General features: G+C 72.0%; 54 protein-coding genes, 3 tRNA genes and 1 pseudogene (2 of these 58 only partly in view). 28 read left to right on the forward strand and 30 right to left on the reverse strand.

The window, feature by feature from the left end:
• The 3 genes in view from ACFY1P_RS22080 to ACFY1P_RS22090 are tightly spaced (at most 54 nt apart) and all read left to right on the forward strand, a layout consistent with a single transcriptional unit that may run on beyond the window.
• Positions 1–30, forward strand: partial view of a carbohydrate ABC transporter permease gene (locus tag ACFY1P_RS22080; RefSeq protein ID WP_390751654.1) — the final stretch only. The gene continues 960 nt to the left of window position 1, outside the view; only the last 30 of its 990 coding nucleotides appear in the window; its start codon lies off the left edge, out of view; the stop codon is at positions 28–30.
• A gap of 9 nt (positions 31–39) precedes the next feature.
• Positions 40–888: a carbohydrate ABC transporter permease gene (locus ACFY1P_RS22085; RefSeq protein ID WP_361523448.1), complete on the forward strand. Its 849-nt coding sequence runs from the start codon at positions 40–42 to the stop codon at positions 886–888.
• 54 nt (positions 889–942) lie between these two features.
• Entirely contained in the window at positions 943–2,343 is a 1,401-nt protein-coding gene (locus ACFY1P_RS22090; protein WP_361523450.1) for a GH1 family beta-glucosidase, read from the forward strand.
• Between the two features lie 37 nt (positions 2,344–2,380).
• On the opposite strand, the gene ACFY1P_RS22095 is transcribed toward ACFY1P_RS22090, so the two are convergent.
• Together ACFY1P_RS22095 and ACFY1P_RS22100 are read right to left on the reverse strand one after the other, a co-directional pair.
• Positions 2,381–3,250, reverse strand: a complete 870-nt coding sequence (locus ACFY1P_RS22095; RefSeq protein ID WP_390751655.1) for a spermidine synthase — start codon at positions 3,248–3,250, stop codon at positions 2,381–2,383.
• A 196-nt stretch (positions 3,251–3,446) separates the two neighbouring features.
• Positions 3,447–3,908, reverse strand: a complete 462-nt coding sequence (locus ACFY1P_RS22100) for a hypothetical protein (RefSeq protein ID WP_390751656.1) — start codon at positions 3,906–3,908, stop codon at positions 3,447–3,449.
• 293 nt (positions 3,909–4,201) lie between these two features.
• Between ACFY1P_RS22100 and ACFY1P_RS22105 the strand changes: the two genes are divergently transcribed.
• A complete protein-coding gene (locus ACFY1P_RS22105; protein ID WP_361523459.1) occupies positions 4,202–5,578 on the forward strand; it encodes a tetratricopeptide repeat protein in 1,377 nt (458 codons plus the stop codon).
• Positions 5,579–5,737: 159 nt separating this feature from the next.
• On the opposite strand, the gene ACFY1P_RS22110 is transcribed toward ACFY1P_RS22105, so the two are convergent.
• Positions 5,738–6,331 (reverse strand): histidine phosphatase family protein, encoded by a 594-nt coding sequence (locus ACFY1P_RS22110; protein ID WP_361523461.1) that lies wholly within the window; start codon positions 6,329–6,331, stop codon positions 5,738–5,740.
• Between the two features lie 289 nt (positions 6,332–6,620).
• Here ACFY1P_RS22110 and ACFY1P_RS22115 point away from each other — a divergent pair, with 289 nt between their 5' ends.
• The 7 genes from ACFY1P_RS22115 to ACFY1P_RS22145 all read left to right on the forward strand — a co-directional run bounded on the left by ACFY1P_RS22115 (position 6,621) and on the right by ACFY1P_RS22145 (position 13,448).
• On the forward strand, positions 6,621–7,610 hold the full coding sequence (locus tag ACFY1P_RS22115) for a phosphatase PAP2 family protein (RefSeq protein WP_390751657.1): 990 nt from the start codon (positions 6,621–6,623) through the stop codon (positions 7,608–7,610).
• On the forward strand, positions 7,531–8,730 hold the full coding sequence (locus tag ACFY1P_RS22120) for a hypothetical protein (protein WP_390751658.1): 1,200 nt from the start codon (positions 7,531–7,533) through the stop codon (positions 8,728–8,730). The genes ACFY1P_RS22115 and ACFY1P_RS22120 overlap by 80 nt, the downstream gene beginning before the upstream one ends.
• 46 nt (positions 8,731–8,776) lie before the next feature.
• Positions 8,777–10,408: a hypothetical protein gene (locus tag ACFY1P_RS22125; RefSeq protein ID WP_390751659.1), complete on the forward strand. Its 1,632-nt coding sequence runs from the start codon at positions 8,777–8,779 to the stop codon at positions 10,406–10,408.
• Between the two features lie 19 nt (positions 10,409–10,427).
• Positions 10,428–11,819, forward strand: coding sequence for an AAA domain-containing protein (locus ACFY1P_RS22130; protein WP_361530547.1), 1,392 nt, complete (start codon positions 10,428–10,430; stop codon positions 11,817–11,819).
• Between the two features lie 333 nt (positions 11,820–12,152).
• Positions 12,153–12,518, forward strand: a complete 366-nt coding sequence (locus ACFY1P_RS22135; RefSeq protein ID WP_361530544.1) for a hypothetical protein — start codon at positions 12,153–12,155, stop codon at positions 12,516–12,518.
• 134 nt (positions 12,519–12,652) lie between these two features.
• Complete coding sequence (locus ACFY1P_RS22140) at positions 12,653–13,318, forward strand: bifunctional DNA primase/polymerase (protein ID WP_390751660.1); 666 nt, start codon at positions 12,653–12,655, stop codon at positions 13,316–13,318.
• A gap of 56 nt (positions 13,319–13,374) precedes the next feature.
• Positions 13,375–13,448 (forward strand) — tRNA-Lys (locus ACFY1P_RS22145).
• Positions 13,449–13,519: 71 nt separating this feature from the next.
• Here ACFY1P_RS22145 and ACFY1P_RS22150 read toward each other — a convergent pair.
• A complete protein-coding gene (locus tag ACFY1P_RS22150; protein ID WP_361530556.1) occupies positions 13,520–14,743 on the reverse strand; it encodes a M6 family metalloprotease domain-containing protein in 1,224 nt (407 codons plus the stop codon).
• A gap of 408 nt (positions 14,744–15,151) precedes the next feature.
• On the opposite strand from ACFY1P_RS22150, the gene ACFY1P_RS22155 reads away from it, so the two are divergent.
• On the forward strand, positions 15,152–16,915 hold the full coding sequence (locus tag ACFY1P_RS22155; RefSeq protein ID WP_390751661.1) for a putative bifunctional diguanylate cyclase/phosphodiesterase: 1,764 nt from the start codon (positions 15,152–15,154) through the stop codon (positions 16,913–16,915).
• A 69-nt stretch (positions 16,916–16,984) separates the two neighbouring features.
• Here the strand turns inward: ACFY1P_RS22155 and ACFY1P_RS22160 are convergent, their stop codons facing one another.
• Positions 16,985–18,085, reverse strand: coding sequence for an LLM class flavin-dependent oxidoreductase (locus ACFY1P_RS22160; protein ID WP_361530535.1), 1,101 nt, complete (start codon positions 18,083–18,085; stop codon positions 16,985–16,987).
• A gap of 289 nt (positions 18,086–18,374) precedes the next feature.
• On the opposite strand from ACFY1P_RS22160, the gene ACFY1P_RS22165 reads away from it, so the two are divergent.
• The 6 genes from ACFY1P_RS22165 (at position 18,375) to ACFY1P_RS22190 (ending at position 22,115) form a co-directional block, all read left to right on the forward strand.
• On the forward strand, positions 18,375–19,133 hold the full coding sequence (locus tag ACFY1P_RS22165) for an IclR family transcriptional regulator C-terminal domain-containing protein (RefSeq protein ID WP_361530532.1): 759 nt from the start codon (positions 18,375–18,377) through the stop codon (positions 19,131–19,133).
• A 78-nt stretch (positions 19,134–19,211) separates the two neighbouring features.
• Positions 19,212–19,285: transfer RNA gene (locus ACFY1P_RS22170), tRNA-Lys, on the forward strand.
• Between the two features lie 179 nt (positions 19,286–19,464).
• Positions 19,465–19,941: a hypothetical protein gene (locus tag ACFY1P_RS22175; RefSeq protein WP_390751662.1), complete on the forward strand. Its 477-nt coding sequence runs from the start codon at positions 19,465–19,467 to the stop codon at positions 19,939–19,941.
• A gap of 94 nt (positions 19,942–20,035) precedes the next feature.
• Positions 20,036–20,446 carry a hypothetical protein gene (locus ACFY1P_RS22180; RefSeq protein ID WP_390751663.1) on the forward strand — a complete coding sequence of 137 codons (411 nt, stop codon included), beginning with the start codon at positions 20,036–20,038 and terminating at the stop codon, positions 20,444–20,446.
• Between the two features lie 77 nt (positions 20,447–20,523).
• Entirely contained in the window at positions 20,524–21,279 is a 756-nt protein-coding gene (locus tag ACFY1P_RS22185) for a DsbA family protein (RefSeq protein WP_361530523.1), read from the forward strand.
• Positions 21,276–22,115 carry a cytochrome c biogenesis CcdA family protein gene (locus tag ACFY1P_RS22190; RefSeq protein WP_390751664.1) on the forward strand — a complete coding sequence of 280 codons (840 nt, stop codon included), beginning with the start codon at positions 21,276–21,278 and terminating at the stop codon, positions 22,113–22,115. The genes ACFY1P_RS22185 and ACFY1P_RS22190 overlap by 4 nt, the downstream gene beginning before the upstream one ends.
• A gap of 64 nt (positions 22,116–22,179) precedes the next feature.
• On the opposite strand, the gene ACFY1P_RS22195 is transcribed toward ACFY1P_RS22190, so the two are convergent.
• Together ACFY1P_RS22195 and ACFY1P_RS22200 are read right to left on the reverse strand one after the other, a co-directional pair.
• Positions 22,180–22,770 carry a lytic polysaccharide monooxygenase gene (locus tag ACFY1P_RS22195; RefSeq protein WP_361530516.1) on the reverse strand — a complete coding sequence of 197 codons (591 nt, stop codon included), beginning with the start codon at positions 22,768–22,770 and terminating at the stop codon, positions 22,180–22,182.
• Positions 22,771–23,092: 322 nt separating this feature from the next.
• On the reverse strand, positions 23,093–24,019 hold the full coding sequence (locus tag ACFY1P_RS22200) for a C40 family peptidase (RefSeq protein WP_390751665.1): 927 nt from the start codon (positions 24,017–24,019) through the stop codon (positions 23,093–23,095).
• Positions 24,020–24,228: 209 nt separating this feature from the next.
• Between ACFY1P_RS22200 and ACFY1P_RS22205 the strand changes: the two genes are divergently transcribed.
• From ACFY1P_RS22205 to ACFY1P_RS22215, 3 genes are all read left to right on the forward strand, one after another.
• Positions 24,229–24,302 (forward strand) — tRNA-Lys (locus ACFY1P_RS22205).
• Positions 24,303–24,636: 334 nt separating this feature from the next.
• Positions 24,637–26,505 carry a glycosyltransferase family 2 protein gene (locus ACFY1P_RS22210; RefSeq protein WP_390751666.1) on the forward strand — a complete coding sequence of 623 codons (1,869 nt, stop codon included), beginning with the start codon at positions 24,637–24,639 and terminating at the stop codon, positions 26,503–26,505.
• Positions 26,502–28,457: a galactose oxidase-like domain-containing protein gene (locus tag ACFY1P_RS22215; RefSeq protein ID WP_390751667.1), complete on the forward strand. Its 1,956-nt coding sequence runs from the start codon at positions 26,502–26,504 to the stop codon at positions 28,455–28,457. The genes ACFY1P_RS22210 and ACFY1P_RS22215 overlap by 4 nt, the downstream gene beginning before the upstream one ends.
• Positions 28,458–28,782: 325 nt before the next feature.
• On the opposite strand, the gene ACFY1P_RS22220 is transcribed toward ACFY1P_RS22215, so the two are convergent.
• From ACFY1P_RS22220 to ACFY1P_RS22280, 13 genes and pseudogenes are all read right to left on the reverse strand, one after another.
• Positions 28,783–29,832, reverse strand: a complete 1,050-nt coding sequence (locus ACFY1P_RS22220; protein WP_390751668.1) for a glycoside hydrolase family 6 protein — start codon at positions 29,830–29,832, stop codon at positions 28,783–28,785.
• 163 nt (positions 29,833–29,995) lie between these two features.
• Positions 29,996–30,658: a class F sortase gene (locus ACFY1P_RS22225; RefSeq protein WP_361534546.1), complete on the reverse strand. Its 663-nt coding sequence runs from the start codon at positions 30,656–30,658 to the stop codon at positions 29,996–29,998.
• 19 nt (positions 30,659–30,677) lie between these two features.
• Positions 30,678–31,238, reverse strand: a complete 561-nt coding sequence (locus ACFY1P_RS22230) for a hypothetical protein (RefSeq protein ID WP_390751669.1) — start codon at positions 31,236–31,238, stop codon at positions 30,678–30,680.
• 114 nt (positions 31,239–31,352) lie between these two features.
• Entirely contained in the window at positions 31,353–32,132 is a 780-nt protein-coding gene (locus ACFY1P_RS22235; protein ID WP_361532352.1) for an HAD-IIA family hydrolase, read from the reverse strand.
• Positions 32,133–32,223: 91 nt separating this feature from the next.
• The gene (locus ACFY1P_RS22240) at positions 32,224–33,282 is read right to left on the reverse strand and encodes a 2-aminoethylphosphonate ABC transporter substrate-binding protein (RefSeq protein WP_390751670.1); all 1,059 of its coding nucleotides are present in this window, start codon (positions 33,280–33,282) and stop codon (positions 32,224–32,226) included.
• 29 nt (positions 33,283–33,311) lie between these two features.
• Positions 33,312–33,891 (reverse strand): annotated as a pseudogene (locus ACFY1P_RS22245) (ABC transporter permease).
• The gene (locus tag ACFY1P_RS22250; protein ID WP_390751710.1) at positions 33,878–34,681 is read right to left on the reverse strand and encodes a 2-aminoethylphosphonate ABC transporter permease subunit; all 804 of its coding nucleotides are present in this window, start codon (positions 34,679–34,681) and stop codon (positions 33,878–33,880) included. Before ACFY1P_RS22250 ends, ACFY1P_RS22245 begins: the two are co-directional and overlap by 14 nt.
• A gap of 277 nt (positions 34,682–34,958) precedes the next feature.
• The gene (locus ACFY1P_RS22255; RefSeq protein ID WP_361532364.1) at positions 34,959–36,026 is read right to left on the reverse strand and encodes an ABC transporter ATP-binding protein; all 1,068 of its coding nucleotides are present in this window, start codon (positions 36,024–36,026) and stop codon (positions 34,959–34,961) included.
• Positions 36,023–36,748: a phosphonatase-like hydrolase gene (locus ACFY1P_RS22260; RefSeq protein ID WP_390751711.1), complete on the reverse strand. Its 726-nt coding sequence runs from the start codon at positions 36,746–36,748 to the stop codon at positions 36,023–36,025. Before ACFY1P_RS22260 ends, ACFY1P_RS22255 begins: the two co-directional genes overlap by 4 nt.
• 5 nt (positions 36,749–36,753) lie before the next feature.
• Positions 36,754–37,875 carry a TIGR03364 family FAD-dependent oxidoreductase gene (locus ACFY1P_RS22265; protein WP_390751671.1) on the reverse strand — a complete coding sequence of 374 codons (1,122 nt, stop codon included), beginning with the start codon at positions 37,873–37,875 and terminating at the stop codon, positions 36,754–36,756.
• 132 nt (positions 37,876–38,007) lie between these two features.
• On the reverse strand, positions 38,008–38,793 hold the full coding sequence (locus ACFY1P_RS22270) for a GntR family transcriptional regulator (protein WP_390751712.1): 786 nt from the start codon (positions 38,791–38,793) through the stop codon (positions 38,008–38,010).
• Positions 38,794–38,819: 26 nt separating this feature from the next.
• Positions 38,820–39,602: a hypothetical protein gene (locus tag ACFY1P_RS22275; RefSeq protein WP_361532370.1), complete on the reverse strand. Its 783-nt coding sequence runs from the start codon at positions 39,600–39,602 to the stop codon at positions 38,820–38,822.
• 333 nt (positions 39,603–39,935) lie between these two features.
• Positions 39,936–40,925 carry an ROK family protein gene (locus tag ACFY1P_RS22280; protein WP_390751672.1) on the reverse strand — a complete coding sequence of 330 codons (990 nt, stop codon included), beginning with the start codon at positions 40,923–40,925 and terminating at the stop codon, positions 39,936–39,938.
• Positions 40,926–41,170: 245 nt separating this feature from the next.
• Here ACFY1P_RS22280 and ACFY1P_RS22285 point away from each other — a divergent pair, with 245 nt between their 5' ends.
• Together ACFY1P_RS22285 and ACFY1P_RS22290 are read left to right on the forward strand one after the other, a co-directional pair.
• Positions 41,171–42,283 (forward strand): Gfo/Idh/MocA family oxidoreductase, encoded by a 1,113-nt coding sequence (locus ACFY1P_RS22285; protein WP_361532373.1) that lies wholly within the window; start codon positions 41,171–41,173, stop codon positions 42,281–42,283.
• Positions 42,283–42,792: a heme-degrading domain-containing protein gene (locus ACFY1P_RS22290; protein ID WP_361532376.1), complete on the forward strand. Its 510-nt coding sequence runs from the start codon at positions 42,283–42,285 to the stop codon at positions 42,790–42,792. The genes ACFY1P_RS22285 and ACFY1P_RS22290 overlap by 1 nt, the downstream gene beginning before the upstream one ends.
• 293 nt (positions 42,793–43,085) lie before the next feature.
• On the opposite strand, the gene ACFY1P_RS22295 is transcribed toward ACFY1P_RS22290, so the two are convergent.
• From ACFY1P_RS22295 to ACFY1P_RS22305, 3 genes are read right to left on the reverse strand one after another with little or no spacing between them, the layout of a single operon-like run.
• A complete protein-coding gene (locus ACFY1P_RS22295) occupies positions 43,086–43,490 on the reverse strand; it encodes a VOC family protein (protein WP_390751673.1) in 405 nt (134 codons plus the stop codon).
• A gap of 29 nt (positions 43,491–43,519) precedes the next feature.
• Positions 43,520–43,867: a DUF6255 family natural product biosynthesis protein gene (locus ACFY1P_RS22300; protein ID WP_390751674.1), complete on the reverse strand. Its 348-nt coding sequence runs from the start codon at positions 43,865–43,867 to the stop codon at positions 43,520–43,522.
• Positions 43,753–44,082 (reverse strand): hypothetical protein, encoded by a 330-nt coding sequence (locus ACFY1P_RS22305; protein WP_390751715.1) that lies wholly within the window; start codon positions 44,080–44,082, stop codon positions 43,753–43,755. The genes ACFY1P_RS22300 and ACFY1P_RS22305 overlap by 115 nt, the downstream gene beginning before the upstream one ends.
• Before the next feature lie 195 nt (positions 44,083–44,277).
• Between ACFY1P_RS22305 and ACFY1P_RS22310 the strand changes: the two genes are divergently transcribed.
• Both ACFY1P_RS22310 and ACFY1P_RS22315 read left to right on the forward strand, forming a co-directional pair.
• Positions 44,278–45,141 (forward strand): helix-turn-helix domain-containing protein, encoded by an 864-nt coding sequence (locus tag ACFY1P_RS22310; protein ID WP_390751675.1) that lies wholly within the window; start codon positions 44,278–44,280, stop codon positions 45,139–45,141.
• 10 nt (positions 45,142–45,151) lie between these two features.
• On the forward strand, positions 45,152–45,379 hold the full coding sequence (locus ACFY1P_RS22315) for a DUF397 domain-containing protein (protein ID WP_390751676.1): 228 nt from the start codon (positions 45,152–45,154) through the stop codon (positions 45,377–45,379).
• 20 nt (positions 45,380–45,399) lie between these two features.
• On the opposite strand, the gene ACFY1P_RS22320 is transcribed toward ACFY1P_RS22315, so the two are convergent.
• Positions 45,400–45,600 (reverse strand): hypothetical protein, encoded by a 201-nt coding sequence (locus ACFY1P_RS22320; RefSeq protein WP_361523770.1) that lies wholly within the window; start codon positions 45,598–45,600, stop codon positions 45,400–45,402.
• Positions 45,601–45,924: 324 nt separating this feature from the next.
• Here ACFY1P_RS22320 and ACFY1P_RS22325 point away from each other — a divergent pair, with 324 nt between their 5' ends.
• Complete coding sequence (locus ACFY1P_RS22325; RefSeq protein ID WP_390751677.1) at positions 45,925–46,926, forward strand: tectonin domain-containing protein; 1,002 nt, start codon at positions 45,925–45,927, stop codon at positions 46,924–46,926.
• A 75-nt stretch (positions 46,927–47,001) separates the two neighbouring features.
• Here ACFY1P_RS22325 and ACFY1P_RS22330 read toward each other — a convergent pair whose 3' ends face one another.
• From ACFY1P_RS22330 to ACFY1P_RS22355, 6 genes are all read right to left on the reverse strand, one after another.
• A complete protein-coding gene (locus ACFY1P_RS22330; protein WP_390751678.1) occupies positions 47,002–47,859 on the reverse strand; it encodes a fumarylacetoacetate hydrolase family protein in 858 nt (285 codons plus the stop codon).
• A 165-nt stretch (positions 47,860–48,024) separates the two neighbouring features.
• Positions 48,025–48,711, reverse strand: a complete 687-nt coding sequence (locus ACFY1P_RS22335) for a membrane protein insertase YidC (protein WP_361523762.1) — start codon at positions 48,709–48,711, stop codon at positions 48,025–48,027.
• 92 nt (positions 48,712–48,803) lie between these two features.
• The gene (locus ACFY1P_RS22340) at positions 48,804–49,106 is read right to left on the reverse strand and encodes a DUF6412 domain-containing protein (protein ID WP_361523760.1); all 303 of its coding nucleotides are present in this window, start codon (positions 49,104–49,106) and stop codon (positions 48,804–48,806) included.
• Between the two features lie 65 nt (positions 49,107–49,171).
• Positions 49,172–50,689, reverse strand: coding sequence for a sodium:solute symporter (locus tag ACFY1P_RS22345; protein ID WP_390751679.1), 1,518 nt, complete (start codon positions 50,687–50,689; stop codon positions 49,172–49,174).
• Complete coding sequence (locus ACFY1P_RS22350) at positions 50,686–50,883, reverse strand: DUF3311 domain-containing protein (protein ID WP_390751680.1); 198 nt, start codon at positions 50,881–50,883, stop codon at positions 50,686–50,688. Before ACFY1P_RS22350 ends, ACFY1P_RS22345 begins: the two co-directional genes overlap by 4 nt.
• Before the next feature lie 113 nt (positions 50,884–50,996).
• Positions 50,997–52,322, reverse strand: a complete 1,326-nt coding sequence (locus ACFY1P_RS22355; RefSeq protein WP_361523751.1) for a DUF445 domain-containing protein — start codon at positions 52,320–52,322, stop codon at positions 50,997–50,999.
• 259 nt (positions 52,323–52,581) lie between these two features.
• Here ACFY1P_RS22355 and ACFY1P_RS22360 point away from each other — a divergent pair, with 259 nt between their 5' ends.
• On the forward strand, positions 52,582–53,907 hold the full coding sequence (locus ACFY1P_RS22360; RefSeq protein ID WP_390751681.1) for an SGNH/GDSL hydrolase family protein: 1,326 nt from the start codon (positions 52,582–52,584) through the stop codon (positions 53,905–53,907).
• A 481-nt stretch (positions 53,908–54,388) separates the two neighbouring features.
• Positions 54,389–54,601, forward strand: partial view of a DUF1707 domain-containing protein gene (locus ACFY1P_RS22365; RefSeq protein WP_390751682.1) — the 5' portion only. It continues 390 nt past the right edge of the window; only the first 213 of its 603 coding nucleotides appear in the window; its start codon is at positions 54,389–54,391; the stop codon falls past the right edge of the window.

Genomic DNA, 54,601 nt, shown 5'->3' on the forward strand with positions numbered 1-54,601 from the left:
ATCGCGCGACGGCTGGGGAAGACCCGGTGAGGGGCTGATGTGACGATCACTTCGACCGGGCGCGCCGGACGGCAGCTGCACGGCGGGCCCATCACCTACGCCGTGCTGACGCTGTTCACCGTGGGCTCGCTCTTCCCCCTGGTGTGGACGGCGATCGCCGCGTCGCGCGACAACACGCGGCTGGCGCGGACACCGCCGCCCTTCTGGTTCGGCGGCAGGCTGGCGGAGAACCTCGGCACGGCGTGGGGCGACGCCCACATGGGCCTCGCGCTTTTCAACACCACGGTGGTGGCGGGCACGGTCGCCCTGGGCACGGTGCTGTTCAGCACCGTGGCCGGCTTCGCCTTCGCCAAACTGCGGTTCCGGTTCAGGGACGCGCTGCTGCTGCTGACGGTCGGGACGATGATGGTCCCGCCGCAGCTGAGCGTCGTGCCCCTCTTCATGGTCGTCGCGGAGCTGGGCTGGACCGACCAGCTCCAGTCGGTGGTGCTGCCCACCCTGGTCAGCGCCTTCGGGGTCTTCTTCATGCGGCAGTACCTCGTGGAGGCGCTGCCCACCGAGCTGATCGAGGCGGCCCGCGTGGACGGCGCGAACAGCTTGCGGGTGGTGTGGCACATCGTCCTGCCCGTCGCGCGGCCCGCGATGGCCGTGCTCGGGATGCTCTCCTTCGTGCAGGCGTGGAACGACTTCTTCTGGCCGATCATCGCGCTGACGCAGGAGAACCCCACCGTGCAGGTCGCGCTCACCGGGCTCGGCCGCGGCTACGTACCCGACCAGGCGGTGGTGATGGCCGGGGCACTGCTGGGCACCCTGCCGCTGCTGCTCGCCTTCACCCTCTTCGGCAGGCAGATCGTCGGCGGCATCATGCAGGGCGCCGTCAAGGGCTGAGCCTTTCGTCATTCCCCTCCTCCTCCCCACTTCCCTCCACCCGGGAGCACTTCCATGACCGTGAACTTCCCGCCCGGCTTCCTCTGGGGCGCCGCGACCGCCGCGTACCAGATCGAGGGCGCGGCACAGGAGGACGGCCGCACCCCCTCCATCTGGGACACCTTCTCCCGCACGCCCGGCAGAACCCTCGGCGGCGACACCGGTGATGTGGCCACGGACCACTACCACCGCCGCGCCGAGGACGTCCGGCTGATGGCCGAACTCGGCCTGGGCGCCTACCGCTTCTCCGTCTCCTGGCCCCGCGTGCAGCCCACCGGCCGGGGGCACGCCTCGCAGCCGGGCCTCGACTTCTACCGCGCGCTGGTGGACGACCTGCTCGACCGGGGCATCCGGCCCGTGCTGACCCTCTACCACTGGGACCTCCCGCAGGAGCTGGAGTCGGCGGGCGGCTGGCCCGAGCGCGGCACGGCGCACCGCTTCGCCGACTACGCGCACCTGGTCGCCGAGGCACTGGGCGACCGGGTGGAGCTGTGGACGACCCTCAACGAGCCCTGGTGCAGCGCCTTCCTGGGCTACGGCTCGGGGGTGCACGCCCCGGGCCGCACGGACCCCGTGGCCGCGCTGCGCGCCGCCCACCACCTCAACCTGGCCCACGGCCTCGGCGCCCAGGCGCTGCGCGCGGCCCTGCCCTCGCGGGCCCAGGTCTCCGTGACGCTCAACCCGGCGGCGGTCAGGGGGCGCACGGACTCCCCCGAGGACCGGGACGCGGCGCGGCGGATCGACGCGCTCGCCACCCGTATCTTCACCGAGCCCATGCTTCGCGGCGCATACCCCGCCGATCTGCTCGCCGACACCGCGGGCCTCACCGACTGGTCCTTCGTGCACGGCGGCGATCCGGACGTCATCCAGCACCCCCTCGACTCGCTGGGCATCAACTACTACGCACCTACAGTGGTATCAGCCGCCACTGACAACGCCCCGTCCCGCGAGGACGGCCACGCCCCCGCCGACCGCTCGCCCTGGCCGGGCGCCGACCGCGTCGCCTTCCACCGAGCGCCCGGCAAGCGCACGGCGATGGACTGGTCCGTCGACCCCACGGGGCTGTACGAGCTGTTGACGCGCTTCACCCGCGAGTTCCCGGGCCTGCCGCTCATGGTGACCGAGAACGGGGCCGCGTACGACGACAAGCCCGACGGCGACGGCGTGGTGCACGACCCGGAGCGCATCGCGTATCTGCACGCCCACCTCGACGCCGTCCGGCGGGCGCTGGCCGACGGCGCGGACGTGCGCGGCTATTTCCTGTGGTCGCTGCTCGACAACTTCGAGTGGGCGTACGGCTACAGCAAGCGCTTCGGCGCGGTGTACGTCGACTACGCGACCCAGGCGCGCACGCCCAAGTCGAGCGCCCGCTGGTATGCGCAGGTGGTGCGTACGGGGCAACTCCCGCCGTACTGACGGACGTCGGGCCCCGGCGCGCCGAACTGCCGGGCCGCTACTCGAAGACGGAGGGCGGCGGCGCCGGTGACGGCTTGGCGCTCGCGTCGGTGACGGGCGCCGCCCCGCCCGTGAAGTCGGCCAGGGCGCGGCCGTGTTCGACCCGCCCCTGGTGCGGGTCGGTGGCGGCGCGCCGGGTCAGCTCGGCGACGGGCAGTTCGTGGTCGGAGGCCAGCAGCACGGCGTTGCCGAAGCGGCGGCCGCGCAGGACGGCCGGGTCGGCGGTCAGGCACAGCTCGGGGAAGACGGTGCGCACGGTGGCGATCTGCGCCTTGACGTAGGACAGGGGCGGTCCGTCCGCGAGGTTCGCGGCGTAGAAGCCGCCCGGCTTGAGCGCGCGCCGCACCTCGGCGGCGAACTCCGTGCTGGTCAGGTGCGCGGGGGTGCGGGCGCCGCTGAAGACGTCGGCGATGATCAGGTCGGCCCAGCCGCCCGGCACCTTGGCCAGGCCCTCGCGTGCGTCACCGCCGCGCACCCGGATCCGCCAGGAGGCGTCCAGCGGCAGCTCGCGGCGGACCAGCTGGACGAGCGGGGCGTCGATCTCCACGATCTGCTGGGTGGAGCGGGGCCGGGTCGCGGCGACGTAGCGGGCGAGGGTGAAGGCGCCGCCGCCCAGGTGGAGCACCTGGAGGGGCTTGCCGGGCGGGGCCGCCAGGTCGGCGATGTGGCCGAGCCTGCGCTGATAGGCGAATTCGAGATACGCGGGGTCGTCGAGGTCGACGTGGGACTGCGGCGCCCCGTCGATCGTCAGGGTGAAGCCGCGCGGCCGGTCACGGTCCGGCACGAGGGCGGCGGTCCCGCCCGCCACCTGCTCGGTGACCGGCTCCGCCGCCCGCCCACGCCCTTGCTTCTGTCTGCCCTTGCCCATCCGGCAAGTATCGCCCGTGCCGCCCGTGGGGCGCTCCGCCACCGGCGGCGGGGCGCCTGAGCGGCTTGACGAAGTCCGGTGCGGTTCGGCAGCGCCCCGAAGGGGCGCGGGGCTGCGACGTTGTGCGGCTCCGTCGTGCGGGCGCGACCAGCCACGCACCACCCGCAGATGACTCACCGGACTGCCGGCGGAGCGCTCAGCGGCAGCGGTCGACGGCCTCGATCGTGCGGGCCGCCTCGCCGAGTGCCGCCCGCAGGACGGCGGGGTCCGTCGCCTCGGAGAACGCGGCCTCCGGCGCGACGAGCCAGCCGGTGCCGGTGAGGGGCGCCGGCTCCGTCGGGTCCACCTGGAAGCCGCGGCCGTGCGTCCGGTTGCAGGCGCTGCCCGGGACGTCCCAGGCGTCCGCCGTGCCGGGCGGCACCAGGAAGCCGAGGGTGTCGCACTCGCCGTCGTGCAGCACGGGGCCGACGCCGTCGCGCAGCCGCAGGATGTCGACCGCCTCCAGGCCCTGCCTGGCCGGCACGGTGACGAGGTCGCACTGCCCGGCGTCGACGGCCTCCTGGGCCGCGCACGGGGACGGCGACGGGCTGTGGTCCTCACGCGGCAGGTGCAGGGCCGTCGTCCGCGAGCTGCTGATGTCCACTCCGGCCTCCACCAAGGGAAACCCCTCCTCCGCCGTGCCACTCCGCGTCGAGCGCGCTCGTTGGGTACAACGCGCGAACCACGTCAACGGCAACGGTGCCATGCCGTCACAAAGGATGGCACTTCATGGCGGATCGCGGGTGAGATATCCGTTTTGTAGCCAAACAAGGGGTAGTGGCCCTCTCGTTGCCGGTACGGTCTTCTCCGCCGAACGGCAGCTCCGCCGCTCCGGCAGCCCGCCGGGCAGCAACAAGCCCACGCCCCCGTCCGTACCCCGTGGGGCGGCATCGCCAGGGAGAGGGGCCGGCCATGGCGTCGTCCCACGCATCACCTCCGCCCCGCCCGAACGAGGCGTTCCGGCAGTTGCGGGGCAGCCGTTCACCGGCCGAGTTCGCGGCGGCCGTACGGCGTGCGGCCCGGGAGATCGGCGAGCAGGTCTCGTGCGACGCGCGCTACATCGGGCGCGTGGAGTCCGGGGAGATCCGCTGCCCCAACTACGCCTACGAGCGGGTGTTCCGGCACATGTTCCCCGGCAGGGAACCGGCGGACATGGGTTTCACGCCGCGGAACGTGGTACGCGGCAAGAGGGCGCGCGGCACCGCCGGGGCGTCACCGCGGGAGCCCGGGGGGCCGCCCGACGGGCGCGCCCCGGCCGCTCCCGGCATTCCCTTCGACAGCAACAAGGAGAGCGACGTGTTGCGTCGCGCGTTCATGACCAGCGGCACCGCGGCGATGGCGGCGGTCTCCCTGGGCGCCGTCGTCCCGGCCGCCCGCTCCGGGCACCACGCGGGCGAGCCCGAGGCGGTGGCCGTCGAACAGGCCGTGCGCCGCATCCGGCTGCTGGACGACCGGCACGGCGCGGACGGGCTCTACCGGCGTGCCGCACGGCCGCTGCGGGTGGCGTACGAGCTGCTGGACGCGGACACCCGGCGGCAGTCGGTCGCGGACCGGCTGCACTCGGGGGCGGGCGAACTGGCGATCTCCGTCGGCTGGCTGGCCCACGACTCGGGCCGCTTCGCGGACGCCCGCTCGCACTACGCGGAGGCGCTCGCCACGGCGCGGGTCGCCGGGGACCCCGCGCTGGAGGCGCACGCCTTCTGCAACACATCCTTCCTCGCGCGCGACGCGGACCGCCCGCGGGAGGCCGTGCGGGCGGCGCAGGCGGCGCAGCGGGCCGGGCGGCAACTGGCGTCGCCGCGGCTGATGTCCCTGCTGGCCCTGCGGGAGGCGGGCGGCTGGGCCGGACTGGAGGACCGGGCGGCGTGCGAGGAGGCGCTGACGCGGGCGCGCACGCTCTTCGAGCGCGGGTCGGCCGACGCGGACCCGGAGTGGATGTCCTTCTTCGGCGAGGCGGAGCTGGAGGGGCTGGAAGCGCAGTGCTGGTCGGCGCTCGGCGACTGGGCGCGCGCGGCGGACCACGCGCGGCGCGCGGTCGACCTCCAGAATCCGCACTTCGCCCGGAACATCGCGCTGTTCACCACCCAGCTCGCGAGCGACCTGGCCCACGGCGGCGAGCCGGACGCGGCGGCCGCGGCGGGTGATCGGGCGCTGGACCTGCTGACGGAGGTCCACTCGACGCGCATCAAGACCATGCTGACCGCGACGGCCCGCCGCCTCCGCCACCACTCCCGCGAGGCGGAGGGCTTCCTGACGCGGTACCGGTACGCGGTGGCGAGTGGCGGGTAAGTCCTCCGCCTGAAGTCCGGCCCCGTACATCTGCGGGTGCGTCGTGGCTGGTCGCGCCCACACGGCGGAGCCGCTCATTGTCACAGCCCCGCGCCCCTTCGGGGCACTACCGAACGGCACCCGCAGACAGCAGCTCAGCCCAGCCGTGGAATCCGCCGCTCACGCCAAGTGCCCCGTGTCGTTCCACCGCTCGATCGCCGGCGCGTCGTACGCCCAGCCCAGGATCGACAGCGACGTGGGGTCCAGGCGGATGCGCGCCGCGAAGGACGCGTCGAGGCCCAGCCAGCGTGCCCCGATCGTCCGCAGGATGTGGCCGTGCGCGAAGACCAGCACGTCCCGATCGGCCGAGCGCGCCCACTCGACGACCTCGTCCGCGCGGGCACCGATCTCCGCCAGGGTCTCGCCCTCCGGGACGCCGTCGCGCCAGATCAGCCAGCCGGGGCGGCCGGCCTTGATCTCGGCCGGGGTCATCCCCTCGTACGCGCCGTAGTCCCACTCCATAAGCGCGTCCCAGTCGGTGGCCCGGTCGCCGAAGCCGGCCAGCTCGCAGGTCTCCTTGGCGCGCACCAGGGGGCTCGTACGGATCTCCACGTCCCGCAGGCCGTCCCAGGGGGCGCGGTGCAGGCGCTCGCCGAGCAGCTTCGCGCCGCGCCGGCCCTCGTCGAGGAGCGGGATGTCCGTGCGGCCGGTGTGCTTGCCGGACAGCGACCACTCCGTCTGTCCGTGCCGGGCCAGCAGGATGCGCGGTGCCATGACGAGGGACCCTTCAGAAGACTTCGGTGATTTTGGCTACAGATGTCGGCAGATAATTACAAGCTTGGCCAGAAACGATCTGCTCGTTCTCCATCATCACTCACACCCACCTCAGGCAACCCTCCGGTGGCTTCCGGCGTCTCCTCCCTCGCGCTCCGCCCGCGCTCGCCGAACGGCGGGCGAACTGGGCGTTTCCGATAAGTCGCGGGGCGGTGTGCGAACGAAGTCGCGTACACCGTACGGTGGCATGCGCGCTTGTTGGCCGCCTGAACACATGGAGAGCGTCCGGATGTACCGCACCGCACCACTCGGGAAGCGGCCGCGCTGGTGGACCGAGCTGCCGCTGATCGCCGTGGTGTACGCGCTGTACTCTGCGGGCCGCCTGCTGGTCAGGCAGGACGTGCAGACGGCTGTCGACCACGGGCTGTCGATCCTCGACCTCGAGAAGACCTTCCGAATAAATTTCGAGCACCCGCTCAACCGGCTGCTCACGGACCACCCGGCCCTCGGCATACCCGCCGACTTCGCCTACGCGTCCCTGCACTACATCCTCACCCCCGCGCTCCTGATCTGGGCCTTCCGCCGCCGCCCGGCCGACTACCGCTTCCTGCGCAGCTGGCTGATGATCTCCACCCTCATCGGCCTCATCGGCTTCACCCTGCTGCCCACCTGCCCGCCCCGGCTGCTGGACCCGGCCGAGGGCTTCGTCGACACGATGCGCATGTACGCCGAATACGGCTGGTGGGGCGGCGACGCCAGTGCCCCGAGGGGCCTGGGCGGGATGACCAACCAGTACGCCGCCATGCCGAGCCTGCACGTCGGCTGGGCCCTGTGGTGCGGCGTCGTGATGTACCGCTACGGCCGCACCACCTGGGCGAAGATCGCCGGTGTCGTCTACCCGCTGTCGATCACGTTCGTGGTGATGGGCACCGCCAACCACTACTTCCTGGACGCCGTCGCGGGGGCGGCCGTCATGGGCGTCGGGCTGCTGCTGGCGAAGCCCGGGCTGCGGGTCGCCGACCGGCTCATGGGACGTCTCTCCCGGTCGACAGGCAAGGAAACCGCCGGTACGCCCGCGAATGTCGGTACCGGATGCGAGACTTCGGCAGGTACAGCGCTTCCCCGGGGCACGGCCTCCGGCTCCCCGGCCGGTGACGGCTCCCGGGGCGCGCCGGAGAGACTTCGCGAGGCGGGCGCCAGTGACCAGATCCCTCGACAGCCGGCCACCGGCGAGGCCGGAGACAGCCGCGCCGACGGCGCTGCGACAGCGGCTCGCTGAGCTGCGCGGGCCGGGCACCGCTGCCCGCCCGCTGGACGCCCGCGCCCTGGCGGCCCTGGCCGCCAACCCCGGCTGCCGGCGCCGGGCGCTGCTGGACGGCGCGGGGGTCGACAAGGGGGCGCTGGCGCGGGCCCTGGGCGCCCCCGCGACCTTCGGGCAGTCGCAGTTCGCCCTGGTGCGGGGCCACTCCTTCGAGCAGCGGGTCAAGGCCGACGGCGGGGCCGCCCTGATCCGCCTGCTGCACGAGCGGCTGGCCGACGGCACGCCCGCGCCGGAGCCGGACGCCGTCGACACCCCCGACCTCTCCGCCGCCGGCCCCGAGGGCCGCACCGCGCGAACGGCGCTGGCCCTGCGCGAGGCCAGCGCGGCCGGGCGCTGGGCGCTCCTGGACCACCCCCTGCTGGCCCTGAACGTCGCGGGCACGCCCGTGTGTCTGGAGCCGGACGCCGTGGTCGTCCACCCCGACGGGAGCTGGACCGTCGTGGAGATCAAGTCCTTCGCGATGGTCGACGGCGCGGCGGACGCCACGAAGGTGGGCGCGGCGGCGCGGCAGGCCGCGGTCTACGCCCTCGCCCTGGAGGGCGTGGCGGCCCACTTGGCGGCGCCCCCGCGCGTGCACGCGCGCGTGCTGCTCGTCTGCCCGAAGGACTTCTCCAACCTCCCGGCCGCCGAGCTCGTGGACGTACGCAAGCAACTGGCGACCACCCGGCGGAGGCTCGGCCGGCTCTCCCGCGTCGAGGACATCGCGGCCGCGCTGCCCGAGGGCACCACCTTCGACCTGCGCCTCGCCGAGGACGGCCGCACGGCGACACGGCCCGCCGAAGAGCTGCTGGAAGCCGTCGAGCGCGTCGAGGCGGCGTACGCCCCGGAATGCCTGGCCGCGTGCGAGCTGGCGTTCCACTGCCGGGCGCGGGCCCGGCGCGCGGGCGCGGTGGAGTGCCTGGGGCGCGGCCTGCGCGGGGAGCTCGGCGGGCTGAGCACGGTGGAGTCCGTGCTGGCCGCGGCCCGGGGCGAGGCCGGCGACCCCGAGGACCCCGCCGTCGCCGCCCTGCGCCGCGCGGCCGCCCTGCGCGCGGAAGCGCTGGCCCTGGCGGGCACGGGCACGGAGGCCGCCGTATGACGACGCCCTCCCGACACTCCCCCACCGGCGGACGGAAGGAGGCCGCATGTCGCTGATCACCTCGCTCGCGCGCATGGAGGCCGTGCGGGACGGCACGGCCCGGCCGCTGGCGACCGTGCGGCACCGGCATCTCGCGGAGCGGCCGCTCGTGTTCGTGCCCCTCACCACGGCCGGTGAGGCGGGCGCCCCGCTGGGCGCGCTGGTGGGCACCGACCGGGAAGCGCCCCACCTGCTCGTGGTGGCGCAGCCGCGCGACAGGGATCTGCGGTTCGCGTTCCTCGCCGAGCTGGCCGACGCGGTGCTGCCCTATATCGAGGAATTCACCGACGCGGTGGAGACGGAGGAGCGCAAGGAGACCGACCCGGAGACCGGCAGGAAGGTGCCGGTGGAGGTCGAGCTGTGCGCCCAGGCGCCGCAGTTGCTGGTGCCGGGCACGGCGGCGGTGGAGTACGTACGGCTGCTGGGGCGCTCCACGCGCTTCCGGCGGACCGCCGAGCAGGACCCGGAGGCGGCGTATCCCGCGCCCCCGCGTGTGCCGCTGCTCGGCCGCTGGCTGACGCACTTCGGGGAGCGGGCGCGGGTGCCCGGCTCGTCGCTGCTGCTGCCGGTGACGCAGCTGCTGAGCAGACACTGGGCGACGGGCCAGAGCAATCTGGAGGACCAGCACCTCGGCGCGCTGCTCGCCTGGATCGCCCCGCCGCCCGGCTCGACGGGCGCGGAGGCGGCACTGCGCGCGGAGCTGGCCCGCGACGGTGACGGCCTGCTGCTCCACCCCCCGGCGGGCCCCGCGACGGACCCGGTGTTCGACAACAAGCGGCTGGCGCCCGCCACGGCCCGCTTCGACCGCGCCCGCGCGGAAGCGGCGGAGGCCGCAGCGGCCCTGGAGGCGGCCGGGCCGGCGGGCGCGCCCATGGCCCGTGCCCGGCAGCGTGCCGCCGCGGCCGCCCTGGAGAGCGCCGAGCAGGAGATCCGCACCCTGCTGGAGTCGCAGCTGCGGCCCACGTGGGACGCCGTGTGGCAGGGCGTCGACCTGCTGCGGGGCCTGCGCGCGGGCGAGCGGGTGGCCGACCGGTGGAAGCGGGACCGGTGGTCGTTCACCGCGCACCGCGATCGCGTACGCGCCGGGGAGCCGCCGCAGCCGCGGCGGGACGACGCGGTGACGGCCGCCCGGAAGCTGGCCGCGCGGGAGACGGCGCTGGCGCAGCTGAATGCCCAGGAGGCGCTGGACGACCCGCTGGTGATGGCCGCGCGGCGGCTGTCCGGGGAGGCGTTCGCGGGCGAGGTCATCGAGGTGGTGATGGAGTATTCGACGGCGAAGGCGCCCCGCCCGCGGCCCCTGGTGACGGTGCGCACGGACGACGCCCCGCTGCTCGCCGAGGGCGCGAAGGTGTACCGGGCGCACGGCGCGACCGCGCAGACGGCGGAGTTCGTCGGCGCGGTGGCGGGCGAGCCCGGGGTGCTGACGGTGCGGCTGACCGGTGGCATGGGCCGGGGCAAGGTCCCCGACGCGGGTTCGGTGCCGGAGAAGGGCGACCGCGTCTGCTGGACGCTCTTCGAGCACTCCCCGCGCGGCGGGCCCGAGCTGCCCGACCCCGAGCGGACGCCCTGGACCCACGGCGGCCCGCCGGGCGAAGTCGTGGAAGCCCCCGATCCGGTGACTCCGGAGGACCACCTGTGAACGTGACGGAGGACCGGCTGTGAACCCGACCGACGCGGCGCCCGCCGTCCCGGCGGCGCGGTCCCGCCCCGCCGCCGGATTCGACCCGGCCGCGGCGGCGGCCGCCGCGACGGACGCGATCCTGCGCGACACCCTGCACGGCACGCACCGCGGCGTCGTCGTCGACTCCCCGCCGGGCGCGGGCAAGTCGACGCTGGTCGTGCGGGCCGCGCGGGAGCTGGCGGCCGCGGGCCGCCCGCTGATGATCGTCGCGCAGACCAACGCCCAGGTCGACGACCTGGTGCTGCGGCTGGCCGCGAAGGACCCGGAGCTGCCGGTCGGCCGGCTGCACAGCAACGAGTCCCAGCCGTACGACCCGGCCCTGGACGCGCTCCCGTCGGTGGCGAAGTCGGCGCGGGCGGCCGATCTCGCGGGGCTCGACGTGGTGGTCTCCACGGCCGCGAAGTGGGCGCACACGAAGGTCACCGAGCCCTGGGGGCACGCGATCGTCGACGAGGCGTACCAGATGCGCTCCGACGCGCTGCTGGCGGTGGCCGGGCTCTTCGAGCGGGCGCTGTTCGTCGGCGACCCCGGGCAGTTGGACCCCTTCAGCGTGGTGGGCGCGGAGGGGGCGGCGCAGTGGGCCGGGCTGTCGTACGACCCTTCGGCGAGCGCGGTGTCCACCCTGCTCGCCCACAATCCCGGCCTGCCCCAGCACCGGCTGCCCGTCTCCTGGCGGCTGCCCGCCTCGGCCGCGCCGCTGGTCTCGGCGGCCTTCTATCCGTACACCCCCTTCCGCAGCGGCACCGGGTACGGCGACCGGCGGCTGGCCTTCGGGGTGCCGTCCGACGGCTCGGCGCCGGACCGGGTGCTCGACGAGGCCGCCGAGACGGGCTGGGGCCTGCTGGAGCTGCCCGCCCGCCGGACGCCGCGCACGGACCCGGAGGCGGTGGGCGCGGTGGCGCACGTCGTCCGGCGGCTGCTGGACCGCGGCGGCGCGGCCACGAGCGAGCTCTCCCCCGGCCCGGTGCCGCTCACGGCGGACCGGATCGCGGTGGGCACCGCCCACCGCGACCAGGCGGCCGCCGTGCGGTCGGCGCTGGCCGGGCTGGGGGTGCGCGGCGTGGCCGTGGACACGGCGAACCGGCTCCAGGGCCGGGAGTTCGACGTGACCGTGGTGCTGCACCCGCTGTCCGGCCGCCCGGACGCGACCGCCTTCCACCTGGAGACGGGCCGCCTGTGCGTGCTGGCCTCACGGCACCGGCACGCGTGCGTGGTGGTGGGCCGGGCGGGGGTCGACCAGCTCCTGGACGAACACCCGTCGACGGACCCGGTGCGCCTGGGGGTGACGGTGAAGTTCCCGGACGGGTGGGAGGCGAATCACTCCGTGTGGGCGCACCTGCTGGAGCACCGGGTCGCTTGGCGGCCCTGAGGCCAATCCCGCGGGCGGCTCTCCCGCGCGCCGTGCGGTAACCCCGGTGACGCCGGGCGGCGCCCGGCATGCCGCCGGAGGCGGCCATGGAATACAGCCCGGACGGGTGGGAGGCGAATCACTCCGTGTGGGCGCATCTACTGAGCACCGGGTCGCTTGGCGGCCCTGAGTGCCCACTGGGGTGCCTCGTGAGCCCGCTGGCGGCTGCGGGCCGGCGGGGGCTGGTCGCGCAGTTCCCCGCGCCCCTCACGGGGCGGAGCCCCCTCCCCCCTGGGCCCACTTGCGCGGCGCAGGACAATGGATGGCGGTGCAGACGATCCTGGAGGTATGTACATGTGCGAGCCGAAGCCGGCTCCCGGCGCGCGCGACAGTGGGCCGCGCCGCTTGAAGCCCGCGCAGCTGCTCTTCGAGCCGCCCGAGGCCGTCGCCGACCCGGAGCACTTCTTCGACCTGGAGTCGATCGAGGACCCGCGCGAGCTGCTGGCCCGTTCCACCGAGCTGGCGCTGGCCTTCCGCGCGGCTGCCGACAGGGCGACCGAGTTCCAGGCCGTGGCCGCGGCCCAGCTCGCCGACCCCGGCCGCTTCGACCGGCTGCCGACCGCGGTGATCGCGGAGCGCGCCGAGTGGAGCGAGGACTACGCGAAGAAGATGGTCGAGTTCGGCCGCGACCTGCTGCGTGGCAGCAGCACCGTCGACTGACCCGCACGGCCCGTGGTCCGCCGACCATGGGCCGTTGGCATATGCGCGGGGGAAGATAGCGCACCGCCCGCCCCGCTGTCCCGAATTCCCGTAACTACCGCGAGCGGGCCGGGTTGTGGCGCAGACCATAGGGCATGAGCTCCCGGCCGAACGACCCGCACCCCATCCGTCTCCGGCAGACCACGCCTCGGCGCGACGCGCCGCCGCACGCCGCGTACCGCCCCACCGCCTCCTACGTCACGCTCGCGGGGGCCGACTGGCTCGCCTCCGCCGGTGCGGCACCGCATCAGGTGCACGCCCTGTGGGCGGAGAATCCGGGCGCCCCCATGGTGCTGCCGTGCGGCACGGCGTTCGACGTGGTGGGGCTGCCGGCCCTGTTCGGACGCAAGGTCCTGGACCGCTTATGGGCGACTGGCCCCGGCTCGGGGCCGGTCGCCGTCCAGCGCGGCCGCCTGCTGCTCTTCGCCGCCCCCGGCACGGCCCAGCGGCTGCCCGCGCTGCTCACCTGGGAGGAGTGGGCCCGCGCGATGCCGCCGCTGCTGTGCCACGGCACGGGCGACGCGGTGACCGTCCCCCCGCTCTATCCCCCTTCCGAGGACGAGCCGGTGCCCCCGGCGTCGCGCTGGCTGGTCGCCCCCGAGGTGCGCCACCCCTGGCTGCCGGACGCCGAGGTGCTGCTGTGGGCGTGCGTACGGGTCACCCGGGAATGTGCCGGCTCGGACCTCAGGAGCGGCCGCGCGCATGCCGAGGACGCCCCGGCCACCCGTGTGACCAGCACACCCGCGCATTTTCCCGGCTGAAACATGCGGATTTTCGTTCCACCGGATCAGGGTGCTAAAGTCTTCCACGTCAGCAGGCGCCGCTAGCTCAGTTGGTTAGAGCAGCTGACTCTTAATCAGCGGGTCCGGGGTTCGAGTCCCTGGCGGCGCACAGACAGAAGAAGGCCCCTCACCACGGTGAGGGGCCTTCTTCGTGTCCGGGACCGCCCACTCGTCCGTTGATCAGTCCCGGGTCACGACGACCGTCCAGGAGCCGCCCGCCGTCCGGCCCCGTACGGACACCTTCACCCCGTCGGCGTCCGAGCGCAGGGACTCCCCCACGCCGATCGGCGCGTCGGCGAGCGCGGGGTAGACCGACTCTCCCCAGCACGCCTGGTGGCCCGGATGGCCGTCCAGGACCTGCACGGGGCCGTTGCCGGAGGCGGTGTCGCTCTGCACGCGGTAGACGAGCACGCCCTCCGTGCAGGTGGCGGCGTCGTTGCCGGTCGCGGAGCGGGCCTCGACGGCGATGGCGCTCTCCGGGCCCGTACGGACCACGACCACGCGGGTCCGGTTGTCGCCGCCCGGCTTCATCGGGGCCTCCAGGGGCTGGAGGGTGTGCAGGCTGCTGCCGCGCCCCCGGACGCAGGCGACCTGCCGCGAGCCGAGCCAGCCGAGCTTCCACTTGTGCCAGCCGAAGGGGTCCGAGGCCAGCCCGAACTGGCTGCCCATGAGGTCCCAGTCGCCGACGTGGGTGTCCCAGTCGCCCTTGCCGTCCTGCGGCCGGTGATAGAGGTCGGGCAGATCCAGGACGTGTCCGGTCTCGTGGGCGAGGACGTTGCGGTCCGGGGGGTGGTGCTCGAAGACGGTGACGACACGGCGCAGCGTGGTGCCGTCGACCTGGACGGGGTGGTCGAGGTTGACGACCTTGGTCGCGTCGGAGTCGACGCCGGGGGCGTCGGGGTCGGCGACGAAGTAGACGAGGTCGTAGCGGCTGAAGTCGACGTCGCCGTCGGCCACGGCGATGGCGTCCCGCAGGTATTCGGAGCGCTGGTCGCCGTCCCAGTCCCGCTGTATGTGGTACGAGGTGGCGGGCCGGGGCATCCGCAGCCACTTCTTCATCGGGTGGGCCTGGAGGGAGAACCGCCCGTAGGAGGCCCGCTCGAAGAAGCGGGAGGTGGCGGGGAAGTGGTCGGCCGCGAGCCGCTCCGGGCTGACCTCGGGCTTGGAGTCCGGGAAGGACAGGAAGATCATCACGGCGTCGAGCCGGCCGACGGGCCGGGGGTAGGCCGGGTTCCAGGTGTCGAGCCCCTCGGAGTGGTGGGCCTGGCTGCGGGGCAGCGCGCACGGCCCGCCGGGCCCCACGGCGTGCGCCGGTCCGGCGACGACGGTGGTGGCGATCGCACAGAGGGAGGTGAGGACGGCTCCGACGCGGCGCAGTCGCGGCCGCGGCCGGTCCACCCCCATGGGTGTCTGCGGACGCACCACGTCGACCTCCCGGGACGGATTCGGGACACCTCATCCAGCCTCATTGGATTTGTGGTGATATGCCCGTTTCTGTTACCCCGGTCGAGTGACTAAGCCGACTTCTGGGTACATCACACTCAGTCACTGACGGTCAATCGAGACGGCGCGGCGCCAACAGCTCAGCCATGAGCGCGCAGGGTCGATCAGGAAGGGACAAAGGGGAGAAGGCACCCGGAGCCCCGAGGGCCGGGCCGCTGGAACGGGCCACGTGCGCGCTCTATGATCGCCACATTTCCAGCACGGATTCCCCCGGACAGGCGGCCGCCAGCCGTGTGTCCGGACACACGTACGAGATCCATGAGACCCATACGAAGCCAGTGCGGAACGAATGCCATGCGGGAGCGAGCGGTGAGCGGAACCCTCGACAGCCAGGGCGGCGCGCCCGGTTCAACGCCTACAGTCGTCACGCAACGTAATGAATCCAGCGATTTTCGCGCCGCCTTCAATGCCGCGCAGCTCGCCATGGCCGTGGTGGGCCGCGACGGGCTGGTGCGTACCGCCAATCACGCGCTCGGCAAGCTGCTGGGCACGGACCCGGCCCGGCTCGCCGACGCGCCGGCCGCCGATCTCACCGGCCTGCGCGAGGACTCGCGCACCTGGCTCGCCTATCGCGAGGTGCTGCTCGGCCGCCGCGAGCGGCTGCACTGCACCCGGCGGCTGCGGCCGCGGGGCGGGCAGGGGATGTGGGCCGAGGTGATCGTCACGCCGCTGCCCGACAGCTGCGACACCCTGCTGTCGGTCGCCGACATCAGCGACCGGCGCGATCTGCGCGCCCGGCTGCGGCACTTGAGAATGCACGACCCGGTGACCCGGCTGCCCAACCGGAGCCTGTTCTTCGAGCGGCTGACGGCGGCGCTCACCACAGGAGCGGTCGCGCACGGCGGGCGCGGCCGGATCGGGCTGTGCTATCTCGACATCGACGGCTTCAAGGCGATCAACGACACCCTCGGCCACCGGGCCGGCGACCGGCTGCTGAGCGCGGTGGCGAAGCGGCTGACGGAGTGCGCGGCGCCGGGCGGCCATCTGGTGGCCCGGCTCGGCGGCGACGAATTCGCCCTGCTGGTCGAGGAGTCGGCGGGCACGGAGCAGCTGATCGCCCTCGCCGCGGCCGTACAGACCAAGCTGCAACGGCCGTTCGAGGTGGCCGGGCAGCGGCTCGCCGTGTCGGCGAGCATCGGGGTCGTCGAGCGGCCGGCCGCCGGGACGCACGCCACGGAGCTGATGCAGGCTGCCGACACCACGCTCTACTGGGCCAAGGCCGACGGCAAGGCGCGCTGGACGCTCTTCGACCCCGAGCGCAACGCCCACCGGATGACCCGTCAGGCCCTCTCCAGCACGCTGCGCCCGGCGGTCGAGCGGGGCGAGTTCGTGCTCCAGTACCAGCCGCTGGTGGGGCTGGGCGACGGCGTCGTGCGCGGCGTGGAGGCACTGGTGCGGTGGCGCCATCCGCAGTTCGGCATGCTCGCGCCGAATCGGTTCATCGGGCTGGCCGAGGAGACCGGCGCGATCGTCCCGCTCGGCCGCTGGGTCCTCGCGACCGCCTGCCGCCAGGCACGGCGCTGGCAGCTGGACCACCCCCGGGCGCCGATCGTCGTCAGCGTCAACGTGGCCGTGCGGCAGGTCTGGGACTCCGACCTGGTCGCGGACGTGGCGACGATCCTCGCGGAGACGGGGCTGCCGCCGCGCCTGCTCCAGCTGGAGCTCACGGAGTCCGCCGTGATGGGCTCGGCCGGGCGGCCGCTGCAACAGCTGCAACAGCTCAGCGACATGGGAGTGGCCATCGCCATCGACGACTTCGGCACGGGCTACTCCAACCTCGCCTACCTCAGCCGGCTGCCGGTCTCCACGCTCAAGCTCGACGGCTCCTTCGTCCACGGCTTCCGCTCGGAGGAACCGCCGAACCCGGCCGACGAGACGATCGTCGAGGCGCTGGTCCAGCTGGCGCACCGGCTGGGCATCAAGGTGACGGCGGAGTGCGTGGAGAGCGCGGAGCAGGCGGAGCGGCTGGGCCGCATCGGCTGTGACACGGGCCAGGGCTGGTTCTACTCCCGCCCCGTCCCGGCGGACTCGATCTCGGCCCTGCTGGAGACGGTGAGGGTGGGGCGGTTCTGAGGCGGAGCGGGGCGGGGGCGGTCGAGGAGCCGCACCACCGCCCCCGTCCGTCCGTCGGGGCGGATCGCCCTACTTCCCCGGCAGCCCGAACACGTCCGCGATCAAGTCGAAGCTGCGCAGCCGCGCGTCGGCGCCGTGCGCGTTGGAGGTGATCATCAGCTCGTCCACGCCCGTCCGCTTGACCAGGCCGCGCAGCCCCTCGGCCACCTCGTCCGGCGTGCCGTGGACGACGTTCGCCAGCCAGCTGTCGACGAACTCCCGCTCGCCCGTGCGGTAGTCGTATGCCTCCGTCTCCTCCGGCGACGGGATCAGGCCGGGCCGTCCCGTGCGCAGCCGCAGCATCGAGAGCGCGCCGGTGCGCACCTGGCGGAGGGCCTCGGCCGCGTCGGCCGCGGCGAACGCCTGGACGCCGATCTTGGCGTACGGCCGGTCGAGGATCTCGGAGGGGCGGAAGGACTCGCGGTAGAGGTCGAGCGCCGGGACCGTGTTCGCCGAGGAGAAGTGGTGCGCGAAGGAGAACGGCAGACCGAGCACACCGGCGAGCCGGGCGCTGAAACCGGAGGAGCCGAGCAGCCAGATCGAGGGGCGGTCAGCCCGCTGCACACCGCCGGGCACCCGCCCCTGGATCGGGCCGGGCACGGCGTGGATGCGGGAGTAGGGGTGGCCGTCGGGGAAGTCGTCGTCCAGGAAGCGGGTCAGCTCGGAGAGCTGCTGGGGGAAGTCGTCCGCGTCCTCCCGGAGCCGGTCGGCGCGGCGCAGCGCGGCGGCGGTCGCGCCGTCCGTGCCGGGCGCGCGCCCCAGGCCGAGGTCGATGCGCCCCGGGGCGAACGCCTCGAGGGTGCCGAACTGCTCGGCTATGACGAGCGGCGCGTGGTTGGGCAGCATCACGCCGCCCGAGCCGAGGCGGATGCGGTCGGTGTGGGCCGCGATGTGGGCCAGGACGACGGCCGGGGAGGAGCTGGCGATGCCGGGCATCGAGTGGTGCTCGGCGACCCAGAAGCGGTGGAAGCCCCGCCGCTCGGCCAGCCGCGCCAGCTCGACGGTGGTGCGGAGCGCCTGCCCGGCGGTCCGGCCGCTGCCGACGGTCGCCAGGTCCAGCACGGACAGAGGGACGGGCGCGCTGCCCTCTGCCGTGCCCCGGATGAAGTCACCGTCCTGTACGTCGGCCACGGTGGTCCGCCTTCCTGATCGCCCGCGGCACTCCCGTGCCGCACTCCGGTCGTCTCACTTTCGCCGGGAGCAACCGGAGAGACTCTCCGGTTATTCCCACGGGGAGCGACTTCCGCGACCTTCCCCCCGTCTCGTCGTACCCACATGACAACCGCATATGCCAAGGTGGCGCGCCCCAGCACAGCGCCTTGCCAGTTGAACGCGGTCTGGTCAACACCCTCTCTCCGGTGCCCTTTTCGCGGTTATCGTGAGAGCGGGAAACTCGACGGAAGCCCGCTAGGGGGAAACCGTGGCGCTCAAACACGAGCCGGCCGTGCCGTTCCACTCGGTGCAGTACGCCCTCCGGGTGCTGGACACGGTCACCAGGCGGCCCGGCGGCGTGACCGAAGCACTCATCACCCGCGAGACCGGCCTGCCCGCCGCGCACCTCGCGCCACTCCTGCTGATGCTCCGCCGCGAGGGCTATATCGAGCGGCTCGCGGACGGCGCGTACACCGTCGGCGACTCCCTCGCCCTGCTGGGCTCCGGCGACGACCGCAGCCGCGCCTTGCGGCTCAAGCTGCGGCGGTCACTGACGGAGCTGCGCGATTCGGTCGGCGCCGCCATCTATCTGAGCCGCTATATCGACGGCGAGGTGCGGATCACGGAGTGCGCGGACGGCCCGCAGACCCCCAAGGTCCACGAATGGGTCGACTTCCGCTCCGCCGCCCACGCCAGCGCCGTCGGGAAGTGCCTGCTCACCCAGCTCGACCACGACGACCGCCGCGATCACCTCTCGCGCCACAAGACGGCCCGGCTCACCTCCCGGACGATCACCAACGAGAAGGCCCTCTTCCGCAGGCTCGACGCCCAGCCCGCGACGGTGCCCGTGCTCGACCTCCAGGAGTACGCGGTGGGCACGGTCTGCGCGGCCGTGCCGATCACGGCGGGGCGCTCGGTCGGCTGCCTGGCGCTCTCGCTCCCGCTGTCCGCCGCCCACCGGCTGCGGCAGGCGGCCGACACCCTGAACCGGCGGGCGACGCCGGTGCTGCTGTCGATGGCCCTCTGATCCCGCCGGTCCGGGCCCCTGACCGGCGGGTGGTCGGGAGCACCCGTTCGGACCAGGTATATTTATCTCTGTCAGCAGGCGCCGCTAGCTCAGTTGGTTAGAGCAGCTGACTCTTAATCAGCGGGTCCGGGGTTCGAGTCCCTGGCGGCGCACAGACAGAAGAAGGCCCCTCACCACGGTGAGGGGCCTTCTTCGTGCAGGGGGAACTTCGTATACGGGGAACCGGGGACTACGCGTGGGGACTACGCAACCGGGGTCATGACAAAAGTCATCGCGGACCCATGATGTCCGTGTCTGCCGCCGGGCCGGGCCCGCCGGAAGAATTCTTTCCATGGACACCACGTCGCTCGCACCCGCCACCGGCAACGAAACCGCCGCCGCCCCCGCGCAGCCGGCCGACATCAAGCCGCTGCCCCTCTGGTATTTCGGTTTCGAGGCCGTGGCCTCCGGCGCGTACGACCTGTACAAGGCGTTCCCGCAGATCCTCTGGGTGCTGGGCGCCCTCGCCGTGGTCAACCTCGTCGTCTCCCTGACCGTCCTGCGCTCCCGGCTCCAGCTGGCCAAGCGGCTGTGGCGCGGCAAGAGCACGCGCAAGATCGCCATCGGGCTGCTCGCCCTCCGGCTCGGCAGCCACTTCGTGCTGGCCCTGCTGGGCATGACGGTGGTCTCCACCGCGGGCCACCTCGCCTTCGCCGCCGTGATGGCCGCCATCACCGGCCCGCTGCTCTGGTTCGCCCAGCGCACGGCGCTGCGGGCCCTCGCCGCCGAGGACGCCCGCACCGCGGAGCTCGCCGTCCGGGAGGCCTGACCGGCGGGCCCGTAGCATGGAGGGCCCACCCGCTCGCACGAGAAGCTCGCGTCACGCGGCCCGTACGAGCGAGAGCGACAGGAAGGAGCAGTCAGTGCCGCAGCACCGCCGTCCGTCGGCCGCCGCCGTGCTCCTGCTCCTCCTCGCGGTCGTCCTCGGCCCGTTCCTCTCCGGGACGGGCCCCTTCGCGGCCGCCTCCGGGAAGGGCGCCGCGGTCTCGAAGGTGGCGGAGGCCGCCCGGCAGACCCCCCTCTCCGCACCCGGGTCCGAGGCCCGGCCGCACGCCGCCGACTCCTTCGGCTCGGGTGGCACCTGCAAGCAGCAGGACGCGCCCCTCAGCGGCACCCAGGCGGTCGTGCCCCACGCTCACACCGACCCGCTGACCGGCCCCGGCGCCGGCCGGACCACCCTGCCCGAGGGGCACGCGCCCCGCCCGGACGCCCCCCGCGCACCACCCGTCCCGGTCGGCGGCTGCGCCGAGCTCCTCCCCGTCCTACGGATCTAGACCGCCCGCCCACGGCCCGCACACCGGGCCGCGCCCCGGCATGTCCAGATTTCCGTACGCCCAGGGAGCACTCCCCCATGTCCGCACGTCTCTCCTCCCCCTCCCGTCGCATCGCCGCGATCGGCGCGGTGGTCGCCCTCGTGGTCGCGCTCGTCGCCACGGGCATCGCGATCGGCCAGCACGCCGGCGGCTCCGGCAAGCGCGAACCCGCCGCCGGGTCCGCCGGGAATTCAGCCCCCTCCGCCGACGAGCGGCAGAAGGTCTACGCACAGCTGGAGAAGGCCAGCGTCCGCCGCGGCGGCGAGGACCCGCTGGCCGTCGGCAAGGCCGACGCCCCCGTGGTCCTCGTGGAGTACGCCGACTACCAGTGCTCGTACTGCGGCAAGTTCACCCGCGACAGCCAGCCCGAGCTGATCAAGAAGTATGTGGACGCGGGCACGCTGCGCATCGAGTTCCGCAACTTCCCGATCTTCGGCAAGGACTCCGAGCGGGCCGCCCGCGCGTCCTGGGCCGCCGGGCAGCAGGGCAGGTTCTGGCAGTTCCACGACGAGGTCTACGCCAAGACCCGCAAGGGTGACGCGCTCGCCGAGGACAAGCTCGTCGACATGGCGCGCACCAGCGGCGTCAAGGACCTCGACAAGTTCCGCGACGACCTGAAGGGGTCCGCTGCCGAGGCCGCGGTCAAGAAGGACCAGGAGGAGGGGTACTCCATCGGCGTGCAGTCCACCCCGACCTTCCTCGTGAACGGCCGGCCGATCGCGGGCGCCCAGCCCATGAGCGCCTTCGACGAGGCCATCGCGCAGGCCGAGGCGGCGAAGAAGAGCGCCAAGTGACCGACATCGGCTACCTCGCCGCCTTCCTCGGCGGCGCCCTCGCCCTGGTCAGCCCGTGCAGCGCGCTGCTGCTGCCGGCGTTCTTCGCCTACTCCCTCACGAGCCCCGGCCGGCTGCTCGCCCGCACCGGTGTCTTCTACCTCGGGCTCGCGACCACGCTCGTCCCCCTCGGCGCCGCGTCCACCGCCGCCAGCCGCCTCTTCAACGGCCACCGCGACGTGCTGATCACCGTCGGCGGCTGGCTGGTGATCACGATGGGCGTCGCGCAGATCCTCGGCCTGGGCTTCGCGTCGAAGCGGGCGCAGGCCGCGGCCGGGCGGATCACTCCCCGCTCGGCGGCGTCGACGTTCCTGCTGGGCTGTGTGTACGGCCTGGCGGGGTTCTGCGCCGGACCGATCCTCGGCGCGGTGCTGACCCTGACCGCCGCGACCGGCAATCCGGTGTACGGGGCGTCGATGCTCGCCGTCTACGCCCTGGGCATGGCCCTGCCACTGTTCGTGCTGGCCCTGTTCTGGGACCGCTTCCAGCTCGGCCGCCGCCGCTGGCTGCGCGGCCGCGAGCTCCGGGCGGGCCGGCTGCGGCTGCACACCACCTCCCTGGTGTCCGGCCTCTTCTTCATCGGCATCGGCGTGCTCTTCCTCGCCTACGACGGGACGACCGGCCTGCCCGGCATCCTGGACGCCGACCAGGAGTTCCGCCTGGAGGAGCTCGCCTCCCGGGTGGGCAACGCGGTGCCGGACTACGCGCTGCTCGCGGTGGTCGCGCTGGCCGTGGCGGGCGTGCTGGCCCGGATCGCCCTGCGCCCGGAGAAGCGACCGGAGCCGGAGCGGGACTGAGGACCGCCCGCCGGCCGGGCTCGATCCGCGTGTACGGATCGGGCCCGGCCGGGAGCCACGCCGGTCAGAACTGGACGTCGGAGCACGCGTAGAACGCGTTGCCCGTGTCCGCGATCGTCCAGACCGCCAGGATCAGCTGCTTGCCCGTCCGCCCGGCCGGGATCGTCCCCTCGTGGGTGACGGTCGCGTCAGGGATCCTGCCGCCGTACGGCACGGTCAGGAACGGCTGGTCCTCCAGGTCCGACCGGGTGAGCGGCCGGGTGGGGTCGTAGCCGGGCTTGGTGAGGTAGTAGCGGAAGTCCGTCGTGGCGTGCCGGGCCGTGAGCCGCCAGCGGAAGGTGTAGCTCTGCCCGGCCGTGACCGGGGTCGCGGGCCACTGCCCGCCCCGGGGGTCGTCGAGCTGCGCGAAGCGGCTGTTGCCGCCCGCGCATATCGTCCCGTCGGACGGCCCGTGCGAGGGGAAACCCTTGGGACCCTCGACGCTCTGGGGTTCCCACTGGATGTCACCGCAGTCCTGCACGGTGCCGTTCGCGCAGAACTCCTGCCGACTGGTGGGGGAGTCGGTGTAGCCGTGGCTGCCGGCGCTGCCCGTGCCGAGCAGGGAGACGCCGGCGATACCGAGGCCGATGATCGCCGCACTGATCTTTTTGCGCATGCTTCGCTCCTCGAAGAACGTGGGGGGTTCTGTGAGCCGAGTGCTGTGAGTCCGAAGTGCTGTGACCCTGAAGTGCTGTGAGTCCGAAGTGAGGTGCGGTCTAGACCAAGGCGGAGGCTAGTACCAGCCTTTGGTCATGTCCAGGCCAACGGATGAAGTCATCCGGCCGAAGTTCACCCGTGAGGACGTCACCGGTTCGCCACGAGAGGGCGGTTGTCCTGCGTGCGGGCACGCGGCGGCCACGCGGCCCTTCGCGATTCAAGGACGCACCCTTGACGCCGCCAGCCCGGCGCGCATGCCGCTACGGGTGACGGGCCGGGTGTCAGCGCACCCGGCCGTACAGGTTCGGGTTGTAGTGCGCGAACGTGGAGATCCGGACCTTCTTGCCGGGCCGCGGCGCCTCGATGTACCGCTTGCCGCCCAGATAGATCGCGGCGTGGTGCACTCCGGACGCCTTGCCGTTGGACGACCAGAAGACGATGTCCCCGCGCCGCAGGGCCGACCGCGGGATCCGGGCCGTGGCGCGGTACTGGTCGGCCGCGATCCGCGGCAGCCTGGCCCCGGCCTTGCGGTACGCCTTCTGGATGAGCCCGGAGCAGTCCCAGCGGTGCGGGCCGACGCCTCCCAGGACGTACGGATCACCGATGTGGGCCATCGCGAAGGCGATCGCGGGTTCGAGATCCCGCCGCCCGGCGGCCGGCCGCTGGGGATGTTCGGGCTGCGAGGGCTCGGGGGGCGCCGGGGGCTCCTGCGCCTCGTCCTGGTCCGCGGGGCCCGACTCGTCGGCGGGCTCCTCCGCCTCTTCCTGGGCCGCCGCCTCGTCGTCCCCCTCCTCGGCACCCTCCTCCTCGGCGTCGCCCTCCTCGGCCTCCGCGGCCTCCGCGTCGACGGCGTCCGGATCCGCCTCCGACTCCGGCACGGCTTCGGCCGCACCCTGCCCCTCCTCTACCTCCCCACCTGCGGAAACGGCACCCGGATGGGGAAGCGGAGGGGCCGGCGGGGCGTCCGCGCTCTCCGCCTGCCCCGGGCCCGGCTGCGGGGCCGCCACCACGGCACCCACGCCGGGCCCCGCCAGCACCACCGCCCCCACCGCGACCGCGATCGCGCCTCGCAGAGCGCACCTGTGCCGTACGGGCCCGGCAGCCGTCCGGCGCTTCCCCACGGCCACCGCGGCGGCCCCGTCGGCACAGAGCGCGCACGCGCAGTCGCCGGGTATCGCCTCGGTGAAAGCCGGTATTCGCACGGGCACCGCTGCCTTCCTTCGTACTCGGCACAGCTTCTCAACGGCCACGGAAAACCGCATGTCGGAAAATACGGGCGAATCCCTCGGCGGAGATGATCTCCAGCCCGCCCCCGGGGCCCGCGCAGCGCCGCACGCAGGCACTTCCCCGCCGCTGGTGCTCCAGGAGGTGGTCAGGAGCACCCTCCGGGATCAGGTAGAGTTTTCTCTGTCAGCAGGCGCCGCTAGCTCAGTTGGTTAGAGCAGCTGACTCTTAATCAGCGGGTCCGGGGTTCGAGTCCCTGGCGGCGCACAGACAGAAGAAGGCCCCTCACCACGGTGAGGGGCCTTCTTCGTGTGCGCGGGAAGGCCCGGAGGGCCCGCCGCCACTTCCGAATGCTTCAGCCGCTTTCGCATGCACTTTCGCATCACGCACCGCTTTGCCCGGTAAACACCTCGTTTCACCCTTGTGATCATGATGTGGCGTCCGAGATCCTGAGCCGAGAGCAATGACTCAACGTCAATGAGTGACCAATGAGTTGCGCGTGCCGGTGGGGAGCCGGTGCGCACAGGGTCCGGGCGGCTGTGGGGGGCCGACGGGCTCACGACGGACACACGCACTCAGCATGCGTGCGGGGGGAATGACCATGACGACCACGCCTGCCGATGCCCGGCAGCAGACCCACGCCCCGGCCGCCGCCGGCGGCCCGCCACGGGCACCCGGCGTACCGCAGCAGCCCGCCGGGCCCACGACGACACCACCCGGCGACAGGACGGGCGACCGGACCGCGGTCCGGTCGCCCGTCCGTCCGCCCAGAGCGCGCCCGCGCTTCGACTACGAGCACTACAGCAGGCTGGCCGGCCCGCTCACCGAGCCCGAGCCCGGCCAGCCGTACCGCGTCCGCTACCGCAGCCTGCTCGCGGACGAGACGCACCGCGTCCTCGGCGCCCTCCTGCTCGGCGCCGCGCCCGTGGTCTCCCTGGGCCTGCTGCTGTGGCTGATGCAGCCCGCCCACTGGACGCACCGCGAGCACTCCACTGCGCTGATGCGCTCCCTGGACACCGTGATGCTGGTGTCGATCGGGCTGATCGAGCTGTTCCGCACGCTGAACGTGGCGTCCAACGCCCACGCGACCCTCGTCGCGCGCGACCCCGTCCCGGTGGTGCCGGAGAACGGCACCAAGGTCGCCTTCCTCACCTCGTTCGTGCCCGGCAAGGAGCCGCTCGAGATGGTCACCCGGACCCTCCAGGCGGCCGTCAGACTCCGGCACCGCGGGCCGCTGCACGTATGGCTGCTGGACGAGGGCGACGACCCCGGGGTCAAGGAGGTGTGCAGACGGCTCGGCGTCCATCATTTCTCCCGCAAGGGCGTCGAGAAATGGAATCAGGCGAAGGGCCCGAACCGCGCGAGAACGAAGCACGGGAACTACAACGCCTGGCTCGAGGCCCACGGCGACGACTACGACTTCTTCGCCTCCGTCGACACCGACCACGTGCCACTGCCCAACTTCCTCGAGCGCATGCTCGGCTATTTCCGTGACCCGGACATCGCGTTTGTCGTTGGACCACAGGTGTACGGGAACTACGATGCGGCCGTGACCAAGGCCGCCGAGAGCCAGCAGTTCCTGTTCCACGCCCTGATCCAACGCGCCGGAAACCGTTATGGCGCACCCATGTTCGTCGGCACCAACAATGCCGTCCGGATCAGCGCTCTCAAGGGCATCGGCGGGCTCTACGACTCGATCACCGAGGACATGGCCACCGGCTTCGAGCTGCACCGGCACCGCAATCCCGCGACCGGTCGCAAATGGCGCTCCGTGTACACCCCGGACGTCCTCGCGGTCGGCGAGGGACCCAATTCCTGGACGGACTTCTTCACCCAGCAGCTGCGCTGGTCGCGAGGCACGTACGAGACCATCATCAAGCAGTTCTGGAAAGGCCCGTTCACGCTGTCGCCGGGGAAATTCCTCAACTACGCGCTGATGGTCATCTATTATCCGATGACCGCGCTCAACTGGCTGCTCGGCGCCTTGAGCTGTGCGCTCTTCCTGGGGCTCGGCGCCTCGGGGATCCAGATCGACTCCGAGGTCTGGATGATGCTCTACAGCGACGCCGCGGCCCTCCAGATCGGTCTCTACGTCTGGAACCGGCGGCACAACGTCTCCCCGCACGAGCCCGAGGGCTCCGGCGGGCTCGCGGGCATGGTGATGTCCGCGCTGTCGGCGCCGATCTACGCCCGCTCGCTGATGGACGCGGTGCTGCGCCGCAGGAGCACCTTCGTGGTGACGCCCAAGGGCGACTCGGCCAGCCCGGACACCCTCTTCGGCACCTTCCGCGTCCACCTGTTCTTCCTGATGGTGTTCGGCGGCTCGCTGCTGTCCTCGTTCTGGCTCGGCCACACGCACGTGGCGATGCGCACGTGGGCGGTCCTGGCCGTCGCCATCACCGTCGCGCCGGTCCTCGCGTGGTGGTGGACCGTGCGCAACTCCAAGCAAGCCGTGGAGGTCAGCCGATGAACCAGCCCCGTTTCCGTGTCAGCCGCCGCACCCGCCGCATGGCCGTCGGCTCCGCGGTGGTGCTCGCCCTGGCGGGGATGAACGGGCCGGCGCTGTGGGGCTTCGCCTCCGACCAGTACCACGACTACAAGATCAACCAGCCGGAGTACAAGGCGAGGAACGGCCACTGGGACGTGGTCGACGTCCCCGACGAATACCGCATCAACACCATTCACGCGGCCCTGCTGCACACCGGCAAGGTGCTGCTGGTCGCCGGGTCGGGCAACAACGCCGCCAATTTCAAGGCGAAGTCGTTCCGTTCGGTCCTGTGGGACCCGGAGAAGAACACCTTCAAGAACATCCCGACCCCGAAGGACCTCTTCTGCGCCGGGCACACCCAACTGCCCGACGGGAATCTCCTGGTGGCGGGCGGCACCCAGCGTTACGAAAAGCTGGGCGGCGACGTCACCAAGGCCGGCGGGCTGATGGTCGTCCACAACGAGGACCCGGACAAGCCCATCACGCTGCCCGTGGGCACCAGATTCACCGGCAAGAACAACGGCAAGACCTTCGAGTCCAAGGATCCCGTGCTCGTGCCCCGGGCCAAGAAGGTGCAGGACGACGAGAGCCACAAGGTCACCGTCACGGTCAGCACCGCGCGCGTCTATGTGGAGGCCCTGAAACAGGGCCATCAATACGAGACCGGGCTCACCGACAACTACAGCATCCAGGGCCTGAAGGGCACCGACACCCGCAACGTCTACGGCATCGCCAACAAGCTCTCGTTCGACAAGAAGGACTTCCAAGGCATCAAGGACGCCTATGAGTTCGATCCGGTCGCCGAGCGCTATGTCACGGTCGACCCGATGAACGAGGCCCGCTGGTATCCCACCCTCACCACGCTCCAGGACGGCAAGGTCCTCTCCGTCTCCGGTCTCGACGAGATCGGCCAGGTGGTGCCGGGGAAGAACGAGATCTACGACCCGAAGACCAAGAAGTGGTCCTATCTGCCCAAGGAGCGCTTCTTCCCCACCTATCCCGCGCTCTTCCTGATGGACAAGGGGAGGATCTTCTACACGGGTTCCAACGCGGGCTACGGCCCGGCCGACAAGGGCCGCGTCCCCGGCGTGTGGGACCTGGGGAGCAACGACTTCACCGAGATCCCCGGGATGAGCGACCCGGACACCCTGGAGACCTCGATGTCCGTGCTGCTGCCGCCCGCCCAGGACCAGCGCTACATGGTCCTCGGCGGCGGCGGGGTCGGCGAGGACAAGAAGGCGACGGCGCGGACCCGGATCGTCGACCTGCACGCCCCGCAGCCGCGCTTCAGGAACGGGCCCGATCTCTACGCCAAGGCCCGCTATCCCAGCAGCGTCATCCTGCCCGACGACACGGTCCTGACCACCAACGGCTCGGGCGACTACCGCGGGCGCAGCGATTCCAACATCCTCAAGGCGGAGATCTACGACCCGAAGGACAACTCCCGGCACCCGGCTGCCGATCCGCTGGTGGGCCGCAACTACCACTCGGGTGCCCTGCTGCTGCCGGACGGCCGGGTGATGACCTTCGGATCCGACTCGCTCTTCGGCGACAAGGCCAACAGCAGGCCGGCGACCTTCCAGCAGGAGATCGACCTCTACACTCCGCCGTACCTCTTCAAGAGCGGTGCCCGGCCCGAGCTGAAGGACACCGGGAGCGAGCCGAGGACGCTGTCCCTGGGCGACAAGGTGACGTACCGCACGGGTGGTCCACGGCCGGTCGCGAAGGCACGGCTGATCCGGCCCGGGTCCTTCACGCACGTCACGAATGTGGAACAGCGGTCGATCGCACTGGACTTCACGAAGGAGCGGGACGGTATCGCTGTGACCATCCCGAAGGATGCGTCGCTGGTGCCGCCGGGTTGGTACATGCTCTATGTCGTGGACGACCGGGGAGTGCCGTCTCCTGCGGTGTGGCTGAAGGTGCGGGGGTAGGGGGCGGCAGTTGTCGCCTGCGGCGGCCTTTACTTTTTCCCCAGCCCCGCCCCTTCCCGAAACTGGGGCTTCGCCCCAGACCCCCTGACCGCGCTCCGCGCGGTGTCCTCAAACGCCGGACGGGCTGAATTTCACGGACCGTGGGTTCGTAACCTGCGGGCCTCAGGTTTGCGGACTACGGTCCACACATCCAGCCCGTCCGGCGTTTGAGGACACGCGGCGCAGCCGCGTTGGGGTCCGGGGTCTCCCCGGTTTCGGGAAGGGGCGGGGCAGGGGAACAAAGCGCCGCAGGCGACAACCGGCCCGCACCCCAACCCCCGCCACATCACCTCGCGTTGCGTGCCAGCTCCAACGCGTACTTCTCCCACCACTGGCCCGCCTCCGGGCCCCCCTTGCACGTGCCGTCCGACTCTCCCGGCCGCTTCACCCACAGGTATGCGTCGACGACTGCGTCACCCGTGCGGGTCGTCGGTGGTTCGCCCAGGGCCCGGCCCGAGGGGTTGCACCAGGACTTCTCGTGGTCCGCGCCCGACAGGGGGCCGTTGCCGTTGCGGCTGGTGTCGATGACGAAGTGCTTGCCGCCCAGGAGGGCGGAGAGGGTGTGGCCGTATTCCTTGTTGTCCTGCGTGGTCTGGAAGTTGGAGACGTTGAGGGCGAACCCGTCGGCCTGGTCGATGCCGGCCCGCTTCAGCGGGTCCGCCATCCGGTCGGCGGGCGTGACCCAGCTGGAATTGCCGGCGTCCAGATAGACCTTGGTGCGGGGCAGCGCCTTGAGCTTGCCCACGGCCTCCTTGAGCAAGGCGTACCGCTCCTCGTGGAACTGCAGGGGCGTGCAACCGTCCTCCATGTGCGGCAGCGCGTCGGGCTCCAGGATCACCGTCGCGCCGCGGTCGCCGATGCCCTTGGCCGCCTTGTCCAGCCAGTCGCGGTAGGTGTTCCCGTCGGAGGCGCCGCCCTGGCTGTACTGGCCGCAGTCGCGGTGCGGGATGTTGTAGAGCACGAGCAGCGCGACCCGGTCGGCGGCGGCCGCCGCCTCCGTATAGCCGCGGGTCTGGCCCTCGGGGTCGTCCACCCCGATCCACTCCGCGACCGGCTGGGTCGCGATCTTCTCCAGGAGGTCGGCCTTGTCGGCGCTGCCGCCCTTGCGGAGCTCCGCCGACCGCTTGGAGGCGGTGGACTCGGGGTTCACCCAGAAGGGCACCCGTGACTTGGGCAGTTGGGCGGGCTGGCGGGGCGGCGCGTCAGCGGCCCTCGGCGGCTCCGCGGAGGAGGAATCGGACGAGCATCCGGCGAGCAGCAGCAGGACCGCCACCGCGGCTCCGGCTCTACGGGCCGTACGGGCACGACATGTGCGGCCGGTGTAGCTGCCGTACATCCATTCCCCCTTGGGTGTACTTCCTGTGGGGTGTCCCCCCGCCCCCACGGGACATGACCGGTCTTTTCCATGCTTGCACAGAAATCGGCGCGGCCGTGGGTGGTCGGGCGATGACCCGCTGTCAAGTCGCCCTGTTGGAGCAGAGGACGTGCGGGCGGCGTGATCAGACATGTCCGGCGCCGGTGAGGTAGGCGGAGACGACGACGTTGGCGCTGTAGGAGCGGCGGGCGCGGTCGTAGGTGCCGCCGCAGGTGATCAGGCGCAGCTCGGCGCGGTTCGCCCGGCGCGGGCCGTAGACGCGGTGGGCGTCGAAGTGGTCCTTGGTGAAGACGGAGACGTCCTCGACGGTGAACTCCGCGGTGGAGCCGTCCGCGCGGTCGACGGTGACGGTGGCGCCGCGCTTGAGGCCGGCGAGGTCGTAGAAGACTGCGGGCGCGTGGTCGGTGTCGACGTGGCCGACGAGGACGGCCGCGCCGGGCGAGCCGGGCCGCGGTCCGCCGCGGTACCACCCGACGGCGCCGGCGCGCTGGTACGGGGGCGGGTCGACCGCGCCCTGCCCGTCGAGGCCGCGGTCCTCGATGGGGGCCCTGACGCCGACGGACCGGATGACGAGGCCGCGGGGGTGGGCCGCCGGGAGCGGGGCGTGGGCCGGGGGCAGCGGGTGGGCGCTCGGGCGGCCCGCGGCCGCGACGTCACCGGCCGTGGGGGTGGCGGCCACGGTCCCGTCGGTGATCTCACGGCCCCAGAGCCACAGGGCCACCAGCAGCGCGGCCCAGGCCACTCCGGTCAGGAGGCGGCCGTGGCCGCTGCTGCGCTCTTCGGACATCTCGGTGGCCGCCTTTCCGTCACCGTCGGCCGGTGTCGGTCCGGCGGCGGTACCAGGTCGCCCCGGCGGCGGCCAGCGCGGTGCCGCCCGCGAGGACGAGCCCGGGGACGCCGGGGGGATCGGCGGCGGCCGCGGTGCCACCGCCACCGGCCGGTACGGGTGCCACCGGCGAGGGCGCCGGGGGCCGGTGCACGAAGCGGCCGAGGTGCTCGGCGGGCCGGGCGTCCCCGTGGGCGGTGACCGTCAGCCGGCCCTCGGCCGTGCCCGCGCCGCCGTCGCAGCGGACCCTGACCGCGTAGGTGCCGGGCGCCGCGGTCGAGCGGACGGTGGTCTCCGCGAACAGCCCCGCCGCGTCCTTGGCGAGCCGCGCGTCGGTGACGAAGGCTTCGGAGGCGGCGGTCGCCTTGTCGGCCGGGCACCCGGCGACGCGCAGCTGGACGCGTGCGCCGGGGGTGCCGGTGACGGGCGTGAGGGTGACCGCGCCGGGCGCGGTCACGGGGCCGCTCCGGGCGTACGCGGGCGCCGCGCACACGGCGAGCGCCGCCAGGGCGCCGCACAGAGCGGATCGGGCTGGGTCCATGGGAAACCTCCTGGTATCCCAGAGACTCACTCGGCTTCGCGGGGCGCCGCATCCGCTGCGTGGCGCCATTGCTCCGTACGGTCGCGGAACCAGCCCATTGCCGGACCGTGGCGCTCAGACCAGGTCGACGAGGTCCGCGATGGAGTCGACGACGCGGGAGGGGCGGAAGGGGTGGCGGTCGACGTCCTCCGGGCGCGTCAGCCCGGTCAGGACCAGGAACGTCTCCATGCCGGCCTCCAGTCCGGCCAGGACGTCCGTGTCCATCCGGTCGCCGATCATCGCGCTCGTCTCGGAGTGCGCGCCGATCGCGTTGAGCCCGGCCCGCATCATCAGGGGGTTCGGCTTGCCGACGAAGTACGGCTCCCGGCCGGTCGCCTTGGTGATCAGCGCGGCCACCGAGCCCGTCGCCGGGAGCGCGCCCTCCGCGGAGGGGCCGGTCTCGTCGGGGTTGGTGGCGATGAAGCGGGCGCCGCCGTTGATCAGCCGGATGGCCTTGGTGAGCGCCTCGAAGCTGTAGGTGCGGGTCTCGCCGAGCACCACGTAATCGGGCTCCGCGTCGGTGAGGACGTAGCCGATGTCGTGCAGCGCGGTGGTCAGCCCGGCCTCGCCGATGACATAGGCGGTGCCGCCGGGCCGCTGGTCGTCGAGGAATTTGGCGGTGGCGAGCGCGGAGGTCCAGATGTTCTCCACCGGCACGTCCAGCCCGATCCGCTCCAGCCGGGCGTGCAGGTCGCGGGGGGTGTAGATGGAGTTGTTGGTCAGGACGAGAAAGGGCTTGCCGGATTCGCGGAGCCGTTTGATGAAGGCGTCGGCCCCGGGCACCGGAATGCCCTCGTGCATCAGCACACCGTCCATGTCGGTGAGCCAGGATTCGATCGGCTTGCGCTCTGCCACGGTGGGACTCCTGCCGTCTTCCGCCCCGTGCCGGGGCTGGGGAACGCCGGGACGGCACCACTCGTGCGCCGCCCCGACACCTCCAGCCTAATCAGCTTCCGGTGGCCGACTTCCACGCGTCGACGTAGGAGGCGAGGTTCCTGTCTATTTCGGCCCAGTCCGGGCGGAATATCTCCACGCCCTTCATGATCCCGGCGAGGGCGGTGGCGTTCTCGCCGGTGGCCTTGACGTCCGTACGGACCGGGAATCCACCGGCGACGGAGGACGCCTGCCGCTGTACGTCTTCGGAGAGGAGGAAATCGAGGAATTTCTTCGCCCGGTCGGCGTGCGGGGCGTTCTTCACCAGTCCGGCGGCGTACGGGAGGGCGAGTGTGGTGCGCTTTCCGCTGCTGTCGGCGGGGAAGAAGATGCCCTGGTGAGGCATGGACTTCATGTTCGCGTAGTTCATCTGGACATCGCCGTTGGCGACGAGGAGTTCGCCCTTGTCCGTCTTGGGGGCGAGTTGTCCGGTGGAGGAGGACGGGCCGACGTTGTTCTTCTGGAGCTTTCCCAGATAGGCCATGGCGGCGTCCTTGCCGCCGAAGTCGTGGACGGCCTTCACGAGCACCGCCGTGCCGTCTCCCGCGACGCCGGGCGTCGAATACTGCACCTTGCCCTTGAAACGGCTGTCCAGGAGGTCGTCCCAGGTCTTCGGCGGGTCCTTCAGTTCCTGGGTGTTGTGGACGAAGCACAGGTAGTTGTCGACGACGGGGGTCCAGGTGCCGGTGGCCGACCGGTCGCCCGCGGGCACCTTTTCCGAGCCCGCGGGGCGATAGGCGGCGAGCAGGCCCTTGCCGTCGGCCTGCTGGATGAACGGCGGCAGGGTGACGATCACGTCGGCCTTGGTGCGGGACTTCTCCCGGGCCAGGCGCTGCACCATTTCGCCGGAGCCGCCTTCCACGTATTTCACCTTGATGCCGGTCTTTTCCCGGAATTCCTCGAAGACCGTGTCGTAGAAGCCCGAGCCGTCCTCGGACTTGAGCCCGTCGGCGCTGTAGACGGTGATCTCGTCGGCGTCCGCGCCGGACGTGCCGCCGCAGCCGGTCAGGGTCGCGGCGAGGACCACCGCGCCGAGCGCGGAGGCGGCGAGCGGCTGGGGGAAGCGGGCCATGACGCGTCGTACTCCTTGGTTCGGGGCGGTCACCGGTAGGACGCCTTGGTGCGGATCCGGGAGACGCCGAGCAGGACGGCGAGCGTCGTCGCCATCAAGGCGACGGCGAGCGCGGCTCCGGCGAAGAGGGCGCCGCGGTCCGTGGTGCCGAAGATCTTGACGGGCAGCGGCGACCAGCACGGTGTGTGCGACGACGACGATCGCGCGGGTGCCGCTGAGCAGCAGCGGCGGCTGCGAGAAGGCGACCAGCAGGGACAGCCCGACCACGACGGACGGCACGGCGACCGGCAGCATGAACAGGGCGTCGACGACGCGCCGTACGCGACGGCCCAGGCGCTCCGCCGCGAGAGCGGCCCAGGTGCCGGTGACGAGCGCGAGGGCGCTCGCCGCGACGGCCGTCAGCAGGCTGGTGGTCAGCGCGCTCGACGAGTCGCCGTGCGCGATGTCCCGGTAGTGGGTCAGCGTCGCTCCGGAGGGGAGTGCTCCGCTCCAGTGGGTGGCGAAGGACGCGGCGAGGACCACCAGGAGCGGCAACGCGAAGACGGGCAGGAAGAGCGCGAAGAAGACGGCCCACGCGGCCCAGCGGGTGCGGCGGCTATGCACGAGCACGGCGGGCACCTTCCTTTCCGGACGCTCCGGGCTTCCCGGTGACGAGCAGGCGGTAGAGGCCGTACAGCGCGACGGACAGGGCGACGTTGACCACGGCCACGACGCACGCGCCGGTGTAGTCGCCGTCCAGGATCGCCTTGCTGTAGACCAGCATCGGCAGGGTCGTGACGCCCTTCGCGCCCGTGAACAGCACGATCCCGAACTCGTTGAGGCACATGACGAGTACGAGGCTGCCGCCCGCGGCGAGCGCCGGGAGCGCCTCGGGCAGGATCACCTGCCGCACGATCCGCGGCGCCCGCGCCCCCAGCGAGGCCGCGGCCTCCAGCTGTGCGGTCTCCACCTGCGAGAAGGCGGCGAGCAGGGGCCGCATGACGAGCGGCGTGAAGTAGGTGACCTCCGCCAGCAGCACGCCCCAGGGCGTGTGCAGGAAGTCGAACGGCCCGTCGCCGGCCCCGGTGGCGTCCGTCCACAGTCCGTTGGCCATGCCCCGGGAGCCGTAGACGAAGAGCAGGGCGAGCGTGATGAGGAAGGAGGGAAACGCGAGGAAAATGTCGATGAACCGGCTCAGCGCCTTGGCCCCGGGAAACGGCACGAAGGCGATGACGAGGGCGAGCGCGAACCCCAGCACGAGCGCGCCCGCGGTGGCGCCGGCGGCGATGGTGACGGTGTTCCAGAGGGCTTCGCGGAAGGCGCTCTGCCGGAAGATCTCGCTGTAGCCGTCGGCTTGCCGGACGACCAGGGCGAGGGGGTAGAGGAAGAAGAGCGCCAGGGCGATGAGGGGTGGCAGGATCCATAGGACGCGGGCGGCGGGCTTTCTTCCCCAGCCCCGCCCCTTCCCGGAACTGGGGCTCCGCCCCAGACCCCGAAGCACGCTCCGCGCGCTGTCCTCAAACGCCGTCGGCCAGACTGGATTTGACTGATGTGGGTGCGCGAATTCAGCCCGTCCGGCGTTTGAGGACGAGCGCCGCAGGCGCTGCGCGTCAGCCGACGGACCCGCACATCGGGGTCTGGGGCAGCGCCCCAGTTTCGGGAAGGGGCGGGTAGGGGAAAAACCACCGGCCCAAACCCTACGCACCGGCCACCGCCACCACATCCTCCGCAGCGAAGTGCAGAGCCACCCGCTCTCCCAGCGAAGGCACCACCCGAAGCTCCGGCACCTCGGCCGTCAGCTCGATGCCGTCGGACACCGCGACCGTCACCCGATGCGACGCCCCCCGCCACTGAAGCCCGGTCACCGCCCCCCGCAGCACATTGGCGCCGGATTCCTCCGGCTCCCCTAGCCCGATCAGATGCGGCCGCACGCAGACCGTCACCTCACCCGTACCCCCACCTTCGCGGACGCGAAGCCGTGCCCCGCCCACCTCGACCGCGCCCGCCCCGCACCACACGCCGCGCAGCAGATTCGCGCTGCCGACGAACGACGCCGTGAAGGCGCTGCCCGGCGACCGGTACAACTCCCTTGGTGTGCCGCAGTCCTGGAGGCGGGCGCGGTCCATGACCGCGATGCGGTCGGCGAGGGTGAGGGCCTCGGACTGGTCGTGGGTGACGTAGAGCATGGAGACGTCCGGCAGGTCGCGGTGCAGCCGGGCCAGTTCGGCGAGCATGTCGCCGCGCAGTCGCGCGTCGAGCGCGGAGAGGGGTTCGTCGAGGAGGAGCACGCCCGGCCGGATGGCGAGGGCCCGCGCGATGGCCACGCGCTGCTGCTGGCCGCCGGAGAGTTCGCGCGGGTAGCGCTTGGCGTACGCGCTCATCCCGGTCATCTCCAGCGCGTCGGCGACCCGTTCGGTGATCCGGTGGCGGGGTGTTCTGCGCGCCTTGAGGCCGAAGGCGACGTTGGCGTCGACGCACAGGTGCGGGAAGAGCGCGTAGCTCTGGACGACCATGCCGATGCCGCGCCGGTGCGGCGGCAGTCCGGTCACGTCCTGGCCGCCGATCAGCACCCGCCCGGAGGCCGGCCGGACGAACCCGGCGACGGCGCGCAGCGCGGTGGTCTTGCCCGAGCCGGAGGGGCCGAGGAGCGCCATGACCTCGCCGGGTTCGACGGTGAGGTCGAGCGCGTCGAGCACCACGGTGTCGCCGTAGGTGACGGACACCTCGTCGAAGCGGATGCCGCCGCTCGTGGTGGTGGTCGTCATGACTCGTACTCCGCTATCAGGCCGGGCAGTTCGGCCACCGACGGCAGGACGGCCGTGGCGCCCGCGGCCCGTAGCGCCTGCTCGTCGTGTGCCCCGGTGAGCACTCCCGCCACGAGCGACGCGCCGGCCCGGCGTCCGGAGAGCATGTCGTAGGAGGTGTCGCCCGCGACCGCGATCCGCTGGACGGAGTCGACGGCCGCGGTGCGGAGCAGTGCGGTGAGGATCATGTCCGGGAAGGGGCGGCCGCGGCCCGCGTCGGCGGGGCAGAGGGTGAGGTCGGCGAGGTCGGTCCAGCCGAGGGCGGTGAGGATCGCGTCCTGGGTGACGCGGGCGAAGCCCGTGGTGAGGACGACGGTCCGGCCTTCGGCCCGCAGGCGCTCGATCGCGGCGCGGGCGCCGGGCACGGGGGCGCAGTGGCCCTCGCCGACCAGCTGTCCGTACGCCGCCTCGAAGGCGGTGTTGGCCCGCCGCGCCCGCTCCTCGTCGCCGAAGAGGTGCCGGAAGACGGAGATCTTCGACTCGCCCATGGTGGCGCGGACGTGGGCGAGGTGGGCGGCGTGTTCCGCCGATCCCGGCCGTACGCCGAGCTCGGCCGCGGCGCTCTCGAAGGCCCGCTCGACGAGCCCTTCGTCGGCGACGGTCGTGCCGGCCATGTCCAGGACGACGAGCCCGATCGTCGCGTTCTTTCCGTCGGCAGTCTTCTCATTGGTCACCGAAGTCATCTCCTTCACCAGCCCAGTTCGTTCGCGGTGGTCTCGGCGATGGCGGGTGCGCAGGTCATGCCGCGGCCGCCGGGCCCGGTCACCAGCCAGACGCCCTCGCGCACCCGCTGGCGGTGCACGACACGCGTGGTGTCGACGCACTGCGCGTACACCCCGGCCCAGCGGCGCCGGATCTTCGGCAGGGGCCGGCCGAGGAGCGTTTCGGTGACGGTCGTCAGGTGTTCGTACGGGTCCTCGTCGACGTCGAAGGCGAACGGTGCCGCGTATTCGTGGGTGTCGCCGATCGTCAGCCCGCCGTCCGCACGCTGGACCGTGAGCAGTTGCATCCGGTGCTCGGCGGCGACGGGCGGCTGGCTCTGTGCGGCGGCCAGGGCGTCCAGGGCGGGGCCGTCGTAGGCGGGGTAGTAGCGAAAGCTGTCGGCGTCGGCCACGGAGGTGGTGAGCCGCTCGCCGAGGGGCGCGGTCTGCATCATCTGGAGGCGTACGCGCCGTACGGGCAGGTCGGGCGCGAGTTCGCGGACCAGGCCGCCCAGCCAGGCGCCGGTGCAGAGGACGACGGCATCACCGGTGTGGGTGACTCCGTGGTCGTCGCGGACGGCGTGCTCGCCGATGGTCTCGCGGACCTCGCGGCCGCCCAGGAAGGTGTAGCGGCCGGAGGCGAGGAGCGCGTCCTTGAGGGCGCGCTGGGCGGTGCGCGGTTCGACGGCGGCGTCACGCGGGCACCACAGGGCGCCGCGGATCTCGCCGCGCAGGGCGGGGTTGAGCTCGCGGGTCTCCTCGGGGCCGAGGAGGGCGAAGCCGCGGGCGGCGGCGTCGGGGCGGGCGAGGGCGGCACGGGCGACGGTCAGTTCCGCCTCGTTGGTGACGACCGTCAGCGAACCGTTGGCCCGGAAGCCGAGGCCGGGGACGCTGTCGGCGATCTCTTCCCAGAGCTGCCGTGCGCGCAGGGCCGTGTCCAGCTCCTCACCACCGGCCCGGCCACCGACCCAGACCAGCCCGAAGTTGCGGACGGAGGCACCCCGGGCCTCGGCCTCGCGCTCGATGTGGACGACCTCGTGGCCGCGTTGGACCGCGTGCCAGGCGTGCATGGTTCCCAGCACGCCGGCTCCGACGACTATGACTCGCATGACCGGAACGCTCCTCGGGGCCGGTGTCACCCAGCGGTCCGGGCGACGACGGGACGGTGAACGGGCTGTCAAACTTGGCCTAGACCCGTTATCTTTACGTTACACAAGGAGGAGGTTCCGGGTGGTCGACTTCTATCGTTTCGTTCCCAGATGTGTGGTGAAGGAGAAGCGGTCGCCCCGGTAGAGCGACCGCACCCGCTCCAGCGGGCGGCCGTCCGTGTCCCGGGACAGACGGTGGATCAGCAGCATCGGCAGCGCGGGCGGCGTGCCGATGAGGAGGGCTTCGCGGGGCGTGGCCAGTACGGTCTCCAGCCGCTCGTCCGCGTCGCCGAAGGAGATGCCGAGGTGGTCGTGGAGATAGCCGTAGAAGGAGGAGTCCGGTTCGAAGTCGGCGTCCAGGCGCGGCACCCGCTCGACCGCGACATAGGTGCTCTCCAGGCCGACCCGCTCGTCGTCGGCGAGCAGTACGCGCTCCATATGCCATACGGGCGCGCCCTGTTCGACGCCGAGGTCGGTCGCGAGCGCGGGCGGGCAGGGGAAGCGGTCGAGCCCGATGAGGGAGCGGCCGGGGCGGCGGCCCTGCCTGCGGACGCCCTCGGTGTAGCTGGCGAGGGCGAGGGGCTGCTCCAGCTTGGGTCCCGCGACGACCGTGCCGCGCCCCGCGCGGCGCAGCCGTCCTTCCAGGAGCAGTTCGCGCAGGGCTTGGCGGACGGTCTCGCGGGAGACCTCGAAGCGCACCGCGAGGTCGCGCTCGGTCGGCAGCAGTCCGCCCTCGCCCAACTCGTCGAGCAGGGCGGCCACTCGGGTCTTGACCGCGTAATACTTCGGGATGCGGCCGTGCTCGGGGATGCCCGCGCGGATGGGCGCGCCGGGTGCGGCGCCGGGTGCCTGCTCCCCCGTGCCGCCGGGGTAGTCCATGAAGTCCACGGCGCGATCCTCGCACCTCAGCGCCGTGCGCGCCGCGCCCCGAAGATCATGGAACCGCCGGCGAGGAGCAGGGCGAAGGCGGCCGCGCCGATCGCGAAGAGCGGCCGCTGGGAGCCGGTGTCGGCGAGCAGGGAGCGGTGTCCGGCCTCGGTGGCCTCCCCTTCGCCGGGCGCCTCGTCATCGGCGCGGCCGGCGCCCGGGGCGGCGCTCGCGGCGGTGCCCGCGACAGCGAAGGTGTAGTCGCCGGACTCCCCCACCCACTCGCCGTCGCCCCCGCGCCGCTGCACGGCGGTCACGTTGAACGTGACCGGCCCCTCGGGCGCGCCGCCGGTGAAGCCGAGGCGTACGCGTACGGGCACGGCGGCGTGCGCGGGCACCGCGAAGCCGGGGAAGTCGGGCGAAGTGCCCTCGAAGACACCGACGTTCTCGGCCTCGTCGGTCCGCTCGAACCGGACCGGCCGCCAGCGGGAGGCCGCCGTGTCGTAGAAGTCGAACCGGATGTCGCCCGGCCGCAGCACGCGCCCCCGGTCCGCGAACACCGCCACCGGGTGCACGTCCCGGCAGTCCGCCCCGGTGCCGTTGCGCAGCTCCAGCTCCCAGACCTGCTGCTCACCGCCGCGCTCGTACGTACCGGGACCGCCGTTCAGCCGCGCGGCGATCGGGAACGTGGCGCTCCCCGGACGGCCGCAGCGCGACTGGACGGGCGCCCGGTCGAGGGGAGGCCGGGGGTACGTGGGTGCCGCCGACGAAACGATCGCGAGCGCGACGGCGCTGACGACGAGCGCACGGGGCAGGTACATCGCGAAACCTTTCCGGAGGGTCCGGGAACGCGAGTCACGGTGGCAGCGCACAGGTGGGGCCGGGGGCCCGGCGCGGCTCGGGTGGGCTGAGTGGGGGTGCGATTCCGCTCGATGTGCGTATTTTCTTTTGATCCGTATGGGCGGGGGCTCGGGGGCGGGGCGGGACTGAGGCCCGGGGGGGCGGGGCCAGGGGGTCGGGGCCAAGGACCGGAGCCAAGGCCAGGGGCCGGAGCCAAGGCCAGGGGCCAGGGCCAGGGGCCAAAGCCAAGGCCAGGGGCCAGGGCCAGGGGCCAGGGGCCAAAGCCGGGGAAGAGCGGACGGGGGAGCCCCGCCCTAGCCGACCGCTCCGCCGAACAGCGGTGCCAGCGCGAGCTCGGCCGCGCCCGTCACCACGGCTCTCTCCTCCGTCACCTCCACGCAGGTCGCCTCGCCGACCACCGTCCGTACCCCCTCCTCGAACCGGGCCGCATGCGCCAGCACCGTCCTGCCCCCGAGCAGCACCAGGTCGATGTCCAGCAGCCGCACCAGATTCTTCGCCCCCACCCCCAACAGCCAGGCCGCGCGCCCCACATCCCCCGCCACCACCGCCTCCAGGCAGAGCGCCTCGACGCAGCCACGGCTGCCGCACGCACAGAGCGGTCCGTCGAGCTGGAGCACCTGGTGGCCGAACTCCCCCGCTCCCGTCCGCTCCCCCCGGTGCACGGCGCCACCCAGCACCAGCCCCGCACCGAGCCCCGTACCCAGGTGGAGGTAGGCGAAGGACGACGCTCCGCCGCGTGGCAGCAGCCCCAGCGCCGCCGCGTTCGTGTCCTTGTCGATCACCACCGGCACGCCGAGCCGCCCGGCGAGCGCGTCCCGCAGCGGATATCCGTCCCACCGCGGGAAGCCCGTCACCTTCCCCAGCACACCGCCCCGGTGATCGAGCGGGCCCGGCACAGCGACCCCTACACCCAGGACAGTGGCCGGAAGCAGGCCGTCAAGCAGCGCCGCCACCTCGGCCAGCACCGCCTCCGCCCCCGACCCGAAGGCCAGCGGAGCCGTACGCGTCGCCACCTCCGCACCCGACAGATCGACCAGAGTCGCCGTCATCGCGTCCCGGTCCAGGTGCAGGCCCACCGCGTGGCCCGCCTCCGGGACCAGGCGGAGGAGCGTCGGCGGCTTGCCGCCCGTCGAGGCCCGGCGCCCGGCGTCCGCGGCCAGCCCGGCCGCCCGCAGCCGCGCGCCGATCTTGCTGACGGCCTGCGGGGTGAGCCCCGCGCCCGCCGCCAGCTCGGCCCTGCTGGCCCCCTCCGGCCCCGCGTCCCGCAGCAGGCCGAGGACCACGGCAGTGTTGTGATCCCGCAGCGCGACGAGATTCGCACCCGCCGGACCGAGGGGCGCGGGTCCGGAGGAGCGGACGCCCGGGCGAGCGTCTCGGCTCGCGTCCGGGTCCGCGTCCGGGTTCGTGTCCGGGTTTGTGGCTGCGCTGGCGTCCGGGCTTGTGGCTTGGCGGGGGGTATTCGTACTGCTCACCTCACCATTGTCGTCACCGCTTGCACTTTCGCAACAGCGTTGCCAAAGTGGAACGCATGGATGGCACCACTGACACCCCCCGCACCCCCTACCGCGTCGGGCTCATCGGTTACGGCCTCGCGGGCTCCGTCTTCCACGCCCCGCTGATCGCCGCGACCGACGGTCTCGTCCTCGACACCGTCGTGACCGCCAACCCCGAGCGGCAGCGCCAGGCCGTCACCGAACACCCCGGTGTCCGTACCGTCGCCGACACGGACGCCCTCTTCGCCCGCGCCGACGAGCTCGATCTCATCGTCATCGCCTCCCCCAACCGCACGCACGTCGCCCTCGCCCGCACCGCCCTCGAAGCGGGGCTGCCCGTCGTCGTGGACAAGCCCCTCGCCGCGACCGCCGCCGAGGCCGAGGCCCTGGCCGACCTCGCCGACGAACGCGGCCTGCTGCTCAGCGCCTTCCAGAACCGCCGCTGGGACAACGACTTCCGTACCGTCCAGCAGCTCATCCGTGACGGCGCGCTCGGGGACGTCCTCCGTTTCGAGTCCCGCTTCGAACGGTGGCGGCCCCGGCCGAAGGGTGGCTGGCGGGAGTCCGGCGACCCCGCCGAGATCGGCGGGCTCCTCTACGACCTGGGCAGCCACGTCGTGGACCAGGCCCTCGCCCTCTTCGGGCCCGCCGCCACCGTGTACGCCGAGGTCGATATCCGCCGGCCCGGCGCCGAGGCCGACGACGACACGTTCATCGCCATCACCCACACGAACGGCGTCCGCTCCCAGCTGTGGGTGAGCGCCGTCACCGCCCAACTCGGCCCGCGCTTCCGGGTGCTGGGCAGCTCCGCCGGCTATGTGAAGTACGGCCTCGACCCCCAGGAGGCAGCCCTGCGCGAAGGGCTCCGCCCGTCGGACGACCCTGCGGCCTGGGGCGTCGAGCCCGAGTCCGCCTGGGGGCGCATCGGCGCCGGCGAGTCTCCGCGCACGGGTGGCGGCGAACCCGTCCACACGCTGCCTGGTGACTACCCCGCTTACTACTCGGCCGTGGTGGAAGCCCTCCTTTCTGGCCCGGGTGGTCAGCCGCCGGTTTCCGCTCGTGAGGCCGCTGCGGCTTTGCGGGTCCTCGAAGCGGCTCGGGTTTCGGCTGATGAAGGGCGTGTGGTGCGGGTTGAGGGGGCGGTGTGATGGGTGAGGTTGCTCGGGTGAGGGGCGAGGGCGCTTCCCTGGAGGACGTCGTCGCTTCGCTGGAAGATGATGAGCGGCGGCTCGTTCTTGATCGGTTCGGGAACGATGATGCCTGGGAGCTGGGGTCCCTGCTCGTCTCCCTCGCCCGCGAGCGTGGTGCGGCGGTTACCGTCTCCATCCGGCGGGGTTCCCAGCGGCTCTTCCACTGTGCGTTGCCGGGGACGTCCGCCGACAATGACGCCTGGGTCGACCGCAAGTGCCGGGTGGTTGAGCGGTATGCGGAGTCCTCCTTCCTTGTCGGGGCGCGGTTCCGGGCGAAGGGGCGTACGTTCGAGTCTCACTCCCGTCTTGATCCTGATCGCTATGCGGCGCATGGTGGGGCGTTTCCGATTCGCTTGCGCGGGACGGGGGTTGTGGGGGTGGTCGCTGTCTCTGGGCTGGCTCAGGGGGAGGATCACGGGTTGGTGGTTGAGGGGTTGGAGCGGTTTTTGGGGGCAGTGGGGGGCTGATTCTGCTGCGGGGTCCGCTGGGTGCGCTTTCCGCTGGGTGCGGGGGCGCTTCTGGGTGCGGGTTGTGTGCGCCTGCGGCGGGACGCCCTTCGGGCGTGTCCTCAAGCGCCGGACGGGCTGGGTTGTGGGTGCCGGGGGCGGCGCCTCCGGGCTGGGGACCTGGAACGCGGTGCAGGCACCGTAAGACGTATTGGGCGCCCTGAAGTCGCACCGCGTTCCAGAACCCCACCCTCCGGCCCCACCCCCTCCCGCCGGAGGGCAAGTGCGGGTCCGTTTCGGTGTCTCCGCTTTTGCTATTCCTGGGCTACCAGTTCGACCTCGAAGCCGTCGTCGTTCTCCAGGAACGCCGCGTAGTGCTTTTCCCCTCCCGCGTACGGGTGTCGGTCGGCGTACATCAGGTGCCAGCCTTGTTTCTTTGCCGCTTCGGTGAGGGTCTCCACCGTGGTCCGGTTCTCGACGTGGAAGGCCAGGTGGTTGAGGCCCGGGCGGTGGCGGTCGTGGGTGCGGGTGGTGAGTGCCGGGGACTGCTCGACGACGATGTAGAAGGATCCGAGCCGCCAGCTGCGGCCGTGTTCCCAGGATTGGTACGGCTCGTATCCCAGGGTTTCCAGTAGCCATCCGAGGCTTCTTTCCGCGCGAGCGAGGTCGGGGAGCCAGAGTTCGAGGTGGTGTGGTGTCCCGTGCCGGGGCTGTTCCATGGCGGCGCCTTTCTGTCCGGCGCATGGTGTCACCCTCCAGGTCGCCATCCCCTGCGGCGGGTTCGGCGCATCAGCCACTCGGCTGCCGCGCGGTCCGCGGTTGCGGCGGTCCTGCGGGGTGGGGTCAGTGCCTGCGCTATTCCCGGTGGGCGCACCGCGCGGTATTCCGTGAACCGTCTCACCCCGCAGCTTTCGCAGCGGGCTTCGCCTCCGGTGTGTGTCCAGCTGTCGCGGTGTGTACATGCGAGTGTCGCTGCGATGGTCACAGTCCGTGCTCCAGTCGCCAGTGCGCGCGTTGAGCGAGGATCGCTTTCGCGGCTTTGAGTCTGTCGCCGCCGGCCTGGGCGTCGCGCAGCGCGGCCGCGAGCTCCGGGCACTCCCCGCACCCTCGGAACGGCTTGATCGTCTGGGGCCAGAGGCCGATCACTTCCCGCTCGTCCCGCGTGGCCAACCGCAGGGCGGAGAAGGGGACTTCCCACTCCTGCCCGCCTCCTGGTTCGCGTAGGTGCCCGCGTCTCCCCACGCTGTCGATCACCTGCCCGATCCGCTCTTCGCGGGTGTCCACCACGAACGCGCCGTTCCTGTACGTCATCGCTCCGCGCGCCTTCCCCCCAGTGCCGGTGTTCGGCTACGCACCGTAGCCACGTATCCACGATGGACCGCCATTTGGGCTAGCGCAACCAAGTTGGGCCCATAGTGGGCCAGCTTCATCCTTGTGGGTGATCGCACGCCTGCGGCCTGGCTTCTGGACCACACTGGGCAAGCACCGCCAGCAGGGGAGGAAGCCATGGGGAACGCCCGTCGGACAGCTCGTCGCCGCAGGCTGGGCGCCGAGTTGAGAGCACTTCGAGAAGCAGCCAACATCTCGACCGAAGAAGCGGCGAAAGCGATCCACGGCGACAAGACGAAGATCAGCCGACAAGAGACGGGGCTGTTCCGTACCACTCGACTTGAGCTTGAGGTCTTGCTCAACCTCTACAGAGCCGAGGACGAGAAGCTACGCAGGTGGCTCATCGCTCTCGCGGCCGAGGGAAACAAACGCAGTTGGTGGCATCGATACAGCGAGGCGCTCGCGAACCACTTCAAAGAAACGCTCACTTTGGAGTCGGATGCGGCCAGCATCGCGGCGTTCCAGTGCCGAGTTGTTCCCGGGCTGCTGCAGACCCAGGCGTACGCGACCGCCGTACTCGAAGGCCAATCGCAGCCATTGTCCGAGGAGCAGCTCAGGCTGTCCGTTGATATTCGCATGAGCCGCCAGAGCATCTTCCTCCGAGGCAATCCTCCGAAGTACGCAAGTGTCTTGACGGAGGGCGTAATTCACCAACAGATCGGTGGCCCTCAGGTCATGGCCGACCAGCTGCGCCACCTGGCCTCCCTGAGCCAGAGTCCAGAGTTGGCGATCCAGGTCATCCCCTACTCACAGGGCAGGTTCACAAACACCAGCGGATCCTTCATCCTGTACTCCTACCCCGAGCCACTGGAGTTCGATGTCGTCCAGGTGTCCTACCTTGGGGGCGATCTGTACTTGGACGAGGACCAGGCCGTGGCGAAGTACCGCAAAGCATTCGAAGAGTTGCAAGCTTCAGCACTGTCGGTCCAGGAGTCAGCCGAGCTGATCTCATCCATCGCGCAAGAGCTTGAACGCGAGTGAGGTGCATCCCGTGATACGCCACTACTTATCCCGCTACAGATGGCGTAAGTCCTCTTACAGCCCTGACGAAAGCGACGACTGTGTCGAAATTCGGCTGGCAAGCGGCGAACTCATAGCCGTACGTGACAGCAAGGCCCGGTCCCACGGCGCGCTCACCTTCCCACCGCAAACATGGCAGACCTTCGTCCACGCCATACAGCAAGACGTCCTCAATCCCGCTCAGGGCAACGACTCCTGACGCCCCCCAGGGACAGAGCGTTACAGCCGCCCCCTCCCCTGCCGGGACCTGACGAGGACCATCAGGCCCAGGCCCGCGCCGGCGAGCATCAGGCCACCGCCCAGGACCATCGTGTCGCCCAGGGGCGGCGTGCTGCGGTGGTGCACCGGGACGTAGCGCGTGGGTGGGCGGTCCAGGCCCGTGAACGCGCATACCAGCAGTGCGCCGGACACCACGGTCATGGCGACCAGCGGCCGTCGGCCGCGCCACCGTCTCGGACGTCGGTGCCGGCCTGTTCCGCCCAATACCTTGCGCATGTCCGAAAATATGCACACTCAGGGCGCGTGAGTGGGGCAGCACACGCCCCCTTTCCCCCGAATCGCCCCACCTGAGGGCAGCCCTCGCGCATCGTTTCCGCCAGCCCGTCGCCGGCTCTGGGCTGGGCCATGGCGCCGTTGTAGGGTGCGGGCGCTCGATGCGTGCCGATCGACGTACAGAAACCGGGCGCCGGATTCCGCGCCCCGACCCCGTGGGTTCTCCGTTTCTGCACAGGAAAGGACAGTCGCATGGGTAAGAGACACAGACGGATGGGTCAGTGGATCCGTTCCCTGAGAGCAGGTGTCGCGGCCGTGGCGGCCGTGACGGTGCTGGCGGCCGCGCCGGGTGTCGGCTGGTCGGAGGCGGCCGCGGCCCCCTCGTCCCACGGCGTCAGGACGACCTCCCCCTTCGGTTCCTCCATAGCCGCGGCCCGGAACGCGGACGGGCGGCTGGAGTTCTTCGGCGTCAACAGTGGCGACGCCGTCTTCCATCGGTCGCAGAACAGCATCGGCGGGCCCTGGGCGAACTGGGTCCAGTTCGACGGCGCGCTGCGTGCCGTCGCCGCCGAGACCAACGCCGACGGCCGGATGGAATTCTTCGGCGTCAACGGCGCCGGGAACATCTACCACCGCTGGCAGACGTCCCCCGGCGGCGCCTGGTCGGGCTGGGAACAGCTCGACGGACTCCTCACCTCCATCGCCGTGGCCCGCGACGTCTACGGGCGGCTGGAGCTCTTCGGGGCCAACAGCGCGGGCAGCATCTTCCACCGTTCGCAGCTCTCCATCGGCGGCCCGTGGTCGGGCTGGGACCAGATCGACGGCGCGCTGACGCAGGTGGCCGCGGAGGCCAACGCGGACGGACGGCTGGAGCTCTTCGGTGTGAACAGCGCCGGCAACATCTTCCACCGCTACCAGACCACTCCCGGCGGGTCCTGGACCGGATGGGTGCAGTTCGACGGTGCGCTCACGACGATCGCGGCGGCGCGGAACGCGGACGGACGGCTGGAGATCTTCGGGACCAACAGCGGCGACGGCGTCTTCCACCGCTCGCAGAACTTCAGCGGGTCCCCCTGGTCGGGCTGGGCGCAGTTCGACGGGGCGCTGAGCCAGGTCGCCGCCGAGACCAACGCGGACGGACGGATCGAGCTGTTCGGGGTCAACAGCGCCGGCAACATCTTCCACCGGTGGCAGACGTCCGTGAACGGCACCTGGTCGGACTGGGCGGGCTTCGACGGCATCCTGCGTCCCTGACGCAGCGCCGGGTCCGGGGGCCTCGGCCCGCGGCTGACGAGCCGGGACCGGCCGGTCCCGGCTCGTCCGGTGCCCCTACGCGTCCTTCAACTGCTGGCGCTGGCGGCCCAGGCCCTCGATCTCCAGTTCCATCACGTCGCCCGCCCGGAGGTACGGCTTGGGGTCGGGGTGGCCGTCCGCCACTCCGGAGGGGGTGCCGGTGTTGATGATGTCGCCGGGGTAGAGCGTCATGAAGCGGCTGACGTAGCGGACGACCTCTGCGACCGGGAAAATCTGGTCGGCCGTCGTGCCGTCCTGCTTCAGCTCGCCGTTGACCCACAGGCGCAGGCGCAGGGCCTGTGGGTCGGGGATCTCGTCGGTGGTGACCAGCCAGGGGCCCAGGGGGTTGAACGTCTCGCAGTTCTTGCCCTTGTCCCACTGGCCGCCGCGCTCCAGCTGGAACTCCCGCTCGGACACGTCGTTCGCCACCGCGTAGCCGGCTATCGAGGCCAGCGCCTCCGCGTCCGTCTCCAGGTGGCGTGCCGTGCGGCCGATGACGACGGCCAGCTCGATCTCCCAGTCCGTCTTCTCGCTGCGGCGTGGCACCAGCACCGGGTCCTCCGGGCCGACGACCGTGTCCGGTGCCTTGAGGAAGAGAACGGGCTCCTCGGGGGCCGGTACGCCGAGTTCGGCGGCGTGGCCGTGGTAGTTGAGGCCCACGCACACGATCTTGCCGATGCGGGCGACCGGCGGGCCGATCCGCAGGCCCGCCGGGTCGAGGGCCGGGAGGATCCGGGCGCCCACCGCGGCCCGTACGCGCTCCAGTGCGGAGCGGTCGCCCAGCAGCCTTCCGTCGATGTCGTCCACGACCGTGGTGAGGTCACGGAGCGTGCCCTCGTCGTCGAGCAGGGTGGGGCGTTCCGCTCCTGGCGGGCCTGTGCGCAGCAGTTTCATCCGGTCTCCCGAGGTCGTGGTCGGCGGTTGCCCGTCCGGGTCGGCCGATGGGGACGGCCATCGAGGGATCGGTTTGATCGTGTGCGAACGGAGGGGGGCTCCGCAAGGAAGGTTTCGGCCTGTTGGCGGCCGGTGTCTTTCCCCTCCCCAAGCGGAACGGGCCGCTCAGGCGGTGGACGGGGCGGCAGGCAGCCCTCGGGTCAGGTACGCCCGCTCCAGCGCCGTCCACGTGCTGCTCGTCACGAGATAGAGCCCGGCTGCCAGCGGGACCACGGCCACCGTGATCAGCGTCCCGAAGGAGAGCAGGGGCAGATACCTCGTCAGGGCCGGTGCCCCGGCCGGCACGGGCGTCCGGCGCGAGCGGACGTACGTCCACGTGGCGACCGCCGCGACCACGACGAACAGGGCCGCGTAGACCGGCCCCTGCGTGCCGAACGGGGCGTCCGTCCAGTGGCCGCCCAGCCTCGCGCCCAGCAGCGTGTGGTCCAGCAGGCCGGGGGCGCCGCTGCTGAAGAGGTGGTACATCACGAACAGGACCGGCAGCTGGGCCAGCGACGGCAGGGCGCCGGCCATCGGTGACACCCCCGCCTTCGCGTGTGCCTCACGCATCGCCCGCATCAGCCGCTCGGGGTCGCTCTTGTGCTTGCGCCGCAGCTCGGCCATGCGCGGGGCGAGTTCGGCCTTGGCCCGCTGACCGCGCGCCGCCGAGCGGGCCAGCGGGTGCAGCGCGAGCCGCACGCCGAGGGTGAACAGGATGATCGCGACAGCCGTGGCCGAGGCGCCGAACAGCGGGTCGATCGCCTCTGCCAGGGAGGTGAGGCAGGCAAGGAGCGGGGAAACGAAAGCGGACATGGTGAGCCCTCCACGGGTCTCGTCGTACCGGAATCAGAAGCATTCGGGCGTGACGAGCCGCGCGGGCTCAGCGGGAGAGAAGCGGTGAGCGCCTACGCGGCCGTCGGGAGGGCACGGCCGGGCGCGCGAGGCCGTCGCCGGCCCCGTCCGTCGGGATCGCGCTGGGCGAGGAACGCCGTACGCAGTTCCCGGTCGCGGATCGCGGTGCGTATTCGCGTGGGGGTGAGCGGGCCGCGGGTGCGGGCCGTGGCGGCCACGGCGGCGAGCAGCAGGGCGGCCGCGACAGCGGTGGTCGCGGCGAGCGCGACCACGCCCAGCAAGCCGCTCTGCGCGAGGAGCAGTTCGGACAGCAGGAAGAGGAGCACGCTCACGTGCGTACGGAATACGGCGTTCATCAGCGCGGCCCCCCTTCTCCGACAAATCCTCTGACGAATCCTCCGTCGGACTTCAGAAGTCCAACTTAGACCGTGCCACTGACAACGGCCTCACCCGGGCCGGGATCCCGCGCCAGCACCTCCTCGTCGGGGCGCGCGGCGTCCGCGGGCCGTGGCCGCGGTCCCCACCAGGAGACGCCCAGCGCCACCAGCACGTTCACGCCCAGGGCGAGCGCTCCCGCGTTCACGCCCCACACGGGGTCGTGGTCGGTGAAGACCAGGGCGCAGACCAGCGTCCCGCCCGCCACGAGGCCGCTCATGGCCCCCCACAGCGTCAGTTTCCGCCACACCAGCCCCAGCAGGATCATGGGGACGAGCTGGGCCATGCCCTCGTACGAGATGAGCGACAGTCTCACCAGGGTGTTCGGCGCGGTGTAGGTCATCAGCAGGGCCAGCGTGCCCGCGGCCACGACGACGACCTGGGCGCCCGTCTTCTGCCGGTCGGGGCGCCCGGCGAGCCGGGGCATGACGCCGAGCACGCTCTTGCCCCACATCGTGCCGATGACCAGCATGAACACCGCCATCGGCACGATCGACGACAGCGCCGCCGCCACCCCGATCAGGCCGACCGCCCACGCGGGCAGCGAGTCCACGACGAGCTTGAAGAGCGCGAGGTTGGAGCCCGCGCCGGTGAGGCCGGGCACGACGAAGACGGCCGCCATGCCGAGGAGCATCGGCACGAACAGCAGGACGTTGTAGAACGGCAGCAGCATCGCGTTGCGGCGCAGGGCGCCTGCGTTCCGCGCGCCGAGGTAGCCGGCCACGGTCGTCGGGAAGATGACGACAGTGAGGGAGTTGAGGAAGCTCGTCGTCACGAACCAGCCGCCGCCGAGCCCGCTGCCGCCGTGGCCCGTGAACGTCAGCCAGTCCGGCTTCTCCGCCACGATCCGGTCGAGGAACGGGCCGTAGCCGTCGAAGTAGTGCAGCGGTACGTAGACCGCGAGGAAGCCCAATGTGCCGATGACCAGCACATCCTTCAGCACTGAGACCCAGGCGCTGCCGCGCAGCCCGCTCACCACGACGAAGCCGGTCGTCACGGCGAAGGCGATGAAGTACGCCCAGTTCAGGCTGATCGCGCCGTAGGAGATGGTCGAGACGACCACGCCCATGCCGGTGATCTGCAGCTGGATGTACGGCAGCAGGCAGACCGTCGCCAGGATCGCCACCAGGGTGCCGAGCCAGGGCCTGTTGTAGCGGTGGGCGACCATGTCGGTGATGGTGACGAGGCCGTGCCTGCGGGCGTACGACCAGAGGGTGGGGCCGACGACGTAGCCGATCGCGTACCCGCACGACATGTACGCGATGACGTAGAGCACCGGGGCGCCGTAGTTGTAGCCCCAGCCCGCCGCGCCCAGATAGCTGAAGCTCGTGTAGCCCTCACCGGCCATCAGCACCCAGATGAAGACCGTGCCGAGGCTGCGGCCGCCCACCGACCACTCGGCGAGCCCGCCGCCCGCTCCCCTGCCGCGCACGGCCAGCAGGCCGAGGGCGACGGTGAGCACCATGAAGCCGGCGAAGACGGAGGTGGCGACGGTGGCGTTCATACGCGGCCTCGCTTGCGGTCACCGCGCCAGGCGAGGAAGACGGCGGCGGGGGTGAGGAGCGTGGCGAGGAGGAGCCAGGCGAAGAGGAAGGGCAGACCGAGGACGGTCGGACGGATCCGGTCCACCAGGGGCAGGGCCCCCAGGAACAGGACGTACGGGATGAGCAACCACAGCAAGGTGGGACGTTTCAGCACGGGCCGACCCTAACCCTGCCGCCGCGCGCGGCACATGGGGTGCGGCAAGTGGGGGTGCGCACCCCGGGGCGCCTCCCGGCGGTGGCCGGGAGAGGCCGCGCCCGGGGCCTGCCCTACGCCCCCACCAGCCGCGACGCCGAATAGATGCACAGGCCCGCCAGCGCGCCCACCACCGTGCCGTTGATCCTGATGAACTGGAGGTCCCGCCCGATGTGCGCCTCGATCTTGCGGGAGGTGTGCTCGGCGTCCCAGCTCGCGACGGTGTCCGTGATGAGGGCGGTGATCTCGTGGCGGTAGGTGGTCACGACGTAGACCGCCGCGTCCTCCAGCCAGCCGTCGACCTTCGCGCGGAGGCGGTCGTCGCCGGCCATGCGGGCGCCCAGGGAGAGGAGCCCGGCGCGCACGCGGAGGCGGAGTTCGCTGCGTTCGTCCTCCGCGGCGGCGACGATCATGGCGCGTACGGAGCTCCACGCGGAGGCGATCAGGTCCTGCACCTCGCCGCGCCCGAGGACCTCCGACTTCAGGCGCTCGACGCGGGCCCGGGTGTCCGTGTCGGACCGCAGGTCGCGCGCGAAGTCACCCAGGAAGCGGTCGACGGCACCGCGCGCCGGGTGCTCGGGCATGTCTCGCATCTCCGTGGCGAAGCGCAGCAGTTCCTTGTAGACGCGCTCGCCGACCTTGCGGTCCACGAAGCGGGGCGTCCAGCCGGGCGCGCCGCCGGTGACCGCCTGCATCACCGAGTCACCGTGCGTGACCAGCCAGTCGTGGGCCCGTACGCACACCAGGTCGACGACCCTGTGGTGGCCGCCGTCGGCGACGATCTTCTCCAGCATGTTGCCCAGGCCCGGCGCGATCTCCTGGGCGTCCGCCCGGCGGGTGATGGCCTCGCCGACGACGGCCTGCACGTCGGAGTCGCGCAGGACCGTCAGGGCGCCGCGCAGCGCCGTGGCCAGCTCGGCCGTCACCCGGTCGGCGTGCTCGGGGTCGGCGAGCCAGGCCCCCAGCCGGGAGGCGATGCCGACGGTCCGCAGCCTTACGCGTACGACATCACCGGAGAGGAAGTTCTCGCCGACGAATTCACCGAGGCTCTGGCCCAGCTGGTCCTTCTTGGTGGGGATGATCGCCGTGTGCGGGATCGGCAGGCCCATCGGGCGCCGGAACAGCGCGGTGACGGCGAACCAGTCGGCCAGCGCGCCGACCATGCCCGCCTCCGCGGCGGCCGCGACATAGCCCGCCCAGGCGCCCGCGCCCGCGGACTGGCCCCATTTCGCCAGGGCGTAGACGAGCGCGACGAGGAGCAGCAGACCGGTCGCGAGCCCCTTCATGCGGCGCACGCCGCGCCTTTTCTCCTCATCCGCGGCGCTATAGGTGAGGCCGCCCGCTGCCGGGGGCACCACTCCTTCGACGGCTCCCGAACCGCCGTCAGGGGACCGTTCCATCCGCACCACCCGTTCCAGCCGTCTTCACGTGCATTGTCCCTACCCGAGGTACTCAGGGAACGGACCGCGAGTTCCCGGCGTCTGACAAGTCGCATGTGACACGTTGCGTGACCCACCGGCCGACAGGCGCGCCCCCCGGCCCCCGTGGGATCATGGAACGGCGATCGGACCGCGAGGGCGCTGTTGCTGATCAGTCGCTGTCTCGTCCCCGGTTCCGCACCGGAGCGTCTCGCTCCGCCACTCCCAGGAGAAGCCCGCCATGAACAGGCCACCTCTGCCCCGAAGTACGGCCTACGCCGTGCTCGCCGCACTGGCAGCCGTGGTGATTCTCGTCTCGACGGCGATATTCGTCGGCGTCGGAGGCCGCGGCCGCACGCCCGCCGCGGAGCCGCACGAGGCGCATGGCACGGCCGCACCGGCCGCCTCCGGTGAATGGGTGGGGTCCTGGGCCACCGCGCCGTCGGGCGCCGAGCCGAACACCCGCCTGGGCTTCCCCGGGCTGTCCATCCGCAACGTCGTGCACAACGGCGTCACCGGCACGGCCGCCCGGATCCAGCTCTCCAACCTCTACGGCGCGCAGCCGCTGCCCGTCACCCACGCCTCCCTGGCCGTGGCCGCGGCCCACGGCTCCCCCGCCGCCGTGCCCGGCAGCATGCGCAGGCTGAGCTTCGGCGGGCAGCCGACGGTGACGATCCCGGCCGGGCAGTCGCTGCTGAGCGACCCCGTGCAGCTGGCCGTGGCCGCCGGGGCCGACCTGCTGGTCACCACCTTCTCCCCGACGCCGTCGGGCCCGGCGACCTATCAGAACCAGTCCCGCCAGACGTCCTACCTCGCCCGCGGCGACCAGGCCGAGGACCCGCACGGCACCGGCTACACCACCAAGGTCCAGTCCTGGCGCTATCTGACCGCCGTCGACGTCTGGTCCCGGGAGGCCCGCGGCGCGGTCGTCGCCTTCGGCGACTCGATCACCGCCGGCTACAACTCCACCCCCGGCACCAATCACCGGTGGCCGGACCTCCTCGCCACCCGGCTGCGCACCGAGCCCGGCGCGCCCCGCTACAGCGTCCTCAACGAGGGCATCAGCGGCAACCGCATCCTGCTCAGCAACGCCGGGCCGGCGCCCGTGAACAACGCCAGCGGTCTGGAGCGCTTCGACCGCGACGTCCTCGGCCGGACGGGCGCGCGCGTCGTGATCATGGCGCTGGGCGTCAACGACATCCTGCGTACGCCGCAGCAGCGGGATCCGGAGCGGATCGTCGCCGGCCTGCGGAAGCTGGTCGAGCGGGCACATACGCGGGGGCTGCGGGTCGTGGGTGCCACGCTTACGCCGTTCGGCGGGCACAAGGGGGCCGTGGACCTTCAGGAGATCACCCGGCAGAGGGTCAACGAGGCGATTCGGTCCGGGCGGGTGTTCGATGCGGTGGTCGACTTCGACCGGGCGTTGCGGGATCCGGTGTCTCCGGAGGGGCTTCTTCCCGCGTACGACTCCGGGGATCATCTGCATCCGAATGACGCGGGGTATCAGGTGATGGCCGATTCCATCGACCTTGAGGTTCTCAAGGGGGAGGCGGTTACGGCGTTGTGAGGCGGTGAGAGAAAGCGGGGTGCGTGGCGCCTGCGGCGGGCTTTGTTCCCCTACCCCGCCCCTTCCCGGCTGCATCTGATGTGCGGCTCCGCCGCGTGGGGGGCGCTGCCCCAGACCCCGAACCTCAGGTCCGTTGCCGCCTGCGGCGGGGGCGCACTGCGTGCGCGTCCTCAAACTCCCCCAGCTACCTCCCCCAGACTCCGTCCGGGGGTGCCCCCAGAGGTGCCCCCAACGGGCTGAGATTGCGGACCGTGGCTCGTAATTCCGCACCCCACAGATGACGCGGCCCGCAGGCAACGAACCCACGATCCGTGCAATCCAGCCCGTCCGGCGTTTGAGGACAGCGCGCGAAGCGTGCTTCGGGGTCTGGGGCGAAGCCCCAGTTTCGGGGAGGGGCGGGGTAGGGGAACAAAGCCCGCCGCAGGCGCGACCGGCCCGCAGGCGGCGACGGCGCGCACCCCACCCTCGCTAATCTATTCGCATGACGAGCGAACTCCCCGACATGCGTGCCTCCGACGCCGAGCGGGATCGGGTTGCCGATGTCCTGCGGGAGGCCGTCGCCGAGGGGCGGTTGGAGATGGGGGAGTTCGAGCAGCGGCTGGAGGCCGCGTACAAGGCTCGTACGCACTCCGAGCTGGAGCCGCTCGTGCGCGATCTGCCGGCGACCACCCACAGCGCCGCCCCGGCGGACGGC

Origin of the sequence: Streptomyces sp. NPDC001407, assembly GCF_042895325.1 — a bacterium.
Taxonomy (GTDB): Bacteria; Actinomycetota; Actinomycetes; order Streptomycetales; family Streptomycetaceae; genus Streptomyces.

What these genes read in the sequence shown, in the direction of transcription:
- ACFY1P_RS22090 (WP_361523450.1), top strand. Translation starts at nt 943, where the DNA reads ATGACCGTGAACTTCCCGCCCGGCTTCCTCTGGGGCGCCGCGACCGCC.
- ACFY1P_RS22095 (WP_390751655.1), bottom strand. Translation starts at nt 3,250, where the DNA reads ATGGGCAAGGGCAGACAGAAGCAAGGGCGTGGGCGGGCGGCGGAGCCG.
- ACFY1P_RS22105 (WP_361523459.1), top strand. Translation starts at nt 4,202, where the DNA reads ATGGCGTCGTCCCACGCATCACCTCCGCCCCGCCCGAACGAGGCGTTC.
- ACFY1P_RS22110 (WP_361523461.1), bottom strand. Translation starts at nt 6,331, where the DNA reads ATGGCACCGCGCATCCTGCTGGCCCGGCACGGACAGACGGAGTGGTCG.
- ACFY1P_RS22115 (WP_390751657.1), top strand. Translation starts at nt 6,621, where the DNA reads ATGTACCGCACCGCACCACTCGGGAAGCGGCCGCGCTGGTGGACCGAG.
- ACFY1P_RS22125 (WP_390751659.1), top strand. Translation starts at nt 8,777, where the DNA reads ATGTCGCTGATCACCTCGCTCGCGCGCATGGAGGCCGTGCGGGACGGC.
- ACFY1P_RS22135 (WP_361530544.1), top strand. Translation starts at nt 12,153, where the DNA reads ATGTGCGAGCCGAAGCCGGCTCCCGGCGCGCGCGACAGTGGGCCGCGC.
- ACFY1P_RS22140 (WP_390751660.1), top strand. Translation starts at nt 12,653, where the DNA reads ATGAGCTCCCGGCCGAACGACCCGCACCCCATCCGTCTCCGGCAGACC.
- ACFY1P_RS22150 (WP_361530556.1), bottom strand. Translation starts at nt 14,743, where the DNA reads ATGGGGGTGGACCGGCCGCGGCCGCGACTGCGCCGCGTCGGAGCCGTC.
- ACFY1P_RS22175 (WP_390751662.1), top strand. Translation starts at nt 19,465, where the DNA reads ATGGACACCACGTCGCTCGCACCCGCCACCGGCAACGAAACCGCCGCC.
- ACFY1P_RS22185 (WP_361530523.1), top strand. Translation starts at nt 20,524, where the DNA reads ATGTCCGCACGTCTCTCCTCCCCCTCCCGTCGCATCGCCGCGATCGGC.
- ACFY1P_RS22195 (WP_361530516.1), bottom strand. Translation starts at nt 22,770, where the DNA reads ATGCGCAAAAAGATCAGTGCGGCGATCATCGGCCTCGGTATCGCCGGC.
- ACFY1P_RS22210 (WP_390751666.1), top strand. Translation starts at nt 24,637, where the DNA reads ATGACGACCACGCCTGCCGATGCCCGGCAGCAGACCCACGCCCCGGCC.
- ACFY1P_RS22215 (WP_390751667.1), top strand. Translation starts at nt 26,502, where the DNA reads ATGAACCAGCCCCGTTTCCGTGTCAGCCGCCGCACCCGCCGCATGGCC.
- ACFY1P_RS22220 (WP_390751668.1), bottom strand. Translation starts at nt 29,832, where the DNA reads ATGTACGGCAGCTACACCGGCCGCACATGTCGTGCCCGTACGGCCCGT.
- ACFY1P_RS22225 (WP_361534546.1), bottom strand. Translation starts at nt 30,658, where the DNA reads ATGTCCGAAGAGCGCAGCAGCGGCCACGGCCGCCTCCTGACCGGAGTG.
- ACFY1P_RS22230 (WP_390751669.1), bottom strand. Translation starts at nt 31,238, where the DNA reads ATGGACCCAGCCCGATCCGCTCTGTGCGGCGCCCTGGCGGCGCTCGCC.
- ACFY1P_RS22240 (WP_390751670.1), bottom strand. Translation starts at nt 33,282, where the DNA reads ATGGCCCGCTTCCCCCAGCCGCTCGCCGCCTCCGCGCTCGGCGCGGTG.
- ACFY1P_RS22255 (WP_361532364.1), bottom strand. Translation starts at nt 36,026, where the DNA reads ATGACGACCACCACCACGAGCGGCGGCATCCGCTTCGACGAGGTGTCC.
- ACFY1P_RS22260 (WP_390751711.1), bottom strand. Translation starts at nt 36,748, where the DNA reads ATGACTTCGGTGACCAATGAGAAGACTGCCGACGGAAAGAACGCGACG.
- ACFY1P_RS22265 (WP_390751671.1), bottom strand. Translation starts at nt 37,875, where the DNA reads ATGCGAGTCATAGTCGTCGGAGCCGGCGTGCTGGGAACCATGCACGCC.
- ACFY1P_RS22270 (WP_390751712.1), bottom strand. Translation starts at nt 38,793, where the DNA reads ATGGACTACCCCGGCGGCACGGGGGAGCAGGCACCCGGCGCCGCACCC.
- ACFY1P_RS22275 (WP_361532370.1), bottom strand. Translation starts at nt 39,602, where the DNA reads ATGTACCTGCCCCGTGCGCTCGTCGTCAGCGCCGTCGCGCTCGCGATC.
- ACFY1P_RS22285 (WP_361532373.1), top strand. Translation starts at nt 41,171, where the DNA reads ATGGATGGCACCACTGACACCCCCCGCACCCCCTACCGCGTCGGGCTC.
- ACFY1P_RS22290 (WP_361532376.1), top strand. Translation starts at nt 42,283, where the DNA reads ATGGGTGAGGTTGCTCGGGTGAGGGGCGAGGGCGCTTCCCTGGAGGAC.
- ACFY1P_RS22295 (WP_390751673.1), bottom strand. Translation starts at nt 43,490, where the DNA reads ATGGAACAGCCCCGGCACGGGACACCACACCACCTCGAACTCTGGCTC.
- ACFY1P_RS22305 (WP_390751715.1), bottom strand. Translation starts at nt 44,082, where the DNA reads ATGACGTACAGGAACGGCGCGTTCGTGGTGGACACCCGCGAAGAGCGG.
- ACFY1P_RS22310 (WP_390751675.1), top strand. Translation starts at nt 44,278, where the DNA reads ATGGGGAACGCCCGTCGGACAGCTCGTCGCCGCAGGCTGGGCGCCGAG.
- ACFY1P_RS22320 (WP_361523770.1), bottom strand. Translation starts at nt 45,600, where the DNA reads ATGACCGTGGTGTCCGGCGCACTGCTGGTATGCGCGTTCACGGGCCTG.
- ACFY1P_RS22325 (WP_390751677.1), top strand. Translation starts at nt 45,925, where the DNA reads ATGGGTAAGAGACACAGACGGATGGGTCAGTGGATCCGTTCCCTGAGA.
- ACFY1P_RS22330 (WP_390751678.1), bottom strand. Translation starts at nt 47,859, where the DNA reads ATGAAACTGCTGCGCACAGGCCCGCCAGGAGCGGAACGCCCCACCCTG.
- ACFY1P_RS22335 (WP_361523762.1), bottom strand. Translation starts at nt 48,711, where the DNA reads ATGTCCGCTTTCGTTTCCCCGCTCCTTGCCTGCCTCACCTCCCTGGCA.
- ACFY1P_RS22340 (WP_361523760.1), bottom strand. Translation starts at nt 49,106, where the DNA reads ATGAACGCCGTATTCCGTACGCACGTGAGCGTGCTCCTCTTCCTGCTG.
- ACFY1P_RS22345 (WP_390751679.1), bottom strand. Translation starts at nt 50,689, where the DNA reads ATGAACGCCACCGTCGCCACCTCCGTCTTCGCCGGCTTCATGGTGCTC.
- ACFY1P_RS22355 (WP_361523751.1), bottom strand. Translation starts at nt 52,322, where the DNA reads ATGGAACGGTCCCCTGACGGCGGTTCGGGAGCCGTCGAAGGAGTGGTG.
- ACFY1P_RS22360 (WP_390751681.1), top strand. Translation starts at nt 52,582, where the DNA reads ATGAACAGGCCACCTCTGCCCCGAAGTACGGCCTACGCCGTGCTCGCC.